Source organism: Pseudomonas sp. TWR1-1-4 (genome assembly GCF_049897165.1).
GTDB lineage: Bacteria > Pseudomonadota > Gammaproteobacteria > Pseudomonadales > Pseudomonadaceae > Aquipseudomonas > Aquipseudomonas canadensis.
The window spans coordinates 57672-115342 of the sequence record NZ_JAFCVS010000005.1; the positions used below are offsets into that span (position 1 = coordinate 57672).

53 protein-coding genes (2 of these 53 cut by a window edge) are annotated in these 57671 nt (G+C 60.9%); 28 read left to right on the plus strand and 25 right to left on the minus strand.

Going from position 1 to position 57671, the window contains the following annotated elements; all coding sequences use genetic code 11:
• From ACP7C6_RS16015 to pqqE, 8 genes are all read left to right on the plus strand, one after another.
• Window positions 1-553: the end of a flavin monoamine oxidase family protein gene (locus ACP7C6_RS16015; protein WP_028618176.1), read on the plus strand. It extends 1151 nt beyond the left edge of the window; only the last 553 of its 1704 coding nucleotides appear in the window; its start codon lies off the left edge, out of view; the stop codon is at window positions 551-553.
• A gap of 10 nt (window positions 554-563) precedes the next feature.
• Window positions 564-1358, plus strand: coding sequence for a carbon-nitrogen hydrolase family protein (locus ACP7C6_RS16020; RefSeq protein WP_426108979.1), 795 nt, complete (start codon window positions 564-566; stop codon window positions 1356-1358).
• 48 nt (window positions 1359-1406) lie between these two features.
• A complete protein-coding gene (gene pqqF / locus ACP7C6_RS16025; protein ID WP_426108980.1) occupies window positions 1407-3749 on the plus strand; it encodes a pyrroloquinoline quinone biosynthesis protein PqqF in 2343 nt (780 codons plus the stop codon).
• A gap of 159 nt (window positions 3750-3908) precedes the next feature.
• On the plus strand, window positions 3909-3983 hold the full coding sequence (gene pqqA, locus ACP7C6_RS16030) for a pyrroloquinoline quinone precursor peptide PqqA (RefSeq protein ID WP_003194766.1): 75 nt from the start codon (window positions 3909-3911) through the stop codon (window positions 3981-3983).
• A 66-nt stretch (window positions 3984-4049) separates the two neighbouring features.
• A complete protein-coding gene (gene pqqB / locus ACP7C6_RS16035) occupies window positions 4050-4961 on the plus strand; it encodes a pyrroloquinoline quinone biosynthesis protein PqqB (RefSeq protein WP_028618179.1) in 912 nt (303 codons plus the stop codon).
• A gap of 11 nt (window positions 4962-4972) precedes the next feature.
• Entirely contained in the window at window positions 4973-5725 is a 753-nt protein-coding gene (pqqC, locus tag ACP7C6_RS16040; RefSeq protein WP_028618180.1) for a pyrroloquinoline-quinone synthase PqqC, read from the plus strand.
• Window positions 5722-5997, plus strand: a complete 276-nt coding sequence (pqqD, locus tag ACP7C6_RS16045; RefSeq protein WP_068936301.1) for a pyrroloquinoline quinone biosynthesis peptide chaperone PqqD — start codon at window positions 5722-5724, stop codon at window positions 5995-5997. Before pqqC ends, pqqD begins: the two co-directional genes overlap by 4 nt.
• Window positions 5990-7120 carry a pyrroloquinoline quinone biosynthesis protein PqqE gene (pqqE, locus tag ACP7C6_RS16050; RefSeq protein WP_050587907.1) on the plus strand — a complete coding sequence of 377 codons (1131 nt, stop codon included), beginning with the start codon at window positions 5990-5992 and terminating at the stop codon, window positions 7118-7120. Before pqqD ends, pqqE begins: the two co-directional genes overlap by 8 nt.
• Before the next feature lie 5 nt (window positions 7121-7125).
• Here the strand turns inward: pqqE and ACP7C6_RS16055 are convergent, their stop codons facing one another.
• The 4 genes from ACP7C6_RS16055 to ACP7C6_RS16070 form a co-directional block, all read right to left on the minus strand.
• The gene (locus tag ACP7C6_RS16055; protein ID WP_010207008.1) at window positions 7126-7284 is read right to left on the minus strand and encodes a YqaE/Pmp3 family membrane protein; all 159 of its coding nucleotides are present in this window, start codon (window positions 7282-7284) and stop codon (window positions 7126-7128) included.
• A 94-nt stretch (window positions 7285-7378) separates the two neighbouring features.
• Window positions 7379-7699: a helix-turn-helix domain-containing protein gene (locus ACP7C6_RS16060; protein ID WP_028618183.1), complete on the minus strand. Its 321-nt coding sequence runs from the start codon at window positions 7697-7699 to the stop codon at window positions 7379-7381.
• Window positions 7683-8048 (minus strand): type II toxin-antitoxin system RelE/ParE family toxin, encoded by a 366-nt coding sequence (locus ACP7C6_RS16065; protein WP_028618184.1) that lies wholly within the window; start codon window positions 8046-8048, stop codon window positions 7683-7685. Before ACP7C6_RS16065 ends, ACP7C6_RS16060 begins: the two co-directional genes overlap by 17 nt.
• Window positions 8049-8274: 226 nt before the next feature.
• Window positions 8275-9537 (minus strand): aspartate aminotransferase family protein, encoded by a 1263-nt coding sequence (locus ACP7C6_RS16070; RefSeq protein ID WP_426108981.1) that lies wholly within the window; start codon window positions 9535-9537, stop codon window positions 8275-8277.
• 209 nt (window positions 9538-9746) lie between these two features.
• Between ACP7C6_RS16070 and ACP7C6_RS16075 the strand changes: the two genes are divergently transcribed.
• Entirely contained in the window at window positions 9747-10646 is a 900-nt protein-coding gene (locus tag ACP7C6_RS16075; protein ID WP_122686819.1) for a LysR family transcriptional regulator, read from the plus strand.
• Window positions 10647-10887: 241 nt separating this feature from the next.
• Here ACP7C6_RS16075 and ACP7C6_RS16080 read toward each other — a convergent pair whose 3' ends face one another.
• From ACP7C6_RS16080 to bioB, 10 genes are all read right to left on the minus strand, one after another.
• The gene (locus ACP7C6_RS16080; RefSeq protein WP_028618187.1) at window positions 10888-12666 is read right to left on the minus strand and encodes an acyl-CoA dehydrogenase C-terminal domain-containing protein; all 1779 of its coding nucleotides are present in this window, start codon (window positions 12664-12666) and stop codon (window positions 10888-10890) included.
• A 123-nt stretch (window positions 12667-12789) separates the two neighbouring features.
• Complete coding sequence (locus tag ACP7C6_RS16085) at window positions 12790-14559, minus strand: acyl-CoA dehydrogenase C-terminal domain-containing protein (protein WP_426108982.1); 1770 nt, start codon at window positions 14557-14559, stop codon at window positions 12790-12792.
• 90 nt (window positions 14560-14649) lie between these two features.
• Window positions 14650-15939, minus strand: a complete 1290-nt coding sequence (locus tag ACP7C6_RS16090) for a GGDEF domain-containing protein (RefSeq protein ID WP_068936293.1) — start codon at window positions 15937-15939, stop codon at window positions 14650-14652.
• Between the two features lie 307 nt (window positions 15940-16246).
• The gene (locus ACP7C6_RS16095) at window positions 16247-18052 is read right to left on the minus strand and encodes a phenylacyl-CoA dehydrogenase (protein ID WP_016977848.1); all 1806 of its coding nucleotides are present in this window, start codon (window positions 18050-18052) and stop codon (window positions 16247-16249) included.
• A gap of 290 nt (window positions 18053-18342) precedes the next feature.
• Window positions 18343-18624, minus strand: coding sequence for a hypothetical protein (locus tag ACP7C6_RS16100; RefSeq protein WP_016977847.1), 282 nt, complete (start codon window positions 18622-18624; stop codon window positions 18343-18345).
• Between the two features lie 106 nt (window positions 18625-18730).
• Complete coding sequence (gene bioD / locus ACP7C6_RS16105) at window positions 18731-19411, minus strand: dethiobiotin synthase (protein WP_068936292.1); 681 nt, start codon at window positions 19409-19411, stop codon at window positions 18731-18733.
• The gene (gene bioC, locus ACP7C6_RS16110; protein ID WP_028618191.1) at window positions 19408-20220 is read right to left on the minus strand and encodes a malonyl-ACP O-methyltransferase BioC; all 813 of its coding nucleotides are present in this window, start codon (window positions 20218-20220) and stop codon (window positions 19408-19410) included. Before bioC ends, bioD begins: the two co-directional genes overlap by 4 nt.
• Window positions 20213-20944, minus strand: a complete 732-nt coding sequence (locus ACP7C6_RS16115) for an alpha/beta fold hydrolase (protein WP_028618192.1) — start codon at window positions 20942-20944, stop codon at window positions 20213-20215. Before ACP7C6_RS16115 ends, bioC begins: the two co-directional genes overlap by 8 nt.
• On the minus strand, window positions 20937-22118 hold the full coding sequence (gene bioF, locus ACP7C6_RS16120; RefSeq protein ID WP_426108983.1) for an 8-amino-7-oxononanoate synthase: 1182 nt from the start codon (window positions 22116-22118) through the stop codon (window positions 20937-20939). The genes ACP7C6_RS16115 and bioF overlap by 8 nt, the downstream gene beginning before the upstream one ends.
• 3 nt (window positions 22119-22121) lie before the next feature.
• A complete protein-coding gene (gene bioB, locus ACP7C6_RS16125; protein WP_236318479.1) occupies window positions 22122-23177 on the minus strand; it encodes a biotin synthase BioB in 1056 nt (351 codons plus the stop codon).
• 92 nt (window positions 23178-23269) lie between these two features.
• On the opposite strand from bioB, the gene ACP7C6_RS16130 reads away from it, so the two are divergent.
• The 5 genes from ACP7C6_RS16130 to rarD all read left to right on the plus strand — a co-directional run bounded on the left by ACP7C6_RS16130 (window position 23270) and on the right by rarD (window position 29003).
• On the plus strand, window positions 23270-24007 hold the full coding sequence (locus tag ACP7C6_RS16130) for a ComF family protein (RefSeq protein ID WP_426108984.1): 738 nt from the start codon (window positions 23270-23272) through the stop codon (window positions 24005-24007).
• Window positions 24008-24065: 58 nt separating this feature from the next.
• A complete protein-coding gene (locus ACP7C6_RS16135; RefSeq protein ID WP_426108985.1) occupies window positions 24066-24830 on the plus strand; it encodes a TOBE domain-containing protein in 765 nt (254 codons plus the stop codon).
• 78 nt (window positions 24831-24908) lie between these two features.
• Entirely contained in the window at window positions 24909-26807 is a 1899-nt protein-coding gene (locus ACP7C6_RS16140; RefSeq protein ID WP_426108986.1) for a PhoX family protein, read from the plus strand.
• A gap of 165 nt (window positions 26808-26972) precedes the next feature.
• A complete protein-coding gene (locus ACP7C6_RS16145) occupies window positions 26973-27947 on the plus strand; it encodes a serine/threonine protein kinase (RefSeq protein WP_010207031.1) in 975 nt (324 codons plus the stop codon).
• Between the two features lie 171 nt (window positions 27948-28118).
• Entirely contained in the window at window positions 28119-29003 is an 885-nt protein-coding gene (rarD, locus tag ACP7C6_RS16150; RefSeq protein WP_426108987.1) for an EamA family transporter RarD, read from the plus strand.
• Between the two features lie 223 nt (window positions 29004-29226).
• On the opposite strand, the gene ACP7C6_RS16155 is transcribed toward rarD, so the two are convergent.
• Window positions 29227-29739: a glycine cleavage system protein R gene (locus ACP7C6_RS16155; protein ID WP_236318476.1), complete on the minus strand. Its 513-nt coding sequence runs from the start codon at window positions 29737-29739 to the stop codon at window positions 29227-29229.
• A gap of 266 nt (window positions 29740-30005) precedes the next feature.
• Here ACP7C6_RS16155 and ACP7C6_RS16160 point away from each other — a divergent pair, with 266 nt between their 5' ends.
• Window positions 30006-32183 carry a malate synthase G gene (locus ACP7C6_RS16160; RefSeq protein WP_305383167.1) on the plus strand — a complete coding sequence of 726 codons (2178 nt, stop codon included), beginning with the start codon at window positions 30006-30008 and terminating at the stop codon, window positions 32181-32183.
• A 50-nt stretch (window positions 32184-32233) separates the two neighbouring features.
• Here ACP7C6_RS16160 and ACP7C6_RS16165 read toward each other — a convergent pair whose 3' ends face one another.
• The gene (locus ACP7C6_RS16165) at window positions 32234-32680 is read right to left on the minus strand and encodes a response regulator (RefSeq protein WP_426108988.1); all 447 of its coding nucleotides are present in this window, start codon (window positions 32678-32680) and stop codon (window positions 32234-32236) included.
• Window positions 32681-32926: 246 nt separating this feature from the next.
• Between ACP7C6_RS16165 and ACP7C6_RS16170 the strand changes: the two genes are divergently transcribed.
• From ACP7C6_RS16170 to ACP7C6_RS16210, 9 genes are all read left to right on the plus strand, one after another.
• Window positions 32927-34849 (plus strand): putative nucleotidyltransferase substrate binding domain-containing protein, encoded by a 1923-nt coding sequence (locus tag ACP7C6_RS16170; protein WP_032864437.1) that lies wholly within the window; start codon window positions 32927-32929, stop codon window positions 34847-34849.
• On the plus strand, window positions 34846-35553 hold the full coding sequence (locus tag ACP7C6_RS16175; RefSeq protein WP_028618203.1) for a 3'-5' exonuclease: 708 nt from the start codon (window positions 34846-34848) through the stop codon (window positions 35551-35553). Before ACP7C6_RS16170 ends, ACP7C6_RS16175 begins: the two co-directional genes overlap by 4 nt.
• Before the next feature lie 275 nt (window positions 35554-35828).
• A complete protein-coding gene (locus tag ACP7C6_RS16180; RefSeq protein WP_028618204.1) occupies window positions 35829-36347 on the plus strand; it encodes an RNA polymerase sigma factor in 519 nt (172 codons plus the stop codon).
• The gene (locus ACP7C6_RS16185; protein ID WP_426108989.1) at window positions 36344-37336 is read left to right on the plus strand and encodes a FecR domain-containing protein; all 993 of its coding nucleotides are present in this window, start codon (window positions 36344-36346) and stop codon (window positions 37334-37336) included. The genes ACP7C6_RS16180 and ACP7C6_RS16185 overlap by 4 nt, the downstream gene beginning before the upstream one ends.
• 180 nt (window positions 37337-37516) lie before the next feature.
• Window positions 37517-40330, plus strand: a complete 2814-nt coding sequence (locus ACP7C6_RS16190; RefSeq protein WP_426108990.1) for an acyltransferase domain-containing protein — start codon at window positions 37517-37519, stop codon at window positions 40328-40330.
• Between the two features lie 146 nt (window positions 40331-40476).
• Window positions 40477-42915 carry a TonB-dependent siderophore receptor gene (locus tag ACP7C6_RS16195; protein WP_028618207.1) on the plus strand — a complete coding sequence of 813 codons (2439 nt, stop codon included), beginning with the start codon at window positions 40477-40479 and terminating at the stop codon, window positions 42913-42915.
• Between the two features lie 62 nt (window positions 42916-42977).
• Window positions 42978-44081 (plus strand): PepSY-associated TM helix domain-containing protein, encoded by a 1104-nt coding sequence (locus ACP7C6_RS16200; protein WP_028618208.1) that lies wholly within the window; start codon window positions 42978-42980, stop codon window positions 44079-44081.
• A complete protein-coding gene (locus ACP7C6_RS16205; RefSeq protein WP_162834926.1) occupies window positions 44078-44254 on the plus strand; it encodes a hypothetical protein in 177 nt (58 codons plus the stop codon). The genes ACP7C6_RS16200 and ACP7C6_RS16205 overlap by 4 nt, the downstream gene beginning before the upstream one ends.
• A gap of 35 nt (window positions 44255-44289) precedes the next feature.
• Window positions 44290-44919 (plus strand): glutathione S-transferase N-terminal domain-containing protein, encoded by a 630-nt coding sequence (locus tag ACP7C6_RS16210; protein WP_068936271.1) that lies wholly within the window; start codon window positions 44290-44292, stop codon window positions 44917-44919.
• 174 nt (window positions 44920-45093) lie between these two features.
• On the opposite strand, the gene creD is transcribed toward ACP7C6_RS16210, so the two are convergent.
• Genes creD through ACP7C6_RS16230 form a run of 4 tightly spaced genes read right to left on the minus strand, consistent with a single transcriptional unit; the run spans window position 45094 to window position 49136 of the window.
• A complete protein-coding gene (creD, locus tag ACP7C6_RS16215; protein WP_068936267.1) occupies window positions 45094-46467 on the minus strand; it encodes a cell envelope integrity protein CreD in 1374 nt (457 codons plus the stop codon).
• Between the two features lie 51 nt (window positions 46468-46518).
• Window positions 46519-47958: a two-component system sensor histidine kinase CreC gene (gene creC, locus ACP7C6_RS16220; RefSeq protein WP_426108991.1), complete on the minus strand. Its 1440-nt coding sequence runs from the start codon at window positions 47956-47958 to the stop codon at window positions 46519-46521.
• Window positions 47958-48626 (minus strand): two-component system response regulator CreB, encoded by a 669-nt coding sequence (gene creB, locus ACP7C6_RS16225; RefSeq protein ID WP_028618212.1) that lies wholly within the window; start codon window positions 48624-48626, stop codon window positions 47958-47960. Before creB ends, creC begins: the two co-directional genes overlap by 1 nt.
• Window positions 48627-48635: 9 nt before the next feature.
• The gene (locus tag ACP7C6_RS16230; protein ID WP_068936265.1) at window positions 48636-49136 is read right to left on the minus strand and encodes an ATP-dependent zinc protease family protein; all 501 of its coding nucleotides are present in this window, start codon (window positions 49134-49136) and stop codon (window positions 48636-48638) included.
• Between the two features lie 173 nt (window positions 49137-49309).
• Here ACP7C6_RS16230 and ACP7C6_RS16235 point away from each other — a divergent pair, with 173 nt between their 5' ends.
• Window positions 49310-50194 (plus strand): acyltransferase, encoded by an 885-nt coding sequence (locus tag ACP7C6_RS16235; protein ID WP_028618214.1) that lies wholly within the window; start codon window positions 49310-49312, stop codon window positions 50192-50194.
• On the opposite strand, the gene ACP7C6_RS16240 is transcribed toward ACP7C6_RS16235, so the two are convergent.
• The gene (locus tag ACP7C6_RS16240) at window positions 50195-50767 is read right to left on the minus strand and encodes a DUF2780 domain-containing protein (protein WP_122686841.1); all 573 of its coding nucleotides are present in this window, start codon (window positions 50765-50767) and stop codon (window positions 50195-50197) included.
• A 137-nt stretch (window positions 50768-50904) separates the two neighbouring features.
• On the opposite strand from ACP7C6_RS16240, the gene ACP7C6_RS16245 reads away from it, so the two are divergent.
• The 3 genes from ACP7C6_RS16245 to ACP7C6_RS16255 all read left to right on the plus strand — a co-directional run bounded on the left by ACP7C6_RS16245 (window position 50905) and on the right by ACP7C6_RS16255 (window position 52446).
• The gene (locus ACP7C6_RS16245; RefSeq protein ID WP_028618216.1) at window positions 50905-51363 is read left to right on the plus strand and encodes an anti-sigma factor; all 459 of its coding nucleotides are present in this window, start codon (window positions 50905-50907) and stop codon (window positions 51361-51363) included.
• A 136-nt stretch (window positions 51364-51499) separates the two neighbouring features.
• Entirely contained in the window at window positions 51500-51901 is a 402-nt protein-coding gene (locus ACP7C6_RS16250; RefSeq protein WP_050587908.1) for a DUF3757 domain-containing protein, read from the plus strand.
• 158 nt (window positions 51902-52059) lie between these two features.
• Window positions 52060-52446 (plus strand): hypothetical protein, encoded by a 387-nt coding sequence (locus ACP7C6_RS16255; protein WP_426108992.1) that lies wholly within the window; start codon window positions 52060-52062, stop codon window positions 52444-52446.
• A gap of 50 nt (window positions 52447-52496) precedes the next feature.
• Here the strand turns inward: ACP7C6_RS16255 and fdhA are convergent, their stop codons facing one another.
• From fdhA to ACP7C6_RS16275, 4 genes are all read right to left on the minus strand, one after another.
• Entirely contained in the window at window positions 52497-53696 is a 1200-nt protein-coding gene (gene fdhA / locus ACP7C6_RS16260; protein ID WP_016977809.1) for a formaldehyde dehydrogenase, glutathione-independent, read from the minus strand.
• 188 nt (window positions 53697-53884) lie between these two features.
• A complete protein-coding gene (gene purU / locus ACP7C6_RS16265) occupies window positions 53885-54742 on the minus strand; it encodes a formyltetrahydrofolate deformylase (protein ID WP_016977808.1) in 858 nt (285 codons plus the stop codon).
• Window positions 54743-54752: 10 nt separating this feature from the next.
• On the minus strand, window positions 54753-55385 hold the full coding sequence (locus tag ACP7C6_RS16270) for a sarcosine oxidase subunit gamma (protein ID WP_028618218.1): 633 nt from the start codon (window positions 55383-55385) through the stop codon (window positions 54753-54755).
• A 122-nt stretch (window positions 55386-55507) separates the two neighbouring features.
• On the minus strand, window positions 55508-57671 hold the 3' portion of the coding sequence (locus ACP7C6_RS16275) for a sarcosine oxidase subunit alpha (RefSeq protein WP_028618219.1). Its footprint extends 854 nt past the window's final position; 2164 of the gene's 3018 nt are visible here — the last part of the coding sequence; its start codon lies beyond the right edge, outside the window; it ends in the stop codon at window positions 55508-55510.

Here is a 57671-nt window from a genome sequence, read left to right on the forward strand (position 1 = left end):
CAAAGACCCGGAGACCGGTCGCGACCTGATGAGCATGACCCTCACCGACCGCCTGACCCGTGGCACCTACCTGTTCGATAACGGCGACGACAAGCCGGGGGTGATCTGCTTGTCGTACTCGTGGATGAGCGACGCGCTGAAAATGCTGCCGCAGCCCATCGATAAGCGTGTGAAGCTGGCCCTCGACGCCCTCAAAAAGATCTACCCGAAAGTCGATATCAAGGCGCGCATCATCGGCGACCCGATCACCGTGTCATGGGAAGCCGACCCGCATTTCCTCGGTGCCTTCAAGGGCGCGCTGCCCGGCCACTATCGCTACAACCAGCGCATGTATGCGCACTTTATGCAGAAGGACATGCCCGCCGAACAACGTGGGATTTTCATTGCCGGTGATGATGTGTCCTGGACCCCAGCCTGGGTCGAAGGCGCGGTGCAGACCTCGCTGAACGCGGTGTGGGGCATCATGACCCACTTCGGTGGCAGCACTCACCCGGAGAACCCAGGGCCGGGTGACGTATTCGATGAAATCGGGCCGATCGCCCTGGCCGATTAAGGAGTTGAACATGCGTGTCGCCCTGTACCAATGCCCACCGCTGCCTTTAGATGTGGCCGGCAACCTCAAGCGCCTGCATCAACTGGCGCATGAGGCGTCCGGCGCCGATGTGCTGGTGCTGCCGGAGATGTTCCTGAGCGGCTACAACATCGGCGCCGAAGCCGTTGGCGCCTTGGCCGAGGCGCAGGATGGTCCGTCGGCACAGGCGATCGCCGAACTTACCAAAGGCGCCGGGCTGGCGATTCTGTACGGCTACCCTGAACGGGCCGAGGATGGCCAGATCTACAACGCCGTGCAGTTGATCGACGCCCACGGCCAGCGTGTGTGCAACTACCGTAAGACGCACCTGTTTGGTGATCTGGACCATTCGATGTTCAGCGCCGGCGACGATGATTTCCCACTGGTGGAGCTCAACGGCTGGAAGCTGGGTTTCCTGATCTGTTACGACCTGGAGTTCCCGGAAAACACCCGGCGCCTGGCCCTGGCCGGTGCCGAGCTGATCCTGGTGCCCACCGCCAACATGGTGCCATTTGACTTTGTCGCCGACGTCACCGTGCGGGCACGGGCCTTTGAAAACCAATGTTATGTGGCCTACGCCAATTATTGCGGGCACGAGGGCGAGATCCAGTACTGCGGGCAAAGCAGCATCGCCGCGCCGAATGGCCAGCGCATTGCCCAGGCGGGCCTGGATGAAGCCTTGATCGTCGGGGAGCTGGATCGTCAGTCGATCCTCGATGCCCGTGCCGCCAATCACTACTTGCAGGACCGTCGCCCCGAGCTGTATGGCGCGCTGCACAAGCCCTGATCCAGCCGGTTTGTTAGCATAGGCCTATTCTACGTTTCGGAACTGCCCATGCCTGCGCCGGCCCACCCTCATTCTCTTCACCTGACCCTGGCTAACGGCTTGCGGGTTTCCTTGCAGCATGCGCCGCGTTTGAAGCGGTGCGCAGCAGTGCTAAGGGTGGCGGCCGGCAGCCATGACGTGCCGATGGAGTGGCCGGGGCTGGCGCATTTCCTCGAGCATCTGTTGTTCCTCGGCACCGAACGTTTTCCCACGGACGAAGGGTTGATGGCCTACGTGCAACGCCATGGGGGCCAGGTCAATGCCAGCACCCGTGAGCGCACTACGGATTTCTTCTTTGAACTGCCGGTCGCAACGTTTGCCGGTGGACTGGAGCGGTTGGTGGACATGCTGACCCACCCACGCCTGGCCCTGGAGGATCAGCTGCGCGAGCGCGAAGTGCTGCACGCCGAGTATGTCGCCTGGGCCCAGGATGCCAAGGCACAGCAGCAGGTCGCGTTGCTGGAGGGGCTTGCGGCAGACCACCCGCTGCGGGGTTTTCATGCGGGCAACCGCGATAGCCTGCCGGTGGAGCGTGAGGCATTTCAGCAGGCGTTGAGTGAATTCCACGCGCAGTTCTATCAGAGCGGGCAGATGACATTGAGCCTGGCGGGCCCGCAATCACTGGAAGAACTGGAAACCTTGGCGCAACGATTCAGTGAACAGCTGAGTTCTGGACCTCTGCGCCCACAATCCGCCCCGCCAGCGTTGATGCAGGGTGATGCGCAGAGCTATCAGCACATCACCCTGCATCACCTGCATCACGTCATGACCTGTGATGCGCCACGCAAAGCACTGGAGTTTCTCTGCACCTGGCTCAACGCCTCGGGACCCGGCGGGTTGCTGGCTGAACTGAAAGCGCGGCAACTGGCGAGTGCACTGCAGGCGTCAGTGCTTTATCAGTTCGCCGGGCAAGCCGTGTTGGATATCGACTTCACCATCCAAGCTGAATCAGCCACGCAGATCGAGGCGTTGCTGCACGACTGGCTGAGCTTTTTCGCACACAGCGACTGGACTTCATTGCGTGAAGAGTTCGCGCTGCTGGCCGCTCGTCAACAGCAGGTCCAAGGCGCCCTTGCGTTGGCCCGGAACGACAGCCAAGACCTATCGGAACAGGACGTTGTCGCCCTCAAGGCCATGCTTGATTCGCTGCACCTGCCAGAATCCACACACACTTGGCAGTTGCCGCCAAACAACCCGTTCCTGCGCCCACCGGCCAAGGAAGAACGCGCCGGCCTGATTCGCGGCCAGACCAGCGCTCACCGTGGCTTGCGCACCTTTGCCCAGGATCGCTCCCGTGGACGTAGGGAAGTGTCGGCGCTGACCTTCAGTCAGGCATTGGCAGGCGATGGCGATGAAGGCGCGCTGTATCTGCAATGGCGATCAGCCCCTTCCGGCCTGGAAAACGCTTTGCAGCCGTTGCGCGAGCATGCCGGTCAGGCAGGCGTCGAATTGTCGTTCGAAAGCCTGGGCCAAGACTGGCGGGTGAAAATGATTGGGCTATTGGAGCCCATGCCAGCCGTGTTGGACGTGTTGGCCAAAGGCCTGAATGAACCGCAAGAGGCTCAGCCCGACTCACCGCAGATGATTGCCATCCGAGAATTGCTCAAGGCCCTGCCCGCTTGCTGCAACGGCCACAATCCCGAATCGGCATCCTGGTCCACTGCGCACTGGCAAGGCCTGGGACTGGGTTTCTCCGCAGCGCATGAAGCCGCGATCAAGTCCGCAGCGGCCCGTCTGCCCGGGCAACCCGCAAATCTTAATCACCGCGCGCCGTCCCTCAGCGGTCAACGTATCTGGCACGCGATAAAAACCGACTCTGACGAAGCCGCATTGCTGCTGTTTTGCCCAACGCCGAGTCAATCCCTGGCGGACGAAGCCGCTTGGCGACTGCTTGGCCATCTGATCCAAGGCCCGTTCTACCAGCGCCTGCGCGTTGAGCTGCAAATCGGCTACGCCGTGTTCAGCGGTATCCGACAGATCAATGGCCAGACCGGCCTGCTATTCGGCGTGCAATCCCCCAGCGTGTCGCTGGAAGTCATCGTTGATCACCTGCAAGTATTCCTGAACCAACTGCCGGCACTGATCGATAGCAACGACGACTTGGGCAACACGGCTTTGGCGCAGCAATTCTCAGCACAGACACTGCCCAATGCCCAAGCCGCCGAATTGTTATGGCACGCCCATCTGGCGGGCCACTCGTCGGGTTACCTGGCTGACCTTCAATCCCACATCCAAGCCTGCACCCGCGACGCAGTGCAGCTTGCCGCCCAACAACTGAACGACGCCGCAGGCGGCTGGCGTTGCGTGGCCAACGGCCCGCCCATCTCGGAAATCTGGCATGCGGCAGACTGATCATTGCCGCCCCTGCAAAAGGCTTTTTCCACCAAGACAGCGCTAACTTGAAAAGAATTGCGTAACATTCATACGCACACATCTGAACATCTCCGATTGGAGGTGGACTATATGTATTCCTTGGTAGTAAACGTCCCATCCCTTCGTAGGAGTAAGAATATGACCTGGTCCAAACCTGCTTACACTGATCTGCGTATCGGCTTCGAAGTCACCATGTACTTCGCCAGCCGTTAATCCGCTGGGTAATACAACGCCTCGGTTCGCCCGGGGCGTTTTTGTTTTGAGCTTGATGGAGCTGCCATGTTTGTCCAGATTCTAGGTTCCGCCGCCGGCGGTGGTTTCCCGCAGTGGAACTGCAACTGCGTGAACTGCGCGGGTTTTCGTGATGGCAGCCTGCGGGCCCAGGCGCGCACCCAGTCGTCCATCGCGATCTCCGACGATGGCGTGAACTGGGTGCTGTGCAACGCCTCACCAGATATCCGCGCGCAGCTCCAGGGTTTCGCACCGATGCAACCCGGGCGCGCCCTGCGGGATACCGGCATCAGCGCAATCATCCTGATGGACAGCCAGATCGACCACACCACTGGCCTGTTGAGCCTGCGCGAAGGCTGCCCACACCAAGTGTGGTGCACCGACATGGTCCATGAAGACCTGAGCACCGGCTTCCCGCTGTTCACCATGCTCACCCACTGGAACGGCGGCCTGGCCTGGAACCGCATCGAGCTGGACGCCAGCTTCAGCATCCCGGCCTGCCCCAACCTGCGCTTTACCCCACTGCCACTACGCAGTGCCGCGCCGCCCTACTCGCCGCACCGCTTCGACCCGCACCCCGGCGATAACATCGGCCTGATCGTCGAAGACCTGCGCACCGGCGGCAAACTCTTCTACGCGCCAGGCCTGGGCAAGGTCGACGCGCCGCTGCTGGAGATCATGGCCGGTAGCGACTGTCTGCTGGTGGACGGCACGATGTGGGATGACGATGAAATGCAGCGCCGTGGCGTCGGCACCCGCACTGGCCGCGAGATGGGCCACCTGGCGCAAAACGGCCCCGGCGGCATGCTGGAAGTGCTGGAGCAATTGCCCAAGCAGCGCAAAGTACTTATCCACATCAACAACACCAACCCGATCCTCGATGAAGACTCCGCCGAGCGAGCGGAACTGGTGCGGCGCAATGTCGAAGTGGCTTACGACGGCATGAGCATTGAATTGTAGGAGCGATCGAAATGACTGACACGCCGTTGACCACCGTTGAATTCGAAGCCGCCCTGCGGGCCAAGGGCGCCTTCTACCATATCCATCACCCGTACCATGTGGCGATGTACGAAGGCCGCGCGACCCGCGAGCAGATCCAGGGCTGGGTTGCCAACCGTTTCTACTATCAGGTGAACATCCCCCTGAAAGACGCTGCGATCCTGGCCAATTGCCCGGACCGCGAGATCCGCCGCGAGTGGATCCAGCGCCTGCTTGACCACGACGGCGCTCCCGGTGAAGACGGCGGTATCGAAGCCTGGTTGCGCCTGGGCCAGGCCGTTGGCCTCGACCCGGACCAACTGCGCTCGCAGGAATTGGTACTGCCCGGCGTACGATTTGCGGTAGACGCCTACGTCAACTTCGCCCGTCGCGCCAGTTGGCAGGAAGCCGCCAGCAGTTCGCTGACTGAGCTGTTCGCACCGCAAATCCACCAGTCGCGCCTCGACAGCTGGCCGCAGCATTACCCGTGGATCGACCCGGCCGGTTATGAATATTTCCGCACCCGCCTGGGCCAGGCCCGTCGCGATGTGGAACATGGTTTGGCGATCACCCTGCAGCACTACACCACCCGTGAAGGCCAGGAGCGCATGCTGGAAATTCTCCAGTTCAAACTGGATATTTTGTGGAGCATGCTGGATGCCATGAGCATGGCCTACGAACTCAAGCGTCCGCCGTATCACAGCGTGACCGAACAGCGGGTTTGGCATAAAGGGATCCCCCTATGAGCTTTGATCGCAGCAAGAAACCCACCTGGCGCCCGGGCTATCGCTACCAGTACGAGCCCGCGCAAAAAGGCCATGTGTTGCTCTACCCCGAAGGCATGATCAAGCTCAACGACAGCGCTGCCCTGATCGGTGGTTTGATCGACGGCGAGCGCGACGTGTCGGCGATCATTGCAGAGCTAGATAAACAGTTCCCCGGCGTGCCAGAACTCGGTAAAGACATCGAGGATTTCATGGAGGTCGCCCGTGCAGAGCACTGGATTACCCTTGCCTGAAAAACCGCCGGTTGGCTTGCCGCTGTGGTTACTGGCCGAGCTGACCTACCGCTGCCCGTTGCAGTGCCCGTACTGTTCCAACCCGCTGGACTTTGCCGAGCAGGGCAAGGAACTGAGTACCGAGCAATGGTTCAAGGTGTTTCGCGAAGCCCGCGAGATGGGCGCGGCACAACTGGGGTTTTCCGGCGGTGAGCCATTGGTGCGTCAGGATCTGGCCGAGCTGATCGCCGAGGCGCGCAGGCTGGGGTTCTACACCAACCTGATCACCTCCGGCATCGGCTTGACCGAACAGAAGATCAGCGACTTCAAGAAAGCCGGTCTGGACCATATCCAGATCAGCTTCCAGGCCAGCGACGAACAGGTGAACAACCTGCTGGCCGGCTCGAAAAAAGCCTTCGCGCAAAAGCTGGAAATGGCCCGTGCCGTGAAGGCCCACGGCTACCCGATGGTGCTGAACTTCGTCACCCATCGGCACAATATCGACAAGATCGACCGCATCATCGAGCTGTGTATTGCGCTGGAAGCGGACTTCGTCGAGCTCGCCACCTGCCAGTTCTACGGCTGGGCCCAGCTCAATCGTGTAGGGCTGTTGCCGACCCAGGCACAACTGGTGCGCGCCGAGCGCATCACCAACGAATACCGCGCCAAGCTGGAAGCCGAAGGTCACCCGTGCAAGCTGATCTTCGTCACACCGGATTACTACGAAGAACGCCCGAAAGCCTGCATGAACGGTTGGGGCAGTATCTTTCTGACCGTGACACCGGACGGCACCGCCCTGCCCTGTCACGGCGCCCGACAGATGCCGGTGCAATTTCCCAATGTGCGCGACCACAGCATGCAGCACATCTGGTACGACTCGTTCGGCTTCAACCGCTTTCGCGGCTATGACTGGATGCCCGAGCCATGCCGGTCATGCGATGAAAAGGAAAAGGATTTCGGCGGCTGCCGATGCCAGGCCTTCATGCTCACGGGGGACGCGAGCAATGCCGACCCGGTGTGCAGCAAGTCCGAGCAGCACGGCATCATCCTGCAAGCGCGGGAAGAAGCCGAACACGCCACCCAGACCATCGAGCAGTTGGCCTTTCGCAACGAGCGCAACTCACGGCTCATCGCAAAAGGCTGACGGCCTTAGCGCTTGGCGATGATGTACACGGCGTGGATGATGCCCGGGAAGTACCCGCACAAGGTCAGCAGGATGTTCAGCCAGAATGCACCGGCGAAACCCACTTGCAGGAACACACCCAGTGGCGGCAGCAGAATGGCGATGATGATACGAATGATGTCCATGGGTAAGCTCCAGAAAATCGGCTCGTGTGAGCCGTGTAGCTAATCGACCTTGGGCGTTCGTGAGGGTTCAGTGGGATCTGGCGTTGGGCCACTGTCAGGCGAGAATCTCCAAGCCGTGTTTCTTCACGATGCTCAGTAACTTGAGCGCCATGCCGCTGGGTTGCTTCTCACCGGACTCCCACTTTTTCACGGTGGACGCGCTTGTGTTCAGGTAGCGGGCGAACACAGGTTGGCTCACATGGCTGCTTTCACGAAGCTGCTTGATTTGGTCGGCCGGGATTTGCTCAGGGACGGCAGATAAGCAGGCCTCGTCATATTCGCGAAGCGTGGTTTTGCTGATGGCGCCAATTGCGTACAGTGCTAGGGCTGACTGGTGAACAGACTCAAGTACTTCGCTTTCATATTTTTTGGTCATGATGTATCTCCACAAAATCCTTGGCATCCAGCAGGTATCGGAGCTGTACTTCGCTTAAGTTTTCATAGACCTTAGCCAGCGCTCGAAGCCTACCCAATTCCTTAGGGCTGATATTGCTCTGTCTCTGCTTATCAAAAAGAGATTGATAAACCCAGTAATGCCGGCCCTTTGCCAACACAATGGAGCGGTGCCGGTTTTCCTTGAGGCGCTTCTTCCAAACACCACCACCCAGATTATCCGCTTGGCCCTTGAGCAATTCGCCAAACGCTTCTCTTAGCTCAGAATCACAGATCCAGGCTCTGCTCGCTGCATCAGCGAAATTACGGGTTTTAAACAACCTGAGTTTCATGGATATCCCTTCCCATAAACATACCACCCAGTGGTATAGATTAGAAGTAGAGCACGCTGTGCCCCATCGGCAGTCCTTGCCGACGCCCGCTAAAAAGCCATTGTTTTCACAAACGCTCAATCAACATTTTCAATCCAAAAATGACACGCCCAAAAAAACGCCCCCAGCCAAAAAAATCAGGCCGGAGGCGCCGCGTAGACCGCGAGACGGTTCAGGAATAAGGGGGCTAAACGGCGATGCCCTTGCGGCACTGCAGTTGGGCGGTACGCACGCGGGAGAAGGCGCGGGCCAGGCGCAGGAGCATTTCGTCGACGTTGCTTTTGCTCACGGTCAGGGCCGGGGTGAAGCGTAGGCAGTTGGGTTGCGGAGCTTGGAGGATCAGGCCTTCGTGCAGCGCCGCTTTTACAACAGCATCCGCAGAATCATCCGACAACGTCAGGCCCCACATCAGGCCATGGCCACGCAATTGACCATGGTCGTAGCGGTAGGTCAGGCGCGCAAGACCTTCGCCCAGGTACAAGCCGGTCTCACGCACGTGATCCATAAAGCCGTGCTCCAGCACGGAGTCGAGTACTGCCAGCCCGGCCGAAGCCATCAGCGCATTACCGTGGTGAGTGCCTTCCAACTCGCCCACGTCGAAGCAACAGGCTTTGCCGCGCGCCAGCAGTGCTGCCAAGGGGACCCCGCCACCCAGGCCTTTGCCGAGGGTGATGATGTCGGCACGTACGCCGTATTGTTGCTCGGCGAGCAAGGTGCCGCAGCGGCCCATGCCGGTTTGTACTTCGTCGAGAATCAGCAGGATCCCCAGTTCACGGCACAAACGCTCAACGCCTTTGAGGTAATGCTCGGTTGCAGGAATGACGCCCGCTTCGCCCTGGATCGGTTCGAGCAGGATGGCGACGGTTTGCGCATCGACTGCCGCATGCAGGGCCGGCAAGTCATTAAAAGGCACATGGCTGAAACCGGGCAATTGCGGTTCAAAACGATTTTCCGGGCCACCCGCCGAAGCCGACATCGCGGCAAAACTGCGGCCATGGCAACCGGCGCTGGCACTAATGATGCGATAGGCCCCCCCGCGATGCAGCTGGCCCCATTTGCGCGCCAACTTGATCGCCGCTTCAACGGCTTCCGCGCCGGTGCTGAGCAGGTACGCCTGATCGCTGCCGGTGCGATGGCACAGGCGCTCAGCCAGGTTGAGTTGAACGCGGTTATGCAGGCCGTTGCCGGGATTGATCAGCGCCTGGGTCTGGTCAGCCAGCGCCTTGATCAACACCTGAGGGCTGTGGCCGAGGCTGTTGGCCGCGTTGCCCTGACTGAAATCCAGGTAGGCATGGTCGTCGCTGTCCCACAGCCAGGAACCCTGGCCGCGTACGAAAACTTGCGGCGGACGAGCGACGGAGGGCATCAGGGATTCGCTGGTAGACGTATCGCCGGGCGCCTCGAGAATCAAATCGTCCAGGCTCGGCGCGGGGCGACGGAACAGATTCATAGCTCACCCCCAATAGCAATCGGACCTTGGTCGGTGCGACACGCCAATACTGCCTCGAGGTTTTTTGCCTTGCCTATGTAAACGCCACCAACATAAACGCTGTTCATTGCCTGATCCGGCCCTGTAAGCCCTGCGAATAGGCGCTAGACTAGGCTCCTCAGGGGCCAACAGCCATTTCGTTTTTCCAGCTTTTTCGATAAGTAAGTCTTATGGATTTCAAGCAACTGCGTTATTTCGTCGCGGTGTATGAGGAAGGCCACGTAGGTCGTGCCGCCGAGCGCCTGTCGATCTCCCAACCAGCGCTGTCCCAGCAGATCCGCCAGTTGGAACAGAACCTGGATGTGAGTCTGTTCGAGCGCAGCAGCAAGCGCCTGTTGCCAACACTGGCGGCGCACACGTTGTACAACCACGCGTTGCCGCTGATCGATGGCATGCAGCAAGCCGTTGAAGCCCTGCGCAACTTCAAGGGCCAGGCGATGCGCACCTTGGCCATCGGCGTGTTGCAAACCGTGCACACCAGCCTGGTGCCGCAGATGCTCGAGCGCGTGCGCAAGGCCCAGCCACATCTGGTGGTGCAGATCTACGAATTGACCGGACTTGAAATCGAGCGACGACTGCTCAACGGCTCACTGGATATCGGCATAAGCTACTTGCCGCCACGCCAGCCGGGGCTGCACGGCGCGTTGCTGTACGAAGATGAGCTGAAAGTCGTCATCCCCGAAGACCATCCCCTGCGGGAATTCAAGAAAGTCTCGCTGAAGCAGGCGGCGGAGCTGCCGATGTTGCTGCTGGGGGAGGAGTTCCAGGTCCGGCAGATCTGGCAAGGACAGCTGTCCAACCTCGGAAGACGCCCGCAAGTACAGGCAGAGTTGAACACTATGGTGGGGATTCTCGACAGTCTGCCGCACACAAAACTGGCGACGGTGCTGCCGGGGCGCTCGCAGGACGAACACAACAGTCAGTCGCTGCTATGGAAACCCTTGAGTGAACCCAGAGTGCCGCTGAAAGTCGGCCTGGTGTGCCGCGATGTGCAACGCCAGCAAGCGACAGTGGCGTTGCTGCGCACTCTGCTGGAAGACGTGATGAATGCCCCGCAGGCACAGTCCTGAACTCAAGCGGGCTGACTTTTTCGCGGGCAAAAGAAAACCCCGCCGAAGCGGGGCTTTGCAGACTGTTTCCCTGACATCCATTTCACTCCGCCGTCCTGGCAGAATCCTACGTGTCCGTGTTGTTGCTTTGCGCTTCCTGCGCGACGTCCATGTGAAGTAGATTATCCGTGGATCCAATATGGCGATAGAGGACGATTAGCAGCACGTCATGTAAGAGAATGCTTACACGCCCTCAAACCCCTTAGAACAGGGCCTCATCCAGCAAGAACAGCGATTCGCTACCGGATTTTACCGACGCACTCAGCGAGTGAATACGTGGCAACAAGCGCGCAAAGTAGAAGCGTGCAGTGCCTAGCTTGCTTGCGTAGAAGTCTTCTTCAGATTCCTTGCCCAACGCGGCCTTGGCCATGCGTGCCCACATATACGCGTAGGCCATGTAGCCGAAGGCGTGCAAGTACTCCACCGACGCCGCGCCGATTTCATTCGGGTTAGTCTTGGCGCGATCCAGTACCCAGGCGGTCAGCTCATCCAGGCTATCCACCGCCGCGCCCAGCGGTTTGGTGAACTCACTCAGCTCGGCACCCGCCGAGGCAATGAACGCGCGGATTTCATCGGCAAACAAGGTGTAGAACGCCCCACCACTGCCGACGATCTTGCGCCCCATCAAGTCCAGCGCCTGGATGCCGTTGGTGCCTTCGTAGATCTGGGTGATGCGCACATCCCGCACCAGTTGCTCCTGGCCCCACTCGCGAATGTAGCCATGGCCGCCGAACACTTGTTGGCCGAGCACGGTGGTTTCCAGGCCCAGGTCGCTCAAGAACGCCTTGGCTACCGGGGTCAATAACGCAACCAGGTTATCGGCGCGCTCACGGGCTGCGGCATCATCGCTGAACTTGGCGATGTCCAGTTGCGTCGCCACATAGGTGGAGAACGCACGGCCACCTTCGTTCGCGGCCTTCATGGTCAGCAACATGCGGCGCACGTCGGGGTGCACGATGATCGGGTCGGCCACTTTGTCTTTATGCTGTGCGCCGGTCGGTGCACGGCTTTGCACGCGGTCGCGCGCATATTCAATGGCGTTCTGGTAGGAACGCTCGCCGGACGCCAGGCCCTGAATGCCCACACCCAGGCGCTCGTAGTTCATCATGGTGAACATCGCGGCCAAGCCACGGTTCGGCTCACCCACCAGGTAGCCCACGGCTTCGTCGAAGTTCATCACGCAGGTCGCCGACGCCTGGATCCCCATCTTGTGCTCAATGGAACCGCAGCTCACGGTGTTGCGCGCGCCCAGGCTGCCGTCGGCATTGACCATGAATTTCGGCACCAGGAACAGCGAGATACCCTTGGGGCCGGCCGGTGCGTCCGGCAGCTTGGCCAGCACCAAGTGGATGATGTTCTCGGTGAGGTCGTGTTCACCCCCGGTGATAAAGATCTTGGTACCGCTGACTGTGTAGGAACCGTCAGCCTGCGGCTCGGCCTTGGTGCGGATAATCCCCAAGTCAGTACCGGCGTGGGCTTCGGTCAGGCACATGGAGCCGGCCCATTCACCGGAATACATCTTCGGCAGATAAGCGGCTTTCAGTTCTTCGCTGGCGTGGGTGTTGATCGACACGCAGGCGCCGGAGGTCAGCATCGGGTACAACCCGAACGCCAGGCTCGACGAGTTGATCATCTCTTCAACCTGGGCCGACACCGCCTTAGGCATACCCATGCCGCCGAACATCGGATCACCACCTACCCCAACCCAGCCGCCTTCGGCATAGGTTTTGTAGGCCTGTGGAAAACCGTCCGGCGTGAATACCGCGGTGTTGTCCCAGCGGCAACCCTGCTCATCGCCACCGCGGCTGAGCGGGGCGATGGATTTGGCGGTGACCTTGCCGGCTTCTTCGAGGATGGCCTCTACGGTTTCGGCGTCAACGGTGTCTGCCAATGCCGGCAATTGGGCCCAAGTGGTGGCGACCTCAAAGACTTCGTTGAGGACGAAGCGCATATCACGCAGCGGCGCTTTGTAATCAGCCATGGCAAACCTCGTGAGAACGTGAAAAGTAATTCGGTAAGAGTCGGTTTTACAGGCTCAGAGTGTACCCGAACAACTTTTCAGACACATAGGGTCCACTTGTGACTGATCGGTATTTTTAAGTCACTACAGCGCAAATGCCTCCGCAGGCAGACTCATCAGGCATTCGCTGCCCGCTTCCACCGCAGCACGGTGGGTGGCGGTACGTGGTAGCAGGCGCTTGAAATAGAAGTCGCAGGTCGCGAGCTTGGCCTTGAAGAAATCCGAGTCCGGTTGCTCAAGGGCAGCCATCGCCATACGCAGCCACAGGTAGGCAAGGATCACGTAGCCGCTGTACATCAAGTAATCCACGGCCGCCGCACCGACTTCATCGGGGTTCTTCATCGCGGCCATGCCGACTTTAGTGGTCAGTTCGCCCCACTCTCCGTTCAGCTGGCTGAGCTGCGCCACATAGGCCTTGAGCTGCGGGTGCTCGGCATTAGCCGCGCAGAACTTATGCACGATCTTGGTAAACCCACGCAGCAACTTGCCCTGGCTGCCCAGCACCTTGCGCCCCAGCAGGTCGAGGGCCTGAATGCCGTTGGTGCCTTCATAGATCGGCGCAATCCGTGCGTCGCGGGCCAGTTGTTCCATGCCCCATTCGCGGATGTAGCCGTGGCCGCCGAAGATCTGCATGCCGTGGTTGGTCACCTCAAGGCCGGTGTCGGTCATGAAGGCTTTGCAGATGGGGGTGAGGAACGCCAGCAGGTCTTCGGCGTCCTGACGTTGGGTGGCGTCGCCGCTCAGGTGCGCGGTGTCGAGCAACTGTGCGGTGAAGTAGGTCAGTGCGCGGTTGCCTTCGTTGAAGGCCTTCATGGTCAGCAGCATGCGGCGCACGTCGGGGTGCACGATGATCGGGTCGGCGGCTTTATCTGGAGCCTTGGCACCGGTCAACGAGCGCATCTGCAGGCGGTCGTTGGCGTATTTGATGGCGCCCTGGAAGCTCGCTTCGCCATTGCACAAGCCCTGCATACCGGTGCCCAGGCGCGCGTGATTCATCATGGTGAACATGCAGTTGAGGCCTTTGTTCGCCTCACCGATCAGAAAACCCTTGGCGCCATCGAAGTTCAACACGCAGGTGGCAGAGCCCTTGATGCCCATCTTGTGTTCGATGGAGCCGCAGTGCACCGCGTTACGCTCGCCCGAATCCGCATGGAACTTGGGCACGATAAACAGCGAGATACCCTTGGTGCCCGCCGGTGCGTCCGGCAGTTTGGCCAGCACCAGGTGGATAATGTTGGCGCTCATGTCGTGCTCGCCGGCCGAGATGAAGATCTTGCTGCCGGTGACCGCATAGCTGCCATCCGCCTGGGGCACGGCGCGGGTCTTGATCAGGCCCAGGTCGGTGCCGCAATGGGCTTCGGTGAGGCACATGGTGCCGGTCCATTCGCCGGCGGTGAGTTTGGTGAGGAACGTGTCTTTCTGCTCGGCGGTGCCGTGGGCGTGGATCGCCGACATCGCGCCGTGGGTCAGCCCTGGGTACATGCCCCAGGACGTGTTGCTGGAGCCGATCATCTCGCTGAGCACCAGGCCCAGCGACGACGGCAGGCCCTGGCCGCCGTAGGCCGGGTCTGCCGCCACGCCGTGCCAGCCGCCTTCCACGTACTGGGCGAAGGCTTCCTTGAAACCCTTGGGCGTAGTGACCACGCCGTTGTCAAAATGACAGCCTTCTTCGTCGCCGCTACGGTTGAGCGGTGCGAGGACGTTTTCGCAGAATTTGGCGCCTTCCTCGAGAATCGCGCTGACCATGTCCGGGCTGGCATCGGTGGCGCCCAAGGCGGCGTAATGGCCGTGGAAATCAAATACGTTGTCGATCAGAAAACGCATGTCGCGAAGGGGAGCTTTGTAGTCAGGCATGGCAATGTCTCCGTCAGCAGATGGCTTCAACCTACTGCCGGGCATTGCCTCGGACAATCACTGTAGCGCTGCTGAATACAGCGCCATTACTCAACCGGCAGCGCTCTCCATGCGCACCGCGCCACGTCGGGTTTGCCCGGCCGCGACCACGCAGTTACGCCCGGCGCCTTTGGCGGCATACAGCGCCTGATCGGCGGATTTGAGCACTTCTTCCGGCGTGCGCTGCTCAGCCTGGCGCTCGGCCACGCCGATGCTGATCGTCACTGAGACACTCGAAGCGCCACTGCCCGCTCGGCGCTGACGGCCCTGATGATCGTCCTGAGGACGGTCCGAATTGCGCAGCTTGATATCGTAATCCGCAATGATCTCGCGGATTTCCTCCAGGTGCGGCAAGCACTCTTCGACCGTCTTGCCGGCAAACACCACGGCGAATTCTTCACCACCGTAGCGATAAGCCCGCCCGCCGCCGTTGACCTTGGACAGCTTGCTCGCCACCAGTCGCAGCACCTGGTCACCGACATCATGACCGTGGGTGTCGTTGAAGCGCTTGAAGTGGTCAACGTCGCTCATCGCCAGCACGTAATTGCGCCCCAGCCGCTGCATGCGCTCGTTCAGTGCGCGGCGCCCAGGCAAGCCGGTGAGTTCATCGCGGAAGGCCATTTGATAAGCCTCGTGGGCCACGCCGGCAGCAATCATCAGCATCACCTGGCTGCACATGATGTTCAGGGTGAACGGCAAGATGAAGGTCTGCGGCAACATCCAGAATAGGCCCAGCAGGCCCACCAGTTGCGCCGCGTGCAGCGGGCGCGGCTGGTACCAGTATTGTGCCGCCAGGGTCAGGAAACCGATCAGGAACATCGGATACGACAACTGGATCAGGCTCATCCAACTGCCATGCAGCGCCGGCCAGCGAATCTCCGCCAACCAGTTCAGCACGGCTTGGGGATAACTCTGCTCCAGCGCCAGCGCCACGCTGCCCACCGCTAACAGTACCGCGCCACGGGCGACGAAATCGCGGAACAGGTGGGTCTTCTCTTGCCACAGGGCATAGATGCTGAACAACAACGGCAACAGCAAGCAGCACAGGTGAAACACCACGGCCGCGTCTTCGCGCACGCGGCCGTTGTCGCGATAGAAATCGGTCTGGGTATCCAGCAGAAAGTAGGCGATGTACACCGTGATCATCAGGAACAGTTCGCGCTGACGGCGATACACCGCGCAATACGAACCGCCGAGCAACAGCACCAGGGTCGGCAACACATTGAACAGCGACGTGAAGAAGACGTTGAGGTCCTTGACGTACGCAGCCGAGAGCCCGGCCAGCAAGAGCAGCAACGAAGGTAAAAAGTGACTGAAACGTACAGCGGACACGCGCGACAAGGGTAAAACTCCGACCCGCAAAAAGATGATGGCACTGTGCCTTTATGCCGACAGTTAAGCACAACCTGGCACGCATGTATCACATTGCCATCACTGTAACGGCAGCCAGCGGTAATCCCTGAGTTTTTTGTTGCAACGCTTTCTATAGGAGCGGGCTTGCCCGCGAAGGTCGTCAACGATGACGGGGGTCGCCTAAATAAACGCGGTGCCTGTGGTTTCTTCGCGAGCAAGCTCGCTCCTACAAAGAAACGAAAAAGCCGCCGCTCCCGTGAAGGAGCGACGGCTCTTGAAGTGAACCCGGTAAGGCTTAGTAAGCCAGGCCGAAGTCTTCTTCTTTCATGTCCATCAGGTTGTTTGCGCCCGACAGCATGGTGGCTTTATGGGCCAGGGTACGCGGCAGGATGCGCTGGAAGTAGAAGCGCGCAGTCTGCAGCTTGGCGGTGTAGAACGCCTCTTCGGTGGTGCCGGCAGCCAGTTTTTCGGCAGCCAGGCGCGCCATGTCGGCCCAGAAGTAAGCCAGGCACGCGTAACCGGAGTACATCAGGTAGTCCACCGAGGCGGCACCCACTTCTTCGCGGTCTTTCATCGCGGCCATGCCGACCTTCATGGTCAACTCGCCCCACTCTTTGTTCAGCGCAGCCAGCGGAGCAACGAACTCTTTGACGGCTTCGTTACCTTCGTTGGCCTGGCAGAACTTGTGCACGATCTTGGTGAAGCCCTTGAGCGCTTCGCCTTGGGTCATCAGCACTTTACGGCCCAGCAGGTCGAGGGCCTGGATACCGGTGGTGCCTTCGTACAGCATCGAAATGCGGCTGTCGCGAACGTTCTGCTCCATGCCCCACTCGGCGATGAAGCCGTGGCCGCCGTAGATCTGCACACCGTGGTTGGCAGACTCGAAGCCGACTTCGGTCATGAACGCCTTGGCGATCGGAGTCATGAAGGCCAGCAGGCCGTCGGCCTGTTTCTTGGCTTCGTCGTCGGTGCCGTATTTGACGATGTCCACTTGCTTGGCGGTGAAGTACACCATCGCACGGTTGCCTTCGGCGAAGGCTTTCATGGTCAGCAGCATGCGGCGCACGTCAGGGTGCACGATGATCGGGTCGGCGGCTTTGTCAGGTGCTTTCGGGCCGGTCAGGGAGCGCATTTGCAGGCGATCGCGAGCGTACTTCAGGCCGCCCTGGAAGCCGATCTCGGCGTGGGACAGACCTTGCAGCGCGGTGCCCAGGCGAGCGGTGTTCATAAAGGTGAACATGCAGTTCAGGCCTTTGTTCGCCGGGCCGATCAGGAAACCGGTCGCCGCGTCGAAGTTCATCACGCAGGTGGCGTTGCCGTGGATGCCCATCTTGTGTTCCAGGGAACCACAGGTCACGGCGTTGCGCGCGCCGATCGAACCGTCGGCGTTCGGCAGGAACTTCGGCACGATGAACAGCGAGATACCTTTGGTGCCAGCCGGTGCGTCCGGCAGGCGGGCCAATACGATGTGGACGATATTGTCGGCCATGTCGTGTTCACCGGCCGAGATGAAGATCTTGGTGCCGGAGACTTTGTAGGAACCGTCAGCCTGAGGCTCGGCCTTGGTGCGCAGCATGCCCAGGTCGGTGCCGCAGTGTGGCTCGGTCAGGCACATGGTGCCGGTCCATTCGCCCGACACCAGTTTGGTCAGGTAAGCCTCTTGCTGCTCGGGAGTACCGTGCTCGGAGATGGTGTTCATCGCACCGTGGGACAGGCCCGGGTACATGCCCCACGACCAGTTGGCGGCGCCGACCATTTCACTGACTGCCAGACCCAGGGATTCCGGCAGGCCTTGGCCGCCGTGCTCCACGTCGTGGGCCAGGCTTGGCCAGCCGCCTTCGACGAATTGTTTGTAGGCTTCTTTGAAACCGGTTGGGGTTTTAACGCCCGACTCACTCCAGGTGCAGCCTTCGATGTCACCCACGCGGTTCAGCGGTGCCAGCACTTGCTCACAAAACTTGGCGCCCTCTTCAAGGATGGCGTCAACCATGTCCGGGGTAGCGTCCTGGCAAGCCGGCAGGCTCTGATAGTGCGCTTCATAGCCAAGCAGTTCGTCACGAACGAAGCGAATATCACGCAAGGGGGCCTTGTAGTCAGGCATAGCGATAAACCTCTGCTGATGTATCTGGAATGAACAACCGCGTGGAATTGTTGTGGCGGTCAAACAGGTGTTTGAAACATACGTTTACCACTTGGGGATGTCAAGCGTCGTCCGGATGCCGTTTGTCATGGCGTGAATCAAAGGCGCGCACGGCGACGCCTGCGGCGGGTTGCCACAGTGAGATTAGGAGAAATGGAAAACTTTGTAGGAGCCGGCTTGCCGGCGATCGCGGTGAGTCTGGCGCACCGCGTTGCAAGGATCGCCGGCAAGCCGGCTCCTACAGCGGGGGGTTAAGCGTAGGTGTCGATCAGGGTGCCGAGCATTTCATCCGAAGCTTTGGCGACTTTGGCGCCGAGCTCCACCTGGAACTTGCCTTGGGCCATTTCGACCATGTTGCTGGCCGAGTTGGACGGCTGGGCGCGGTCGTTGGCTTGCAGTCGGTCGCTTTGCGCATCCGAGGGCTGGGTCGTCGCGGCGCTGGCAATTTTACCGGCGGCCTGGTCGACACGGTTCTGCCCGGTCTGAATGCTGCTCAGGCCCGAGTAAAACGCGCTGCTTCCAGAGATTTCCATGGCGTAAGCCTGCCTTTAGAGAATCGTGAACCGTGATTGAAGCAGAGTCGCTCGCAAAATGCCCGTCAAAAACACTAATGGCATAATGCCTTAGCGATAGCCAAAATCAGTCAAGCAGGTCCAGTTGCAAGTACTCCGCGACGGCGCCAGCCCCCGCCTGCTTGAGTTTCGGCACGCGGCCCAGGCACGGTGCAGGCAGCCGCTCGGCCAGGGTTGCGAGGTTTTCTTCCAGACGAGAGGTCTTGGGATCGATGATATTCGCCACCCACCCGGCCAGCTGCAAACCGTCACGGGCGATGGCTTCGGCGGTGAGCAAGGCATGGCTGATGCACCCCAGGCGCACGCCCACCACCAGGATCACCGGCAGCTTGAGCGCCATGGCCAAATCCGACAGGTTCGCCTGATCAGCCAGTGGCACCCGCCACCCGCCCGCGCCCTCGATCAAGGTGAAATCCGCTTCTCGCGCCAGAATCTGCTGCATGGGTTTGAGCAAGGCTTGCACAGTCAGCGATACGCCCGCCTCCCGCGCCGCCAGATGCGGCGCGATGGCCGGCTCGAACGCCACCGGATTGACCTCGGCGTACGTCAGGGGCAACGAGCATTCGGCCAGCAACGCCAGTGCATCAGCGTTGCGCAAGCCTTTGGGCGTGACCTGGCAGCCGGAAGCCACGGGTTTGCCGGCGGCGGTGCTTCTGCCAGCTTGCCGGGCTGCGTGCAACAGACCGGCGGCGACGGTGGTCTTGCCGACATCGGTGTCGGTGCCGGTGATGAAGTAGGCGGCGGTCATAGAGGTTTCTCCAGTACGGCATACACCACTTGGTAAGTCGCCGGCAGACCTTGGGCCTGACGGAACCGCTCATACGCCTGCACCAGTGCAACAATCCGCGCACGCCCCGTCAACCCTCCCGGCCGGCCGGGGTTGAGGTTGTGTGCGCCCAAGGCCTTCAATTCATGGGTGAGGCTGCGCACGTCCGGGTAATGCAGCACATGGGGGCGGCGCTCCAGGCTCACCACCCGCAGGCCGCTGGCCGCGCACAGTTGTTGATAAGCCTCGAACGTACGGAAGCGGTTGACGTGAACCAGGCCATCCGCCGCGCGCCAGCTTTCGCGCAGTTCTTCCAGGGTGCCCACGCACAGGCTGGCGAAAGCCAGCACGCCGCCTGGTTGCAACACGCGAGAGGCCTCGCTGAGCACGGCTTCGAAGTTCGCGCACCACTGCACCGCGAGGGAGGAGAAAATCAGCTCCAAGCTGTCAGTTTTAAGCGGCAAGCGTTCGGCGTCGCCGGCGATGAAGTGCTGGGCACCACCCAGCGGGCGGGCGTGGTTGAGCATGCCTTCGGCAATATCCAGCGCGATACCCTGGCTGGCTGGCAGCCGCTCGCTCAGCACGCGGCTGAAATAACCGGTGCCGCAGCCCAGGTCCAGCCAGCGTTGCGGCGCAATGTCGGCCGGCATGCGCGCGAGCAATTGGCTGCCCACCGACCGCTGCAACTCGGCAACGCTGTCGTAACTGGCGGCTGCACGCGAAAACGATGCCGCTACTTGGCGTTTATCGGGCAACGCGCCTGGCAGCGGGGCGTGGGATAAATCATTCATCGACGCACTCATGCAAAAAGGCCTGGATGGCCCCCGCGACGCCGTGGGGGTCTTCCAGGAGAAAAGCGTGGCCGGCCTGTTCAATCAGGCCGATTTCAACATCGGGCAGCAACGCCAGCAAGTCGCTGGCGGCTTCGGCGGGCACCAATCCGTCCAGCCCGGCGAACAGGTGTAACTGCGGGCCGCGATACGCCAGCAAGGCTTCGCGGGTGTCGAGTTGAGCGAGCAGTTCGAGACCAGGCATCAGCACACTGGAAGGCGTATTCGGCGCGCCACTGACCAGCAAGCGCGACAATCCGCGTGGGTCTTCGGCGCCTTTGGCGCACAGCAGACCGAAGCGCTTGAGGGTAACTTGGGAGTCGGCGTGGCAACCGGCGAGAAACGCATCGAAGGTCTCGGCGGGCATCGCACTCGGCCAACCATCATGGGCGACAAAGCACGGATTGCTCGCCAGGGTCAGCAAGCCGCAGCAGCGCTCACCACGCCGCGCCGCCAATTCCGAAGCAAGCATGCCGCCCAAGGACCAGCCACCCAGCCAGGCGTTGTCCGGCAGCGTGGCGTCGAGTTCGTCGAGCCATTCCTCCAGATCGCTGGAATCCATCGCGGGCAAAGGCTCGATCTGCACCTGCAGGTGTTCGTCCAAACCTTGCAATGCAGCGGCCAACGGCTCCAGCGGCGATACACCAAGGCCCCAGCCGGGCAGCAATATCAGTCGATCACGCATGGTCGGGCTCCGTGGCACCTAACAAGCGGAAACACTCTTCCAATGCGTTTAACAATAGCTGTACCTGCGCCGCGCTGTGGGCCGCCGTCAAGGTCACGCGCAAACGGGCGCTGCCGGCCGGCACGGTGGGTGGGCGGATCGCCGTCACCATCAAGCCGCGCTCGCGCAGCATCTGCGACAGGCGCATGGCCTTGGCGCTGTCGCCGATCAGGATCGGCTGGATCGGCGTGAAGCTGTCCATCAGGTCCAGCCCAAGCTGCTCGGCGCCGTGGCGGAACTGGCGGATCAAAAGGTTGAGGTGCTCGCGCCGCCAATGCTCGGTGCGCAGCAGCTCCAGGCTTTTCAAGGTGGCGCAGGCCAGGGCCGGCGGTTGGCTGGTGGTGTAGATGTAAGGGCGCGCGAACTGGATCAGGCTTTCGATCAGCTCTTCACTGCCCGCCACAAAAGCGCCGGCTGTGCCGAACGCCTTGCCAAGGGTGCCAACCAGTACCGGCACGTCCTCCTGGCTCAGGCCGAAGTGCTCGACGATACCGCCGCCGTTGGCACCCAATGGGCCGAAGCCATGGGCATCATCCACCATCAACCACGCGCCCTTGGCCTTGGTTTCACGGGCCAGCGCGGGTAGGTCGGCCAGGTCACCGTCCATGCTGAACACGCCATCGGTGACCACCAGGGTATTGCCGGTGGCTTTCTCCAGGCGCTTGGCCAGGCTTGCGGCGTCGTTATGCAAGTAGCGATTGAAACGCGCCCCCGACAGCAGGCCCGCATCCAGCAACGAGGCATGGTTGAGTCGGTCTTCCAGCACCGTATCGCCCTGCCCCACCAACGCCGTGACCGCACCGAGGTTGGCCATGTAGCCGGTGGTAAACAGCAACGCACGCGGACGACCGGTGAGGGCGGCCAACGCTTCTTCCAACTCATGGTGCGGCGTCGCATGCCCGACCACCAGGTGCGAAGCACCGCCGCCCACGCCCCAGCGGGACGCACCGGCGCGCCAGGCTTCGATCACTTGCGGGTGATTGGCCAGGCCCAGGTAATCGTTATTGCAGAACGCCAGCAACGGCTGGCCGTCCACCACCACTTCCGGGCCTTGGGGGCTGTCGAGCAGCGGGCGCTGGCGATAAAGGTGTTCGGCACGGCGGGCAGCGAGGCGCGCGGCGAGATCGAAAGACATCCCTCACACCACAGCGTTATAGAACTGCTCGCTGCTCTTCTGCTCCACCAGCGCCTGCTCGATCGCCGCCTGATGCACTTCATCCGCGTGTTCTTCACGGGCTTCCGGCAGGATGCCCAGGCGTGAGAACAGTTGCATGTCCTTGTCAGCCTGTGGGTTGGCGGTGGTCAGCAGTTTGTCGCCGTAGAAGATCGAGTTGGCGCCGGCGAAGAACGCCAGGGCCTGCATCTGCTCGTTCATCGCTTCACGACCGGCCGACAGCCGCACATGGGACTTCGGCATCAGGATGCGCGCCACGGCGAGCATGCGGATGAAGTCGAACGGATCAATGTCTTCGGCGTTTTCCAGCGGCGTACCGGCCACCTTCACCAGCATGTTGATCGGCACCGACTCCGGATGCTCCGGAAGGTTGGCCAGTTGGATCAGCAAGTTGGCGCGGTCATCGAGGGACTCGCCCATGCCGAGGATGCCACCGGAGCAGATCTTCATCCCCGAATCCCGCACGTAGGCCAGGGTTTGCAGGCGTTCGCTGTAGGTACGGGTGGTGATGATGCTGCCGTAGAACTCCGGCGAGGTATCGAGGTTGTGGTTGTAGTAGTCCAGGCCGGCCTGGGCCAGGGCTTCGGTCTGGTCCTGATCGAGGCGGCCGAGGGTCATGCAGGTTTCCAGGCCCATGGCCTTCACGCCTTTGACCATCTGCAGCACATAGGGCATGTCTTTGGCCGACGGGTGCTTCCAGGCGGCGCCCATGCAGAAGCGGGTCGAGCCGATGGCTTTGGCGCGGGCAGCCTCTTCGAGGACCTTCTGCACTTCCATCAGCTTCTCTTTTTCCAGGCCAGTGTTGTAGTGGCCAGACTGCGGACAATATTTGCAATCTTCCGGGCAGGCGCCGGTCTTGATCGAGAGCAGCGTCGACACTTGTACACGGTTGGCGTCGAAATGCGCGCGGTGCACGGTCTGCGCCTGGAACAGCAGGTCATTGAACGGCTGCACGAACAGCGCTTTGACTTCGGCGAGAGACCAATCGTGACGCAAGGTGGCGGTGGTACTGGCGCTCATGGGCGATTCCTTGATTATGCTTTGGCAAGCGCTGCGGGAAGGGCAATACCCACAGGCACGACACGGATGCTCGGCATATTTAAGGAAGATTCATGCACTGTCAACCAGACTACAAACACCAGGTTTACATCTGGTCAAAAAACACTCAAATCTGTTTACTCTGCGATGAGGCAACGGAATCAGCCGACTCTGTATGCAACGTCTGCGAAACCGAGCTGCCGTGGCTGATAGAACACTGCAACCTGTGCGCCCTGCCCCTGCCGATGGAGGGCTTGATCTGCGGCCAATGCCAGAAACATCCGCCGGCCTTTAAACAGGTGATCGCGCCCTGGACCTACAGCTTTCCGATCGACAGCCTGATCAGCCGCTTCAAGCACCAAGCGCGCTGGCCTCTGGGGCAGATGCTGGCGCGGCTGTTGACCCAGCACCTGCAACATCGCTTCGACAACACCGGACTCACTCGCCCCGACTGCCTGCTGCCGGTGCCAATGGCCCGCAAGCGCCTGCGGGAACGCGGCTATAACCAGGCGTTGATGCTGGCGCGATGGCTCAGCAGCGATTTGAACATCCCCTACGATGAACACCTGTTGTTACGTCCTCATGAAACCGTCGCCCAACAGGCCCTCGATGCCAAGACCCGCCAACGCAACCTGCTCGGCGCCTTCGCCCTGGCGCCCGACGCCAAGGTGCAAGGCCGACACTTCGCACTGGTGGACGACGTGCTCACCACCGGCGCCACCGCCCACAGCCTGGCGCGGTTGTTGATGAACGCCGGGGCACGACAGGTCGATGTGTACTGCCTGGCCCGAACGCCCAAACCAGGCGGCTGACTTGACTCCGTCCCACCTTGGCCGCAACGTTCGGTCCATCACATCGAAGCGTATCCGCATGTCTCTGCCAACGTCCCTCAGCCAACACATCATCCGCCGACCCCAGCGCATTGCCTTGCTGGCGCATATCGCCGAGCAGGGCTCCATCACCCGCGCGGCAAAAAGTGCCGGCTTGAGTTACAAGGCGGCGTGGGATGCCATCGACGAGTTGAACAACCTGGCGCAAAAACCGCTGGTGGAACGCAGCGTCGGCGGCAAGGGCGGCGGCGGCGCCAAGTTGACGGCGGAAGGTGAGCGCGTGCTGCGTCTTTACCAACGCCTGCAAGTACTGCAGGCCGAAGTGCTGGGCTCGGACGAAGCCGCCAGCGATTTCAACCTGCTCGGCCGCCTGATGCTGCGCACCAGCGCGCGTAATCAACTGCATGGTCAGGTCGTTGCCATCGAGCAGCATGGCCGCAATGATCTGATCCGCCTGCAACTGGCCGGCGGGCTGACTCTGTCTGCACAGATTACCCATGACAGCACGCAGCGACTGGAGCTGGAAACTGGCGTGGAAGTAGTCGCACTGATCAAGGCCGGCTGGCTTGAATTGCTGGCACCCGAGGATCCCGTAACAACTGGACACAATTGTATGGGCGGCATCGTCGACGCCATTCTCGATGCTGAGGACGGGCCCAGCGAGGTGCGCGTCACCCTGCCCAATGGCCAGGTTTTGTGCGCCCTGGCGCAGCCCGCCACGCTCAAGGCGCTGCGCGTGACGGAAGGCAAAGCGATCCAGGTGCAATTTGCGCCGAGCAATGTGCTGCTCGGCACACCGGTGTAAACGGCCCGCCATTTAAACTGCAACAATTTCGTCACGCCCGCTCCTTATGGTGTCTGCAAAAACCGCAGGGAGCCTGAGATGAGCCTATTAGAAGAAAACCAAGCCACCGACCTTGAGCAGATGGTCGGCCTCACCCGCCGCCGTTTCATCGGCGCCGGTGCCCTGTGTGGCGCCGCGATGTTCCTGGGTGGCAACCTGCTGACCCGCAGCGCCCTCGCCGTCAACGCCGCCAGCGCCAGCCCGTTGCTGGGGTTCACCAGCATCGCCGCCGCCACCAGCGACGCCATTACTTTGCCGCCGGGCTATAGCGCTTCGGTGCTGATCAGCTGGGGCCAGCCGTTGAGCAAGAGCGCGCCGGCCTTCGACCCGTCCGGTAACGGCACGGCCAAGGCCCAGGAACAGCAGTTCGGCGACAACAATGACGGCATGAGCCTGTTTGCCTTCCCCGGCGACGAGAATCGCGCGCTGATGGCGATCAACAACGAATACACCAACTACCGCTACCTCTTCGCCCACGGCGGCGCGCCGCAATCGGCCGAAGACGTGCACAAGGCCCAGGCCAGCGAAGGCGTGTCGGTCATCGAAGTGCGGCGCAAGGGCGACACCTGGCAGTTCGTGCAGGACTCGCGCTACAACCGCCGCATCCACGGCAACTCGCCGATCCGCCTCAGCGGCCCTGCCGCCGGCCACGACTGGCTCAAAACCAGCGCCGACCAATCCGGCAGAAAAGCGCTGGGCACCTTCCAGAACTGCGCCAACGGCAAGACGCCGTGGGGCACTTATCTGACGTGTGAAGAGAACTTCACCGACTGCTTCGGCAGCAGCAACCCACAACAAACCTTCGACGCCGGGCAGAAACGCTATGGCGTAGTCGCCGCCAGCAAAGATATCAACTGGCACCAGCACGACCCGCGCTTCGACATCGCCAAGAACCCCAACGAACTCAACCGCCACGGCTGGGTCGTGGAAATCGACCCGTTCGACCCGCAATCCACCCCGGCCAAGCGTACCGCCCTGGGTCGCTTCAAGCATGAAAACGCTGCCCTGGCGGAAACCCGCGACGGCCGCGCCGTGGTGTACATGGGCGACGATGAGCGCGGCGAGTTCATCTACAAGTTCGTCAGCCGCGACAAGATCAACCACAAGAATCCCAAGGCCAATAAAGACCTGCTCGACCACGGCACCTTGTATGTGGCGATCTTCGACGCGGGCGACGGCAACGCCGACCACCCCAAGGGCAAGGGCCAATGGGTCGAGCTGACCCACGGCAAAAATGGCATCGACGCCAGCACCGGCTTCGCCAACCAGGCCGAAGTGCTGATCCACGCGCGCCTGGCGGCCAGCGTGGTGAAAGCCACGCGCATGGACCGCCCGGAATGGATCGTCGTCAGCCCCACCGACGGCCAGGTCTATTGCACCCTGACCAACAACGCCAAGCGCGGTGAAGACGGCCAACCAGTCGGGGGCCCGAACCCTCGTGAGAAAAACGTCTACGGTCAGATCCTGCGCTGGAAGGCAGATGCCGATAACCACGGCAGTATGGAATTCACTTGGGACCTGTTTGTGGTGGCCGGCAACCCAGGCGTTCACGCCGGAACACCGAAGGGCGGGTCGTCGAATATCAACCCGCAGAACATGTTCAACAGCCCCGATGGCCTGGGGTTCGACAAGGCCGGGCGCTTGTGGATCCTCACCGACGGGGACTACAGCAACGCGGGTGACTTCGCCGGCATGGGCAACAACCAGATGCTCTGCGCCGACCCTTCCACCGGAGAAATCCGCCGCTTCATGGTAGGACCGGTGGCCTGTGAAGTGACGGGTATCAGCTTCTCGCCGGATCAGAAGACGCTGTTTGTGGGGATCCAGCACCCAGGCGAAACCGGTGGGTCGACCTGGCCGGAGCATCTGCCGAATGGCAAGCCGCGGTCGTCGGTGATGGCGATTCGGCGGGATGATGGCGGTATCGTCGGCGCCTGATAGACCACAGTCCCTGTAGGAGCGGGCTTGCCCGCGAAAAACGTCAACGATAACGCGCAAAGCCTGACGCCCCGAGCCTCGCTCAGGTTTTTCGCGAGCAAGCTCGCTCCTACAGGGTTACCATACCCGGCCGGACGCGGCGCCCTGCTGCGCGCAGGAGTTCGCATGGCCCACCCGTTTGAAACACTCACGCCCGACCTGGTGCTCGACGCTGTCGAAAGCATCGGTTTCCTCAGCGATGCTCGCGTTCTGGCGCTCAACAGCTACGAAAACCGCGTTTATCAAGTGGGCATCGAAGACTCGGAACCGCTGATCGCCAAGTTCTATCGGCCGCAGCGTTGGACCAACGAGGCGATTCTCGAAGAACACCGCTTCACCTTCGAACTGGCCGAATGCGAAGTGCCGGTGGTCGCGCCACTGATCCACAACGGCGAAAGCCTGTTCGAGCACGCCGGTTTCCGCTTCACCTTGTTCCCCCGCCGTGGCGGCCGTGCGCCGGAGCCGGGCAATCTCGATCAACTTTATCGCCTTGGGCAATTGCTCGGCCGTTTGCATGCGGTGGGCTCCACCCGCCCGTTCGAACACCGCGAAGCCTTGGGCGTGAAGAACTTCGGCCACGACTCCCTCACCACGTTGCTGGAAGGCAATTTCATCCCCAAGAGTCTGCTGCCGGCCTACGAGTCCGTGGCACGCGACCTGCTCAAGCGTGTGGAAGAGGTGTACAAAGCCACGCCGCACAAAAACATCCGCATGCACGGCGATTGCCACCCCGGCAACATGATGTGCCGTGACGAGATGTTCCACATCGTCGACCTGGATGACTGCCGCATGGGCCCGGCGGTGCAGGACCTGTGGATGATGCTCGCCGGCGATCGTCAGGAATGCCTGGGGCAACTGTCAGAATTGATGGACGGCTACCAGGAATTCCATGACTTCGACCCGCGTGAACTGGCACTGATCGAACCCCTGCGCGCCTTGCGCCTGATGCACTACAGCGCCTGGCTGGCACGGCGCTGGGACGACCCGGCGTTCCCCCACAGCTTCCCGTGGTTTGGCAGCGAGCGTTATTGGGGCGATCAGGTGTTGGCGTTGCGTGAGCAACTCTCGGCCCTGAACGAAGAACCCCTGAAACTCTTCTGACAGCTTCTCTGTGGGAGCCGGGCTTGCCCGCGATGCATGCGCCTCGGTTTTGCAGGAGTACCGAGGTGATGCTATCGCGGGCAAGCCCGGCTCCCACAGAAAGCAGATCCCATTGCCTGAGAAATATCCTTACAATCGCGCTTTGTTAGCTGCCTAAGCAAGGATTCTGCAATGCAAGCCGCCAACCCTCGCAAGGGGTACATCCTGGGCCTGAGCGCCTACGTCATCTGGGGTCTGTTCCCGCTCTACTTCAAAGCCATCGCCAGCGTACCCGCCGCCGAGATCATCGTGCACCGCGTGTTGTGGTCGGCGCTGTTCGGCGGTTTGCTGTTGATGGTATGGAAGCATCCCGGCTGGTTCCGCGAGTTGCGCGACAACCCCAAGCGCCTTGCGATCCTGGCCCTCAGCGGGTCGTTGATTGCGGGTAACTGGCTGACGTATGTGTGGTCGGTGAATACCGGGCGCATGCTGGAGGCGAGCCTGGGTTACTACATCAACCCGTTGGTGAACGTGGTGCTGGGCATGCTGATCCTGGGTGAGCGCCTGCGCCGCTTGCAGTGGGTCGCCGTCGGGCTGGCAGCGGTGGGTGTGGCGCAACAGGTCTGGCAGGTCGGCAGCTTGCCGTGGGTGTCGCTGGTGCTGGCGTTGACCTTTGGTTTCTACGGGCTGATCCGCAAGCAGGCGCCGGTCAAGGCGCTGCCGGGGCTGGTGGTGGAAACCTGGATGCTGGTGCCGATTGCAATTGCCTGGCTGCTGTTCAACCCAACCGCCCATAGCGCGCAAATGGCGTTCTGGAGTACGTCCGAGGCCTGGTGGCTGGTGGCGGCCGGCCCGGTGACGCTGATCCCGCTGGTGTGTTTCAACGCCGCCGCACGGCATTTGCCCTACACCGCATTGGGCTTTTTGCAGTACGTCGCACCGACCCTGGTGTTGCTGGAAGCCGTGCTGCTGTTCGGCGAACACCTGGCACCGGTCACCCTGACCGCCTTCGCCTTCATCTGGGCGGGCCTGGTGGTGTACAGCGTGGATATCTGGCTCAGCGCGCGCAAACGCTGATCAAATAACGTACAAACCTCTGCAAGCCACAGCGGGCGTGGCTTGCAGGCATCCACCCCAAGGTTATCCACAACCTGATCCCCGCCATTTGTGCACAAGCTTTTGAAATTGCTCGTTTTTTGCTCAGATGCCAGAGAAGCCCGGCCGGCGTGGCCTGGCGCCGGGTCTCTACAGGTTATCCACAGGCCCATGCAAGATTTCCATGCATAACCCTGTGGGCGGTTTATTCCTCGTTGTGCAGTTCCACCATCAGGTCATCCGCCAGGGTTTCCAGGGATTGCTGTAAGTCGTCCAAGGATAAGGTCGCCGGAACCTGCAACACGGCCTCGGCGGTAAACAGCGGGTCTCCGCTCATAGGCGCCGGGCGCACGTCCGTGCTCAAGCTCCCCAGGTTTACGCCCTGCTTGCTCAACAGCGCGGTGATTTCTCGCACGATGCCCGAACGGTCATTGCCCACCAGCGTCATCACAATCGATTTGGATGCCAGTGCCTGGCCGCTGCTGCCCTCACCCACCAGCACGCGTATGCCGTGTGTGGATAAATCTTCCAGCGCCCCCACCAATGCCTGACGGTTCTCCGCCGGCACGCTGACCCGCAGGATCCCGGCAAACTGCCCGGCCATGTGCGCCATGCGGCTTTCCAGCCAGTTGCCACCGTGGGTGGCGATGTTCTGCGCGATGCGTTCAACCAGGCCGGGTTTGTCGGCAGCGATAATTGTGAGTACAAGATGGTCCATGGCAACGCCCTCTGGAATTCAATCTACAAGGTGGACCCGAAGGCCCTCGATAACAAATCGTGTACCGTTTTTATATTTATCTGGAACAATCCAATAGTTTTTTGAGAACATCCGGTTCTCCGCTGTGACCGTACGACCAAAGTGGGTCGCTAAACGACGTATTTAGTCTAATTTTCACAACCGCAAGTCATCATGTAGTATGCGCAACCTGGCACTACATAATGAAAATCTAAAAAGCGCTTAAGCTGTGCAGAGTGAGGCAAGCAATGACTGAACACGTTCAAGTCGGTGGCCTGCAGGTCGCCAAAGTCCTGTTCGACTTCGTGAACAACGAAGCCATTCCCGGCACCGGCATCACTGCCGACCAGTTCTGGGCCGGTGCCGACAAGGTCATCCACGACCTGGCACCGAAGAACAAAGCCCTACTCGCCAAACGCGACGATTTCCAAGCGCGGATCGATACCTGGCACCAGACCCACGCAGGCCAGGCACACGACCCGGTGGCTTACAAAGCCTTCCTACAAGACATCGGATACCTGCTGCCAGAAGCCGCAGACTTCCAGGCCACGACCCAAAACGTCGATGACGAAATCGCCCGCATGGCAGGCCCGCAGTTGGTGGTGCCGGTGATGAACGCCCGCTTCGCCCTCAACGCCTCGAACGCGCGGTGGGGCTCGCTGTACGACGCGCTGTATGGCACCGACGCCATCAGCGAGGCCGACGGCGCCGAAAAGGGCCAGGGCTACAACAAGGTACGTGGCGACAAGGTGATTGCCTTTGCCCGTGCCTTCCTCGATGAAGCCGCACCGCTCAGCGCCGGCAGCCACGTCGATTCGACCGGCTACAAGATCGTTGATGGCACGCTGATCGTCAGCCTCAAGGGCGGCAGCAACAGCGGCCTGCGCGACGACGCACAGTTGATCGGTTTCCAGGGCCCTGCGGCTGAGCCGATTGCGATCCTGCTGAAACACAATGGCCTGCACTTCGAAATCCAGATCGACGCCAGCACCCCGGTCGGCCAGACCGACGCCGCCGGCGTCAAAGACGTGCTGATGGAAGCCGCGCTGACCACCATCATGGACTGCGAAGACTCCGTCGCCGCCGTCGATGCCGACGACAAAGTGGTGATCTACCGCAACTGGCTCGGCCTGATGAAGGGCGACCTGGCCGAAGAAGTGTCTAAGGGCGGCAAGACCTTCACCCGCACCATGAACGCCGACCGCGTTTATACCGGTGTGGATGGCCAGGACGTGACGCTGCACGGTCGTTCGCTGCTGTTCGTGCGCAACGTGGGTCACCTGATGACCATCGATGCGATCCTCGACAAAGACGGCAACGAAGTGCCGGAAGGCATCCTCGACGGCCTGGTCACCAGCCTCGCCGCCACACACAGCCTCAACGGCAATAACAGCCGCAAGAACAGTCGCACCGGTTCCGTGTACATCGTTAAGCCGAAGATGCACGGCCCGGAAGAAGCCGCGTTCACCAACGAGCTGTTCGGCCGCATCGAAGACGTGCTGAACCTGCCGCGCAACACACTGAAAGTCGGGATCATGGACGAGGAACGCCGCACCACGGTCAATCTCAAGGCATGCATCAAGGCCGCCAGCGAGCGCGTGGTGTTTATCAACACCGGCTTCCTTGACCGTACCGGCGACGAGATCCACACCTCCATGGAAGCCGGCGCGATGGTGCGCAAGGCGGCGATGAAGGCAGAAAAATGGATCGGCGCCTACGAAAACTGGAACGTCGATATCGGTTTGAGCACTGGCCTGCAAGGTCGTGCGCAGATCGGTAAAGGCATGTGGGCCATGCCCGACCTGATGGCGGCGATGCTCGAACAGAAAATCGCCCACCCACTGGCCGGCGCCAACACCGCCTGGGTGCCGTCGCCAACCGCCGCCGCGCTGCACGCGTTGCATTACCACAAGGTCGACGTATTCGCCCGCCAGGCCGAACTGGCCAAGCGTGAGCGTGCGTCGGTGGACGACATCCTGACCATTCCTCTGGCCAGCAATACCGATTGGTCCGACGAAGAGATCCGCAACGAGCTGGACAACAACGCTCAGGGCATCCTGGGTTATGTGGTCCGTTGGATCGACCAGGGCGTCGGTTGTTCGAAAGTGCCGGACATCAATGACGTCGGCCTGATGGAAGACCGCGCCACCCTGCGTATCTCCAGCCAGCACATCGCCAACTGGCTGCGCCACGGCGTTGTCACTCAGGATCAGGTGATGGAAAGCCTCAAGCGCATGGCCCCGGTGGTGGACCGCCAGAACGCCGGGGACAAGCTGTACCGCCCGCTGGCCCCGGATTTCGACAGCAACATCGCGTTCCAAGCAGCGGTGGAGTTGGTGATTGAAGGGACCAAGCAACCTAACGGGTATACCGAGCCGGTGTTGCATCGTCGGCGTCGGGAGTTCAAGGCTAAGAACGGGCTGTAAATAAAAAAGCCCTGATCACACGATCAGGGCTTTTTTTATGCACCGGAGTTTTACTGCGACATCCCCAACTCCCTCTTCACCAGCTTCGCCAACTTCACGCTATCAATGGGCTTGAGCAAGAAGTCCACCACACTCAAATGCATGGCATCAATCACGTCCGGCGCCTCGGCATCCCCCGACATGATGATGATCGGCAGCGCCGCACGCGTAGATTCACGCACTTGTCGGATCAGCTCCAGGCCGTTGCTGGGCGCCATGCGCAGGTCGGTGATCAGCAAACCGATGGAGCTGCTCGACTTCAACAAATCCCACGCCGCCTCACCACTGTCGGCGGTCATGCAGCGAATACCGTCCAGCCCCAGGATTTCCGCCAGCAGTTCGCGCGCATCCTTGTCGTCGTCAACAATCAACACGCGTTGTGGCGGTAAATCAGGCTCCAGCATCACGGCGCTCAGCGCCTCGCGCTCGGCATCACTCAAAATATCGTGGTCGGACATACGGTTCTCAGCAGTTCTCATCAATCTCCCAGCACACTCGTCAGACATCTGCGGAAGGGCGTTCAATGTGCACTTCGTCGGAAAGTTTGCCTAGTGGGCGTTCTACGGGTTTTGGACGATATTCATGTAAGGTTTTTCCCTAGGTTTGTACCCTTTGTATCGACCTAGACTTACGTCCAATGGGCACCCGCTGCACAGGAGTCGACCATGGGGGACGATAACGACAAAAAATCTGCGGTCATTGTTATGAGTAAAGCTGATGCCTTCGCCCAGGCGGGGAAAACTGCTGTATTGCAAAATATCCACGGCACCCTGCAATTCCTGCAACGCTTCCCGCCGTTCAACCAGATGGAAAACGCCCACTTGGCGTTTTTGGTGGAGCAGTGCCAGTTACGCTTCTATGGCCCCGGCGACAGCATCCTCAAACCCTCGGGCGGGCCGGTCGAGCACTTTTATATCGTCAAGCAGGGCCGGGTCGTCGGTGAGCGGCCGGACAGCGCCGAAACCACCTTCGAAATCACCACCGGCGAGTGCTTTCCCCTGGCCGCGTTGCTGGGCGAACGGGCGACCCGCACCGAGCACAAGGCCGCCGAAGACACCTTCTGCCTGCAACTGAACAAACCGGCGTTCATCAAGCTGTTCGCACTCTCCAGCCCGTTTCGCGATTTTGCCCTGCGAGGCGTCAGCAGCCTGTTGGACCAGGTGAATCAGCAGGTGCAGCAAAAAGCGGTGGAAACCCTCGGCACTCAATACTCCCTGAACACGCGGCTCGGCGAGTTGGCCATGCGCCATCCTGTCACGTGCAGCCCCGCCACGCCGCTGCGCGAAGCCGTCACGTTGATGCATGAGCAGCAGGTTGGCAGCATCGTGATCGTGGATGAACACAAGGCGCCCCTTGGGATTTTCACCCTGCGCGACCTGCGCCAAGTGGTGGCCGATGGCACCAGCGATTTCAACCAGGGCATCGAAGGGCATATGACCCAGGCGCCCTTCTTCCTGACGCCGGACCACAGCGCTTTCGACGCGGCAATCGCCATGACCGAGCGGCATATCGCCCACGTCTGCCTGGTCAAGGACCAGCGTCTGTGCGGCGTGGTGTCCGAGCGCGATCTGTTTTCCCTGCAACGCGTGGACCTGGTGCACCTGGCGCGCACCATCCGCAATGCGCCGAGGGTGGACAACCTGGTGGCGATTCGCGGCGAGATCGGCCAGTTGGTGGAGCGCATGCTGGCCCATGGTGCCTCGTCCACCCAGATCACCCACATCATTACGCTGCTCAATGATCACACCGTGTGCCGGGTGATCGAACTGACCCTGGCCGAAAAAGGCGACCCCGGCGTGCCGTTCAGTTGGTTGTGCTTTGGCAGCGAAGGCCGCCGCGAGCAGACGCTGTACACCGACCAGGACAACGGCATCCTGTTTGACGCCAAGGACGCGGCCGAAGCGGCGGCGATCCGAGGCCGGTTGTTGCCGCTGGCGCAACAGATCAATCAAAGTCTGGCGCTATGTGGGTTCAGCCTGTGCAAAGGCAACATCATGGCCGGCAACCCAGAGTTGTGCCTATCGCGGGCGGAATGGGCGCGGCGGTTTGCAGCGTTTATCCGCGAGGCGACGCCAGAGAATCTGCTCGGCTCCAGCATCTATTTCGATCTGCGTGTGGTGTGGGGCGATGAGCGTGGCTGCGAGCAATTGCGCCAAGGCATTCTCGACCAAGTGGCGGACAACCGGTTGTTCCAGCGCATGCTGGCCGAAAACGCGTTGCGCCAGCGGCCACCCGTAGGACGCTTCCGCGAATTTGTACTCACGCGTAAAGGTGGCGAAAAAGCCACGCTCGACCTCAAGGTGCAGGGCCTGACCCCCTTTGTCGACGGCGCGCGCCTGTTGGCCCTGGCCAATGGTATTCACGCCAACAACACCTTGGAGCGCCTGCGCCAGTTGGTGGTCAAGGAGGTGATTGAACCGCTGGACGGCGCTGCGTATGAAGAGGCCTACCACTTTATCCAGCAGACCCGTATGCAACAGCACCAACTGCAAACCCGCGAGAACCAGCCGTACTCCAACCGTGTCGATCCTGACAGCCTCAACCACCTGGACCGGCGCATCCTGCGTGAATCCCTGCGCCAGGCCCAACGCCTGCAAAGCAGCCTGACATTGCGGTACCAGCTGTGAGCTTGTTCAACTGGCTGCGCAAGAAAAAGCCGGGGCTCGACAGCGCGCAACAACAGCGCCTGGCGCAGCTGCGCAAACCCACGCCGCTGGGCGAAGACACCCTGCGCAGCCAGCGCTGGGTGGTGGTGGACCTGGAAACCAGCGGCCTCAACCTCAACCGTGACCAGGTGCTGTCCATCGGCGCGGTGGTGATCGAGGATGGCGCGGTGGATTTCTCGCAACTGTTCGAACGCACCTTGCAACGGGCTGAAACCAAACTCAGCCCCAGTGTGTTGATCCACGGCCTCGGCCCCAGTGCGATTGCCGCCGGCAGCGATCCGGTCGACGCGTTACTGGACTTCATGGACTTTGTAGGCGACAGCCCATTGCTCGCCTTCCATGCGCCATTCGATCAACACATGCTGTGTCGGGCGCTCAAGGACAGCCTGGGTTATCGCCTGGCCCATCCGTTTCTTGATGTTGCAGACATCGCCCCTCTGCTGTGCCCGGATGCGCATATCCGTGAAGCCGGGTTGGACGATTGGATCAACCACTTCCATCTGCACGTAGGCGAGCGCCATCACGCCAGCGCCGATGCCCTGGCCACGGCGGAGCTGATGCTGATCCTGTTCAGCCGCGCGCGCCAGCAACACATCGACACGCCACAGGCGCTGCAAGAGCGTTTGAGCCAATGGAAAAGGCGTCTGCGCGCGCCCTCTTTCTAACGCCTCAGAACCCTGTGGTGACCGGCCTTGTTGTGGTGAGCGGGCTTGCCCCGCGCCGGGCTGCGAAGCGGCCCCTATAAGACCACCGCATTTTTCCAGAGAGAACGCGGCGTCTGGTTTCAGGGCCGCTTCGCAGCCCTGCGCGGGGCAAGCCCGCTCACCACAAAAGCGACCCCCCCTCAAACCGACAGACGCCAATTGCGCCCACTCCACGGCTCTGACACAATCGCGAATAATTCTCGTTAGTTTAAACATCCCGTTTACTAGGTGATGCCTTGTCGTCGATCCAGAACCCACACAGTGAGCTTGTTGGCGCGTTGTATCGCGACCATCGTGGCTGGCTGTTGGCCTGGCTTCGACGCAACGTGGCTTGCCCGAGCCGCGCCGAAGACCTGAGCCAGGACACCTTCATGCGCCTGCTCGGCCGTGATGAGTTGCGTGAACCCCGCGAACCCCGGGCGTTCCTGGTGGCAATCGCCAAGGGCTTGTTGTTCGACTACTTCCGTCGCGCCGCCCTGGAACAGGCCTACCTCACCGAACTGATGCTGATCCCGGAAAGCGAACACCCTTCGCCGGAAGAACAGCAACTGATCCTCGACGACCTCAAGGCCATCGACCGCCTGCTCGGCAAGCTGTCGACCAAGGCCCGCGCCGCCTTCCTCTTTAACCGCCTCGACGGCATGGGCCACGCCGAAATCGCCCAGCGCCTCGGCGTGTCGGTGCCCCGCGTGCGCCAGTACCTGGCCCAGGGCATTCGCCAGTGCTACATCGCGTTGTATGGCGAGCCGCTGTGACGGTGATCAGTTCCAAACCGGTCTCGGCCCGCGTGCTGGATGCGGCGATCGCCTGGCAGTTGTCCCTCGACTCGGGCGACGGCAGCGCGATTGAGCGTGAAGAATTCAATAAATGGCTGGCCGGCGACGAAGAACACGCCCGCGCCTGGCGCCAGTTGGGCATGCTCGACCAGCGTTTCAGCGTGGCCTCGGGCCCCGCACGGGCGGCACTGTTGCAATCGCGCGAAGGCATTCGCCAGCGCGTGCGCAAGCTGGGCAGCGGCCTGGCGAGCATTGCACTGGTCGTCGGCCTGGCGTTGTTTGCCGGTGAGCGCTATGTGCCGATCCACTATTGGCTGGCCGACCAACGTACCGCCACCGGCGAGCAGCGCACGCTGAAACTGGCGGATGGCACGTTGATCAACCTCAACACCCACAGCGCCATCGACGTGCGTTTTGATGAACAACGCCGGCTGATCGTGTTGCAGGAAGGCGAAATCCTGATCGAGACCGGCCACAACGATGCGCGCCCGTTCTATGTGCAAACCCGCGACGGCAGCCTGCGGGCGCTGGGCACGCGGTTTATCGTCAAGCGCGAAGACGACGCCACGCGCTTGAGCGTGCTGCAATCGGCCGTGGCCGCCCAGCCCGAGGCGCTGCAGCAGGAACAGATCTTCAAGGAAGGCCAGCAAGTGCTGATGCGCAGCGATGGCCTCGGCCCTGCGCTTGCCGTCACCCCCGCCACCGACGCCTGGACCCGCGGCATGCTGGTGGTCGACAACGCGCGCCTGGGCGATGTGGTTGCGGAACTCAGCCGTTACCGCACCGGTTACCTGGGTGTGGATAAAAACGTGGCTGACCTGCGCATTACCGGCAGCTTCCCGTTGCGCGACACCACGCTGGCGCTCAATGCGCTGCTGCCGACCCTGCCGGTGCAGATCGAGCAGCATACGCCGTGGTGGGTCACGGTCGCCGCTGCTCGGGCACACGCTGACGCGATTAAAAAATGAGTTCAAGTATTTCGTATTGCTGGTAAAAACTGTCAACTCTGACAGTTACCTCTACCCTTTTTTTACCCTCAAATGACCACTGACAGGACCTGTCCTTCAGAGGGCGCATCTCGCTTTACGCCCGGTCTCACATTGCAAGGAAGCAAACACTTCTTTCGGTAGCAATATGAGGGCTGCACTATGTCTACACTCCCCCAAATCAATCGACATACGTTCGTTTTTGCCTTCCCAGGCCAAGGCAATGACCCCTGCGCCGCCTTGGCTGAGTTATACCGGCAAGCCGAGGAGCTTCGCCCGCGCATCGACGCCACCCTGTCAATTATCGAACGCGAAGCAACGCAGTCTGAAGCCAAACTGCAACCCGGGCTGATCAGCGACGTACTGCTGACACACGAATATGCGTTGCCGCTGCCCTCTGGAGTCACGCAACTGGCCCTGTATGGTGCGGCCGTGGTGCTCAACCAACTGCTCCACGACGCAGGCGTGCGGCCGGCACTGATTGTCGCGCAGAGTTTTGGTGAGATTGCTGCGCGAGTGTGCGCCGGTGTACTGAGCATTGAGCAGGGCGCGCGTGCGGTCTGCGCCCTCAATGCGGCCTACCGCAGTGAAGAAGGCCGCGGCGGCATGTTGCTGGTCAACTTGTCGCCGGAGATGACGCAAGCGTTGCTCGACAGGTGGCCTGAACTGAAGCTGGAATTGGGGTCGGTCAATGCCCCTGAGCAATGCATCATCAGCGGAGAAATGGACGCATTGCACGCTCTGCTTGACCGTTACGGCGACAGCACCCCGCCGTTGCGCTGGGTGTCGATCGCCTACGCATCCCATTACTCGGCGCATCGGCGTGTCGCAGAACTCATGAACGCATTGCTGCAACCCCTGGAGCAACAGCCGTTCAGGACCCCCATCTATTCGACCGTGTTGGGGGGCTGTTACCAGCACGGGGATGACCTGCACGAGCTGTTCACCTTGGGCGTGACCGACCCCACCAACCTGCCCAAGACACTGGCCGCGTTGCCACTCGACAAATGCTGCGTGTTTATCGACATGGGTGTAAACCGAGGCATGTCGATGTGCATCCTCAAAAGCCTGCGCGATGCCAAGACCTACACGCCCCTCGCCGCACCACCTAATGAACTTCGCCAACTACTGGCCGACTCACATACCCTGGACACTCTGCGCCAACTGGTCAACGGGCCCGTCACCGCCCAGGCCCATGCGCACATGGCTCACACGTTCAACGACCCTGAGTTGCATCCGCAAACCAACCTGACCTTCCACGACGGCCACCGTCAGACCTATCGGCGCTTGCAGCATCTGCTCAAACAACTGCCCGACGGCATCCACGGGTTCAAACAACCGGAGTGGTTGATGGCCCTGGCCACCCACGCGGCGGTCAATGATCCGTCGCTGTTCATGGGGTGTATGATTCAGCAGGGTTTGTGCATCGGTACACTCCTGGCGTTCGAACAGGACCACCCGTACACCGCCAAATGGCGATGCGAACTGGAGAAGGGCCAATGCCTGGGGGTCTACGCGCTGACTGAAATCGGCCGTAGCAACTCACACATGGGCCCCTGCCTGGAGGCGGTATTCGACACCGACACGCGCACATTTGTGTTGAACACACCCAACAACGCTGCGCTGAAATTTGCCAATGTCGGTATCAATGACCTCAACAAGTTGGGCGTGGTGTTTGCCGAGTTGAAGGTTCAGGACCAACGCTGTGGTGTCTTCGCCTTTGTCTTGCCATTAAGCGACACACAGGGTCCATGCCCTGGCATTGATATGTCTTCACCAGCAGAAATTCGCGCCGTACCGTTGGATTACGGCTTGTTGCGTTTTAATCAGGTCCGCGTCTCTTTTGACGCGTGGCTGTGTGACGGAGCGAACATTGATCAGTCCAACCGCTTTCAAGACCCACTGGGCAGCACTGACCGCCGTCTGATCCGCTCACTGTTCGCCCCCAAAAACGTGTGGGCGATGGTCGGCACCGGCTTGAGCTCCGTCATGCTGGCCTGTGCAACCCTGGCCCTGACTCACGCCAACCGGCGCACCACCCAGGCAAGAATCGGCAACGGCACTGGCTTGCTGGACTTTCGCACCCAGCGCCGGGCGTTATTCGGTTGCCTGGCGACAGCGTACGTCATGAAATGCTTTGCCAATGACTCCGCCCGCCTATGGATCGAAGGCACGGCCAGCCAGGCCTCCCTGCAAACAACCGGCACGGGCGATGTGACATGGACACCCTGGGCCGCCATCAGCCAGACCCTGGCGCTGACCAAAGCCCTGTGTGCGCCCGCCGCTGAGGCCGTGGCCACCGAATGCCGATTGCGCTGCGGCGTGGCCGGGGCGCTCAACCTCAATCGTTTCGCCGACTATGAAGGCATGGCCAAGATCTACCAGGACGCCGGTGGCAACAACCGCATGATCCTGCTGGATGCCGCCAAGGTCCTGATTGGCCAACCCTTGACCGAGCCCGCCCATCCGGACCGGCACGCTAACCTGGACGACGTTGATTACGGGCTGAGCATGGTCCGCACCCTGGAATACCGTTTGCTCACGGAGGTGGCCCACCATGTCGCCGCACACCGGGCTCAGGGAGAGGACGACATGCAGGTCTGGAACTCAAAACTGATGGTGGTTGCACGCGCTGGCGAGGCGCATGCCCAGCGCCTTGCCATCGAGAGTGCGGTAAAGGCCGGCAACTCACTGCCGCCTGGGCTTGCAAAAGATCTGGTGAGCGCGTTGTACGACCTGTACGTACTCGACTATCTGAACAAACACGCGGCCTGGTTTCTCAGCGAAGGGTTCATGGACGGCAAGCGCTACCGGGCACTGGAGGAACACCTCAATCAACGCAGCGACTTCCTGGCCACCCACGTCACGCTGTTGATCGAGGCCTTCGGCCAGGGTGATGCGACGCGTGCGGCAATCGCCAGTGCAGAAACTTACCCGGACGCCTTGGCCGCTAAACTGCAATGGACGCAGGGCTGAACCTCACAACACACCTGAACCTTCAGGGCCATGCAGTGCGAAGAGTTGTGACCACTCACAGATTTATTTTCATTTGGCCCTATCACTTTTCGATTCTCGTTCGGCACCTAGGCAATTGAGAAATATTTCCATTCAGGAGCCGCCCCATGTCCCGCACGCTAGACACCTTGTTGCGCCCCAGCCTGTTAGCCGTGGCCATTGCCCTCAGTGCCCCGCTGGCCAGCACTACGCTGATCGCCGCGGAGCAGGCATCCAGCGTGCGCACCTACAACCTGCCGGCGGCACCACTGGCGACAACCCTGAACCAGATCGCCAGCCAGGGCGGCCTGGCGCTGACCCTCAGCCCGGCGTTGGCGTCGGGCAAGACCTCGGCGCCGGTCCAAGGCCAGTTCGATGCGCCGGGTGCGCTGCGTGAGGCGTTGCGCGGGACGGGGTTGCAGCTTGAGCAGAGCACCGCGGGGACTTACACCCTGGTAGCGATTCCGGATGGGGTCGTAGCGTTGCCTGAAACCAACATCACCGGCCAAGGTAGCTATGAAAGCGCCTGGGGCCCGGTAGACGGCTATGTCGCCACACGCACCGCTGCTGGCACCAAAACGGATACACCGATTGCCGAGCTGCCTCGTTCAGTGACGGTGATCACTCGCAAACAGATGGAAGACCGCTCCGTACTCAACCTCAATGACGCTTTGCGCTACACCGCTGGCGTGCAGAGCTCCGGCTACGGTTCGGATTCCCGCAGTGACTGGCTGCTGGTGCGCGGTTTTGTCCCGACTCAATTTCTCGACGGCCTGCCATTGCCCAAAGGCAACTACGCAACACCAAAAATCGACACCTGGAATTTGGAGCGCATTGCCGTTCTACGCGGTCCTGCATCGTCGGTTTACGGGCAAACCCCACCAGGTGGTTTGCTGGACATGGTCAGCCGCCGTCCACAGGCCGAAAGCTCGAATGAAATCGAGGTGCAGGCCGGCAGCAACAATCACAAGCAAATCAACTTCGACAGCACCGGAAAAATCGACGACGAGGGCCAGTTCCTTTATCGCGTCAGTGGCGTCGTACGAGACAGCAACACACCAGTGGACCATATCCCTGACAAGCGCTACAACATCGCCCCGAGCCTGACCTGGAACATCAACGACGATACCAAACTGACGTTGCTCACCCAGTTCACCCGCGACGATACAGGTATCACCGGGCAATTCCTGCCGCTGCAAGGCACCAAGTTGAGCTCGCCAGCCGGCAAGATCTCCCACCACAAGAATCTGGGTGATCCGGACTGGGAGTTCTACGACCGCACCTACTACGCTCTGGGCTATGCCTTCGAAACGCGCCTGAACGATACCTGGCAGTTTCACCAGAACCTGCGCTACACCAAGAACGATCTGTCGTTCCAAGGCATTACCGCAGGCGGCGCGTTCTTCCCGAATGGCCCTGAAGTGGCAGTAGACGCTAATGGTAACGTGAGTCGCTCCGCCGGCAAGGTCGATGAAAACATCGGTCAATTTGCCGTGGACAACAACTTCCAGGCCGACTTCCAAACGGGCGCCGTAAGTCACACGCTGTTGTTGGGGCTCGACCACCAGCGGTCCACCAGCGATGCGCGCTGGCTATGGGGCTCTGCAGGTGTGCCCACCATCAACTTCAACCGCCCGGTATACGGCCAGGACTTTTCCAACGTCCAGTACTTCACCATGTACGACTATACCCAAAAGACCCAACAGACCGGCTTGTACGTACAGGATCAGATGGCCCTCGACAACTGGCGCCTGACCCTCGGCGGCCGCGAGGATTGGGTACATACCGGCACCACTTTCCATAACCTGAACGACGCCACCAACACCCAGCGTGACAAACATTTCAGCGGCAACGCAGCGCTGAGCTATGTCTTCGACAACGGCATCACCCCATACCTTTCCTACGCCGAATCGTTCCAGGCGGGCTCGGGCACTCAAGTGGGCAGCACCGGAGCTTTCAAGCCCACAGAAGGTAAACAGTACGAAGCCGGTATCAAGTACCAGCCTCCTGGTACCAAAGCGTTGTTCACAGCTGCCGTATTCGACCTGACCCAGCAAAATACTTCGGTCACTGAGGGTAGTATCACGCGCCAAGTGGGCGAAGTGCGGGTACGCGGATTGGAACTGGAAGCCAGTGCCGACGTCACTGAAAGTCTCAAACTGGTGGGTTCCTACACCTACAACGACAGCGAAATCACTCAAGGAGTTGCTGCTGAAAAAGGCAACCGCCTGAACCAGTTACCACGCAACCAGGCCACTGGCTGGGCTGATTACACGTGGCATAGCGGACTGCTGGACGGTTTTGGTATTGGCGCGGGCGTGCGCTACGTTGGCGACACCTACGGCAATGCAGCCAATACCGACCTGGGCCACGTAGGCTCCTACACCGTGTATGACGCTTCGATGCACTATGACCTTGGCCGCTTGAACAGCACCATGAAGGGCGTGACCGTAGCTGTCGACGCCAAGAACATCTTCAACAAGGACTACCTGTCCACCTGCGATGGTTTCTACTGCTACTACGGCGATCAGCGTAACGTGGTAGCCAGCGTTAACTACAAATTCTAAGACGGTAAAAACCGCCAATGAAGGGCCGCCTGAACCGCGGCCCTTTTGCCTTTGGAGCCGTGATGAAAAGCAAAACCATCCGCCGCTGGTCCTTCATCCACACCTGGACCAGCCTGATCTGCACGGTATTCCTGCTGCTGCTCGCCCTCACTGGCTTGCCGTTGGTGTTTCACCATGAGATCGACCACTTGCTGGGCAACGAGCCGGAATTGGCGCAAATGCCTGCCGACACACCGCAGCTCAACCTGGAGCAGCTGGTGGCCAAGGCGCAGGCCCATCGCCCCGGCGAAGCCATGCAGTACCTGGCCTGGGATGAAGATGACAAGAACGGCGTGATCGCGATCATGGCCGCGACCGCCGGCACCGAGCCCAACGCGTCCCACACCTTCATGCTCGACGCGCGCACCGGTGAAGCGGTGGAAACTCCGGCGGCCAATGGCGGGTTGACCCTGTTCCTGCTGCGCCTGCATGTGGACATGTTCGCCGGCCTGCCGGGCAAGTTGCTGCTGGCGTTCATGGGCATTCTGTTTGTACTGGCGATCATCTCGGGCACGGTGCTGTACCTGCCGTTCATGCGTCGCTTGAAGTTCGCCACCGTGCGCCAGGACAAATCCACGCGCCTGCGCTGGCTCGACCTGCATAACCTGATCGGCGTGGTCACCCTGACCTGGGCCTTGGTGGTGGGCGTGACCGGCGTGATCAGCGCCTGCGCCGACCTGATCATCGCCGCCTGGCGCCAGGACAGCCTCAGCGCCATGATCGAACCCTACAAAAACGCCCCTCCGCTGACCCAGCGCGCACCGGCCACCGAGCTGCTAACGATCGCCGCCAAGGCCGCGCCGGACATGGAGCCGGACTTCATCGCCTTCCCCGGCACGCGCTTTTCCAGCGAGCACCATTACGCCGTGTTCATGAAGGGCAGCACCCACCTCACCTCGCACCTGCTCACACCCGTGCTGATCGACGCCAGCACCCTGGCCGTCACCGCCATCGCCGAACGGCCCTGGTACATGGACGCCATGGGCATGTCCCAGCCGCTGCATTTCGGTGACTACGGCGGCATGCCGATGAAAATCCTCTGGGCGGCACTGGATGTGCTGACCATCATCGTGCTGGTCAGCGGGATTTACTTGTGGATCGTGCGGCGCAAGGCGGGCAAGGCATGAAGCCGCGTCAGTCGAACTTCTGGAAAGTGTTTGGGATTCCGTTGGGGATCGGCCTGCTAAGCGCCACCGGGTTGTTTGCGGCGTTGCTCGGGGACGGGTTGTGGGATTCGCTCAGTTGGGTGGGATTAGGCATACCGGCCGTAATTGGCACTTGGGCCTTGCTCAAGCGGTGAGATAGATTAGCCTAGCCCTTTCTTGAGGAATGCCCATGTCCACACCCAGCATGACCTTGTTCCACAACCCCGCGTCACCCTTCGTGCGTAAGGTTCGCGTGTTGCTGGCTGAAACCGGCCAGCAGGACCGCGTCGCATTGCACGGCTGCATGCCGACCCCGGTCAACCCGGATGCGCAGGTGGTGCAAGGCAACCCCGTGGGCAAGATCCCGGCCCTGCGGCTGGCCGATGGCACGGTATTGCACGACAGCCGGGTGATCCTCGATTACTTCGATCACCAGCACGTCGGCAACCCACTGATTCCCCGCGACGGCGCGGCCCGCTGGCGCCGCCTGACCCTGGCCTCGATGGCCGACGGCATCATGGATGCCGCCGTGTTGGTGCGCTACGAAACCGCCCTGCGTCCGACCGAAAAGCACTGGGACCAGTGGCTGGATGAGCAGCGCAACAAAATCCGCCGCAGCCTCTCTGAGTTGGAAGCGGATGCGATTGCCGAACTGACCAGCCACTTCGACATCGCCGCGATCAGCGTGGCCTGCGCCTTGGGTTACCTCGACTTCCGTCATCCGGATATGCAATGGCGCCTGGATAACCCGAAGCTTGCCGCCTGGTATGCCGAGGTCAGCCAGCGGGCTTCGATGCAAGAGACCCAACCACCGGTTTAAAACCCACCGCCGCCCCTTGTAGGCGCTGGCTTGCCAGCGATAGCGCAGTGTCAGTTTGCGGCTCGTTGACTGGACCACCGTCATCGCTGGCAAGCCAGCTCATACAGGAGGCGGTGGCGTTGTTGAGGTAGTCGATAATCCGCGCCTTCATTTGCTGATCCTCCCGCAACCCGATCATTGCACAGCCTCCAAATCAAACTCCAAAGGCTGTGCCGCTTTACGCTTGCCCACGCCATACCAATCCAACTTACGCGTCAGCACCATCACCGTGCCCAGCAGGCCGAACAGCAGCAACGAGCCCATCAGCAACGCGTAATCCTCGGCACTCAACAGCCCGTACAACAAGCCATACAACGCCGCCAACCCCGCTGAAAACCCCAGGCCGTGAGCGACGCTGCGCAGCACATGGCACACATAGAAGCCAATCAACAACACGCAGGCGCTGGCAGAGATGAGATAAGCCAGCGCGAACCCAATGTGCTCGGACAACGACAGCAACAGCAGGTAGAAAAACGCCAGCGCAAACCCCACCAACGCGTACTGCACCGGATGCACTGCCAGGCTCTTGAGTACTTCGAACAGGAAGAAGCCGGCGAAGGTCAGGGCGATGAACAGTAGCGCGTATTTGATCGCACGGTCGCTCTTGAGGTACTGGTCCACCGGATCGATGAAGTTCACGCCGAAGCTGCGGTTGTTGAAGTCTTCACAGCCCTGCTTGTCCAGGCAGGTTTGCAGCGCTTGCTCAAGGTTGGTGGAGAAGAACGAGGTCTGCCAGTTGGCGCTGAAGCCCTTGTCGGTAATCTCGCGTTGTGCCGGCAGGAAATTGCCGATGAAGCTGGGATGTGGCCAGTTGGAAGCGAGTGACACCTGGCTGGTCTTGCCCACCGGCACCACTTGCAGTTGCTCGGTGCCTTGCAGGCGCAGGTCGAAAGCAAAGTTCACGACGTTGGGCTTTTTGCTGTCGTGCTCCGGCAGTGTCACGTGCACGCCTTCGCCCAGCCAGTCCACCTGGGAGCCGGGTTCGAACTCCAATTGCTGGCTGCCCAGCTCCAGCTTCAGCGCGTTTTCGATGCCGCGAATATCGCTGATGCCCACCGCGAGAAATGCCGGCTCAAAGCGGTAATCGGCGAAGTCTTCGGTGATACCCAACTGCGCAGGCAATTCGAAATGCCCGCTGATGCGGTTGTCGGCATGGAACAGCCGCGCCTGGTAGATGCCCCGTGCGCGCAATTCGGTCTGCACCTTGCCGTCGAGTTCAAATCGGTCCGGCAGGAAATACAGACGACCGCGCTCTTCACGGGTGACTTCGTAGCGTTTGTTGAGCTTTTCATTGAGCTTCCACTCGCGGACGGTCTTGCGATACGGCACTACCATCACCGGGCCGGTGAGGCGCTGGGCGTAGCTGGAACTGCGGGCGATGTCCATCAATACGCCATCGCGCAGTTGCTGGCGGTCGCTGATAATGCCGTTGATCATCAGCAACGGAATCAGCAACAGCAGGATCAGCAGCGCAATCGCGCCAAGTTTGAAAAGCAGGCTGCGGTTCATGGGTCTCTCCCTGTTTTGATGGAGAGAGTCTGGGCAGACCGTGTGGGGGATTTATGTGGGCAATGTGGAGACTGTGTGGAGATGCAGCACCACCTGCACGCCGCCGTCGACATTGCCGATCTGCAACGCGCCGCCGTGCAGCTTCATCACTTCCTCGACAAAGTTGAGGCCCAGGCCCGTGCTTTTGCGACCGCTGGCCGGGCGCGGCAGCGAGTAGAAACGCTCGCTCAGGCGTGGCAGGGCGTAGTCGGGAATCGGTGCGGCCTGGTTGAACAGGCTGACGTGCACATCGTCGTGTCGCGTCTGTGCGCTGAACTTCAACAAGCCGCCGGGCGGCGTGAAATCCAGGGCGTTGTCCAGCAAATTGCCCAAGGCCTGACGCAACAAGAACGGTTCGCCGTACACCCTCACATCCGTCGCAATAGTCTGCTCGACCTGCAATCCGGCGCCTTCAATCCGTGCGCATTGGGCCTTGAGTACCTCATCGACCATCGTCGCCAACGGGATACTCGCCTGCTCTTCCAGGCCCTGGCGCTGCTCGACCTGTGCCAGGTTCAGCAGGCGTTCGATCAACTGCTGCAGACGCGCGCTTTCGCTGTCGATATTGCCGACGAAGCGCTGCTGTTGATCGCGGGTCATATCACCCTGCAACAACTCCGCCGCGCCGCGAATCGCGGCCAAGGGGCTTTTCAATTCGTGGGTCAGAGTGTGTACGTAATGCTCGACGTAGGCCTTGCCTTCCAACTGCGTGCGCATGTGCTCCACAGCGGTGGACAGTTGCTTGAGTTCACCGCCACGGTAATGGGGCAACTCGGCACGCCGCCCCTCGCTGACAGCCTCGGCATAGGCGGTCAAACGGCGCAGTGCAACGCTCAGCCACCACGACAGCAATGCACCCAACAGCAGGCCCAGAATCACCAGGCCCGCGCCGTACCACAGCAGGCGGCGTTCGGTGCGATCGACATAAGGCTGCAATGAACTGTTGGGTTTGGCCACAGTGACCACGCCGATGACCTGGCCGTTGTCGCGGATCGGCGCGCCCACATGCATAACCGACGAGGCAGGGTCATCCAGTTCGCTGCGGGTGGAGCGCGCGCCGTACTCGCCACGCAAGGTCAGGTACACGTCGTTCCACTTCGAATAGTCTTGTCCCACCGCTTCGCCCGTGGAGTCGAGCAACACCGTGCCCTTGGCATCGGTCACGTAGATGCGATGATTGACCTGGTTCTTCGGCAAACCCCAGATGGTCGCTCCCGGCTGGCGGTTGCCATACGCCTTGAGCAGCTCCGGCCAGTGGCTTTGGCCGAGGGTGCCGTTCTTCACGTCATTGCGCACGATCTCGGCTAGCAGGTTGGCGGTGTCCACCAGGGTTTCTTCGGTGGACTGGCGCACGCCGGGGCGGATTTCCTTCATCACGGTGCTGAGCACGAAGTAGCCGGTCAGGCCGATAAACAGCGCATACACCAGGAAAATCCGCAGCCCCAGGCGCATCAGCTATTGCTCGGGCTGTAGCTGTAGCCGAGGCCGCGATGGGTCTGGATCGGCTCGGCATCGGCGGCCACGCTGCGCAACTTGCTGCGCAGGCTTTTGATATGGCTGTCGATATTGCGCTCGTAGCCGGCATCCGCCGCCACGCCCACCGCGTCCAACAGTTGCTCGCGGCTGAACACGCGCTCGGGTTGTTCCAGCAGGCTTTGCAGCAAGCGGAACTCGTGTCGTGTAAGGCTCAACGGTTGGCCTCGATAGCTGATCTGCATACGCTCCAGATCAACCTGGAACACCGCGGGCGCAGCACCTGGGCCAATCCGTTTCAGGATCGCCCGGACCCGCGCCGTGACTTCACGTGGGCTGAAGGGCTTGACCACATAATCGTCGGCGCCGATCTCCAGGCCCACCACGCGGTCGATCTCGCCATCTCGCGCGCTGAGAAACATCACCGGCACTTCACTGAACCGGCGCAGTTGCTTGCAGGTTTCAAAACCCGTGATATCCGGCAGCCCGATGTCGAGGATGATCAGGTCGGCAGGCGTCTGGCGCTGATGCTCCAGCGCCGCCTGGCCGAGGGTCAGCCAGGTGGTGGTGAAGCCCTCGCCTTGTAGGGCGAAAATCAGTGTGTCGGCAATTGCCGCTTCGTCTTCGACAATCAGGATATGCGCCATGGTGGTCCGTCAGCAGTCCGGTTTGTCGGCAGTGTAACGACGGGCCGGGTTCACCGCCGCGCCAAATTCACGCAGGGCCTTGGCGCCGATCAACAGCGGGTAGTTGAAGCTGCTGCGGTCGGTGAGGTTGACCTCGACGGTGCGCTTGACGTCGCCCAGGCACATTTCCAGGTCGATCACCGGGCGCTTGGCCACGGTGGCTTCGTCCTTGTCGTCGTCTTCGTCGGCGCGGCTCTTGATCTTGCTGATGCGCGAGACTTTGTGTTCGTAGACTTTGTTGGAGGCATCCTTGCCGCCGAGGCGGAAGCGCACCCAATCGTCGCCGTCACGGGTGAAGGTCTGGATGTCGCGGGCCGACAGCGAGGCGGTCAGCGCGCCAGTGTCCATCTTGGCCTTGAAGGTTTCGCCGATCTCCGGCAATTGGATGTATTCGTAGCGACCGTAGAGGGTCGGTTCGGCGGCCATGACCGGCAGGGCAACCAGGGCGAGAGAGGCAAGGAGCAGTTTCACGAAGTGATTTCCTCGGAAAGAAGTAGGCGGATTCTAGACCGCAAAGGCAGTACTTAGTTAGCTCGCCCCAGCATAACCGGCACATTGTGAAACATTCGTCCGGCGAATTGGCATTTGGCCTCTAGACTCAAGCTGCTTATCATGGCCCGCCCACAGGATTTCAAGAGTTACTTATGCGCCGCCTGCTCACCGGCTGTTTTGTCTCATTGCTACTGCTGCTCAACACCCTGATCCTGATCGGGCCGTTGATGGTGTTTGCCCTGCTCAAGCTGGTGGCTCCCGGCCGCTATCGTGACTACATGTCGTGGGCGGTAATGTGGATCGCCGAGACCTGGGCCGAGATCGACAAGTTGATCTTCGCGCTGTGTATCCCAACCCAATGGGATATTCGCGGCGGTGAAGACCTGAGGGGCGATACGTCCTACCTGGTGATCAGCAACCATCAGTCCTGGGTGGATATCCCGGCGCTGATCCAGGCCCTCAACCGCCGCACGCCGTTCTTCAAGTTCTTCCTGAAAAAAGAGCTGATCTGGGTGCCCTTCCTCGGCCTGGCTTGGTGGGCGCTGGATTACCCGTTCATGAAGCGCTACACCAAGGCCTTCCTGGCCAAGCACCCGGAACTCGCGGGGCAGGATTTGAAGATCACCAAAGAGGCCTGCGAGCTGTTCAAGCGCCAGCCGGTGACGGTGGTCAATTACCTGGAAGGCACGCGCTTCAACGAAACCAAGCGCAAGCAGCAGGATTCGCCCTTCACTCGCTTGCTCAAGCCCAAGGCGGGCGGTGTGGCGTTCGTGCTGGCAGCGATGGGTGAACAGCTGGATGCCGTGCTCGACGTGACCGTGGTCTATCCACAGCAAAAGATTCCGGGGTTCTGGGATTTGATCAGCGGCGCGGTGCCAAAGGTGATCATTGATATCCGCACCCGCGAACTGGACCCGGCGTTGTGGCAAGGGGATTACGAGAATGATCCGGCGTTTCGCCAGACCGTCCAGAACTGGGTGAATCAGCTCTGGACGGAAAAGGACGCGCGCATCGAGCAACTGCGCGCGGAGCGTTAGTTAGCCGCCAGTGCCCCAGGCCGAGGCCAGCTTGCCCAGCACCGAGCTGCTGGCGCCCTGGCCGCCCAGGTATTGCAGGATCACCGGGGCAAACTGGCCAACCATGCCGCTGTCCATGCCCAAGGCGCTGAAGGCGGTGTTCAGGTCGTTGGTGTTCTTCACGTTACCCAGCAGACCGTCCAGGCCGCTGGTCTTGCTGCCGCCGGTCTGGCCGAGCATCCCGCTCAAGGCGCCGAGGCTGCCCAAGGCGTTGTTGCCCGACAACTGTTCGAGGCCCGGCACGCTGTTGCCCAGTTGCGAATAATCGTTGCCGCTCAGTTTGTTCTTGGCCAGGCCCAGCATGGCGCCCGTACCGCCGACCGCTTGTTCGGGGGTGATGTTCAGTTGCGAGGTGAGTGCGCTCAACAGGCCGGCCGTCTCGGACGACGGTGCCGCAGCGGCTGCCTTGTTGTTGCCGCCCTGCATGCCGGAAATCGCATTGGCTGCATCGCCAAGGCTGAAGCCCGCAGCGAACACCGGAGCGGCTGCCAGGGTCATCAGGCAGGAAAGGGCGAAACCGCGTGAAATCTTCATCGAAACAACCTCTGGGTGTAAGGGCTGAAAGCAGGCGTTTGACTGGGTATCCGGCGCATTGTTCCGGGCCATTCCAGGAACCCGATGGCAAGATCAGAGTCCATGCAGTGACTTTAAAACTTGCCAGGAACAGCCCTATGAGTGCCACCCGTCCCCAAGTGATTGAGCCAAATCCCCCATTCTGGAGCCGTCCACGTGTGTTTATCGGTGTCTGCGTGGCCATTGTCGCCGGCCTCGGCGGCGCGCTCTACACCCAAGACAACGTCAAGTCCGCCGCCACCCTGGTGACCACCGCCCAGCAGCCGGCCGCGCAGATCATGGCGCACAAGGACTACCTCGAAATCGAACCCATCGCCACGGCGGCACCAGAGCCGGATCACAGCCTGGAACTCTGGGCCATGCCTGAGGGAGGCCGGCCGATTTCGCTGGGACTTTTGCCGGAAGATGGCAAAGGCATTATCAGCCTCAACCCGCGCCAGCAGAAAAGCATCCGCAAGCCGGTGGAGTTGATGGTGAGTTCAGAGACCAAGGGTGGGTCGTTGAGCAAGCAGCCGACGGGGCCGACGGTTTATCAAGGAGCGTTGGCCGCTCGCTGAATCGATGCGCTGCATCTGGGAATGAAAACCCGGTTACTGATCACGAATCGCTCTAACTAACTGTCACGTTTAACAGTAGCCAGCATCGAACAATCACCTGCAGCATGATCCCTCCCACGTCCCGCAGGAGGCTGCCATGAAAAGCGCAATGCTTGCAGGTGCATTCGCCGCCCTGACACTGGTGAGCACGTCGTATGCAGCGACCTCCACCTGTCCGACACCCCAGCAGATCAAACAGAACCCCATGGACAACGGCGGTTATCGCTATGAGATGCTCCAGCCTGATGGCCGCAATTGGTCAGGTGAGAGCCCGCAGGCTACAGCGTCCTACCTGACTGACTCAACATTCCACGATGCCCGTTACACAGCAGAGGACCACTCCGTCACCTGCACCTACAAAGGACCGATGAATAACGACGCGAGCTTTTCGGTCACGCTCAAACCGGTCTTGGATTGGAACCTTATCCCTATAGGCGATTGGAGAGGCACCTATTGCGAAGCCCTGGAGATTGCCAGGTGCTCATTTACGCATCAGTAAAAAAAGCCATCGAATAATTCCTACAGTGTCCTTCCACACATCCACGACCCGTAGTCCAGGTTCTGACGGAACATCCATCGACACAGCCCACCCAAGCTAGCCTTCGCACTCACATTCAACGGGGAGGCTCAGCCACACTATAAGGAGCTGTAATAATCATGATCGGATTGATTCCCAATTTCTATGTTGCCTTCAGCGCAATCATCCATTTGCCATCTCGCAGCCAGGCCCAGGCTTCACGGCCCCAGGCCACCAGCATCGACCACTGCCCCACCCCCCGCGACATCCGATCCAAACCCTACACAGACCCTGACGTTCCCGCGCCCTATGGCGAGGGTTATCAATACACGGCTACGGCCAACGGCAAGGCATGGACAGGGCAGACGGCAGCCACCAAGGATGACTATCTGGCCCCGGAGTACGAACTCAAGGCAGAGGCCATCAATGAACGCAACGACAAAATCCATTGCGACTACGGCGGCAAGCGCCTGATCAAGAACGGTGAAGTGGCCGATCCCTATCTGCGACTCACCACCATCAAGTAACCCATAAAAAATGGCGACCTCCGGGGTCGCCATTTATTCAGCCTTGAACCTTACGCCGCACTGAACAGCTTGTGCGGATCAATCACAAACTTCTTCGGCACGCCCGCATCGAACTCGCCGTAGCCACGTGGCGCATCATCCAGGCTGATCACCTGCACACCCACGATCTCGGCAATGTTGATACGGTCCCACATGATCGCCTGCATGAGCGCGCGGTTGTACTTCATCACCGGGGTCTGGCCGGTGTGGAAGCTGTGGGACTTGGCCCAGCCGAGGCCGAAGCGAATGCTCAGGCTGCCCATCTTGGCGGCGGCATCCACAGCACCTGGATCCTCGGTGACGTACAGGCCAGGAATACCGATCTTGCCAGCCACGCGCACCACGCCCATCAGCGAGTTGAGCACAGTGGCCGGGGCTTCGGCTTTCACGCCTTCATGGCCGTGGCCACGGGCTTCGAAACCAACGGCGTCGACAGCGCAATCCACTTCCGGCTCGCCCAGCAGCGCAGCGATCTGTTCGTGCAGCGGGGTGTCGGTGGACAGGTCGGCCACTTCAAAACCCTGGGCCTTGGCGTGAGCCAGGCGGATCGGGTTGACGTCGCCGATGATCACTACCGCGGCGCCCAACAGGCGTGCAGAGGCGGCAGCGGCCAGGCCGACCGGGCCGGCGCCGGCGATGTAGACGGTGCTGCCTGGGCCAACGCCGGCAGTGACGGCGCCGTGGTAGCCCGTCGGGAGGATGTCGGACAGGCAAGTCAGGTCGCGGATTTTTTCCATGGCCTTGTCGCGGTCCGGCAGTTTCAGCAGGTTGAAGTCGGCATACGGCACCAGCACGTATTCAGCCTGGCCGCCGGTCCAATCGCCCATGTCGACATAACCATAGGCACCCCCGGCACGGGCCGGGTTGACGGTCAGGCATACGCCGGTGTGTTGCTCTTTGCAGGAACGGCAGCGGCCGCAGGCCACGTTGAACGGCACGGAAACCAGGTCGCCGATCTTCAGGTTCTCGACGTCGCTGCCCTTCTCGATCACTTCACCGGTAATTTCATGACCGAGCACCAGGCCGGTCTGGGCAGTGGTGCGGCCGCGCACCATGTGTTGGTCGGAGCCGCAGATGTTGGTGGAGACCACGCGCAGGATGACGCCGTGCTCAATCTTCCTGCCACGGGGGTCCTGCATTTTGGGATAGTCGATTTTCTGTACTTCGACCTTGCCGTTGCCGAGATACACGACACCACGATTACCAGACATGCTTTCACCTCGCTGTTGTTTTTATGGAACTGCGTTGCCCGTTGGGTGGGCAGCGCGTTTAAGTGCTCGGGTACAGATGCTGTTTTTGCGTTGTTTGTAAGGGCCTCATCGCGGGCAAGCCCGGCTCCCACATTTTGATTTATGAACACATTCAAAAATGTGGGAGCTGGCTTGCCTGCGATAGCGATCTAAAGAACGACCGTGCGATTGGCGTTCAAAAACACCCGCCGCTCAATGTGATACCCCACCGCCCGGGCCAATGTCAGCCCTTCAATATCCCGCCCCTTGGCAATCAAATCCTCGGGATAGTGGCTGTGATCCACCACCTCCACGCCCTGGGCAATGATCGGGCCTTCGTCCAGATCGTTGTTGATGTAATGCGCCGTGGCGCCCACCAACTTCACGCCCTTGTTGTACGCCTGGTGATACGGCTTGGCGCCCTTGAACCCCGGCAACAACGAGTGGTGAATGTTGATGGCCTTGCCATCCAACTTGCGGCACAGCTCCGGCGACAGCACTTGCATGTAGCGCGCAAGGATCACCAATTCCGCGCCGGTGTCTTCCACCACCTGCCACACCTGCCGCTCCTGGGACGGTTTGTCGTTGGGGTCGAGGGGGAAATGGTAGTAGGGAATCTGGTGCCAGTCGGCCAAAGGCTTGAGATCGGGGTGGTTGGACACCACCGCGACCACGTCCATCGACAACTGGCCGATGCGCTGGCGATACAGCAGATCGTTCAGGCAGTGATCGGCCTTGGAGACCATGATCACCACTTTTGGCCGATAGTTCGGCGCCGTCAGTTCGAAGATCATGCCGAAGGCTTCACCACGGGTGGCCAGGCCATCGCGGAAACCTTGTTCGTCAAAACCGTCGGGCTGGCGGAACTCCACGCGAATAAAGAACCGGCCCGAAAGCCGGTCATCGAACGAGTGGTGCTCAGTAACGTAGCAACCCTGCTCGAACAGGTAGCGGGTGACCGCGTCCACCGTGCCGAGCACGCTGGGGCAGTCGGCGGTCAAAATCCATGTATCAGGTGCGCGGCTCATGGGGTATTCCTCAGGCTTGGACGCTCAGGCCGAATTCGGCGGATGCATCCTGTAACCACAACCACCAGTAATCCGAGAAGCTGCGGCGAATCAGCAGTTCCCAAGTGTCTTCAGCCGTGTGACGGATCACCAGCTGCGACTTGGCGAACACCGTGCCCACTGCCTTGCCCACCGGGAAGTTGTTGGGGTGCACGTCGTAGCTGGTGGACTTCATCAGTACATCGCGCACATTCGGGCCGCTGAGTTCGAGGATCTGCTGGCCGCCGCTGACGTTGACGACCTGGATGTGCAACTCACCCAACGCGGCACGCAGGTTTTGCTCGGCGGCGAATTCTTCACCGCTTGGCACGATCAGCAACCACTCATCCGGACCGAGCCACTGCAGGCTGGTTTCACCCTTGACGATCACTTGCAAGGCGCCGGGCAATTCGATGCCCAGGGCCTTGTGCACGCCGGCAGCGAAGGCTGCGTCATGGCCGTCGCCCCGGATAGTCAGGTGACCCAGGAGTTTCTTTTCACGCACGGTCACGCCGGCGTTCTTGCGACCCTTGCCGACCAGGCTGGCGAGGTCGGCATGGTGCAGCGACGACTCGGCCTTGGCGCCGGTGGTGGGGCGTTGTTGGTAAACATTGGCTGCTGTCATAAAGCACCTGTCTTAATTCTGTTGTGAGGCTACTGGCGTCTTCGCGAGCAAGCCCGCTCCCACATTTGGAATGCGTCCCCCTGTGGGAGCGGGCTTGCTCGCGAAGGCCGCGACTCGGTCCATCAGATATTTTGGCGATCGCCCTTAGGATCGAAGAACACCGAGGACACAATCTCCGCCTCGATCACGCTGCCATCCGCTTGCGGTGAGAACACCCGCTCCCCGATGCGCTTCAAGCCACCCTTCACCACCGCCATCGCAAACGAATAACCCAGGGAGTTATGCGCATAGCTCGATGTCACGTGGCCGACCATTTTCATCGGAATCGACTGCTTCGGATCAAACACCAACTGCGCGCCTTCCGGCAGCCAAACGGTCGGGTCGATCGGCTTCAAGCCCACCAGTTGCTTACGCTCTTCGCGCACGCAGTCTTCACGGTTCATGCCGCGCCAGCCGATCCACGAGAACGGTTTGGTGCGACCAACGCACCAGCCCATGTTCAGGTCGTCCGGGGTCATCGAGCCGTCAGTGTCCTGGCCGACGATGATGAAGCCCTTCTCCGCCCGCAGCACGTGCATGGTTTCGGTGCCGTACGGGGTCAGGTTGTATTTCTTGCCGGCGTCGACGATTTTTTCCAGTACGCCCATGGCGTAGTCGGCCTGCACGTTGACTTCGTACGACAGCTCACCGGTAAACGAGATCCGGAACACACGGGCCGGTACGCCACCGACCAAACCTTCCTTCCAGGTCATGAACGGGAAGCCGTCCTTGTCCAGGTCGATATCGGTGACTTCCGCCAGCAGCTTGCGGCTGTTGGGGCCGGACAGGGTCATGGTCGCCCAGTGGTCCGTGACCGAGGTGAAGTACACCTTGAGGTCTGGCCATTCGGTCTGCTGGTAGATCTCCAGCCACTGGAGTACGCGGGCGGCGCCGCCGGTGGTGGTGGTCATCAGGAAGTGGTTGTCGGCGAGACAGGCTGTGACGCCGTCGTCGAAGACCATGCCGTCTTCCTTGCACATCAGGCCGTAGCGCGCCTTGCCCACGTCGAGCTTGGTCCAGGCGTTGGAGTAGATGCGGTTGAGGAATTCGCGCGCGTCCGGGCCCTGGATGTCGATCTTGCCGAGGGTCGACGCATCCAGCAGGCCGACGCTGTCGCGCACGGCCAGGCATTCGCGTTTCACCGCCGCATGCAGGTCTTCACCGTTGCGCGGGAAGTACCAAGGGCGCTTCCACTGGCCGACATCTTCAAACTCGGCGCCGTTCTTCACGTGCCAGGCGTGCAGCGCGGTGTAGCGCACCGGCTCGAAGATGTGCCCGCAGTGACGGCCCGCCACCGCGCCGAAGGTCACCGGCGTGTAGTTGGGACGGAACATGGTGGTGCCCATCTGCGGGATGGTCACGTTCAGCGAACGAGCGGCAATCGCCAGGCCGTTGACGTTGCCCAACTTGCCCTGGTCGGTGCCGAAGCCCAACGCGGTGTAGCGTTTGACGTGCTCCACCGACTCAAACCCTTCACGGGTCGCCAGTTCGATGGCGGCGGCGGTCACGTCGTTCTGCAGGTCGACGAATTGCTTCGGCGCCCGTGCGGTTGGCTTGTCGTGCGGCACTTGGTAGATCGCCAGCGTCGGCTCTTCCAGGCGGCTCAGGGCTTTCGGCAAGGTGCCTTCCACTGGCGCAAAACCGGCTTCGCTGGCTGCGCGCACGCCCCCTTCAAAACCGTCTGCCAGGGAATCGCCAAGGCCGTAGACACCGTTGATACCACCCACGCACACGCGTTTCTGCGGCGCTTCGCCCGGTACAAAACCGAGGATGTCTTCACGCCAGGTCGGCTTGCCGCCCAGGTGCGAAGCCAGGTGGACCACTGGGCTGTAGCCGCCAGAGCTGGCGACCAGATCGCAATCCAGCCACTCGCCTGGGCTGGTGACTTTGTGCGCTTTCACATCAATCGCAGCGACGCGGGCAGCAGTGACGTGCTTGCTGCCACGAGCCTCGATCACAGCGCTGCCGGTGAGGATTCGAATACCTTTGGCGCGGGCTTCTTCAACCAGTGCGCCGCGTGGGTTGTGGCGTACATCAGCCACGGCCACCACTTGCAGGCCGGCGTCGAGCCAGTCCAGCGCAACGCGGTAGGCGTGATCGTTGTTGGTCGACAGCACCAGTTTCTTGCCCGGCGCCACGCCATAGCGACGCACGTAGGTAGAAACCGCACCGGCCAGCATGTTGCCCGGCACGTCGTTGTTGCCGTACACCAGCGGGCGCTCACACGCACCGGTCGCCAGCACGACG

Bases quoted from the DNA above. Each gene is read 5' to 3' on its own strand.
- ACP7C6_RS16100 (WP_016977847.1), bottom strand. From the start codon at position 18,624: ATGGAAATCTCTGGAAGCAGCGCGTTTTACTCGGGCCTGAGCAGCATT.
- ACP7C6_RS16255 (WP_426108992.1), top strand. From the start codon at position 52,060: ATGATCGGATTGATTCCCAATTTCTATGTTGCCTTCAGCGCAATCATC.
- ACP7C6_RS16055 (WP_010207008.1), bottom strand. From the start codon at position 7,284: ATGGACATCATTCGTATCATCATCGCCATTCTGCTGCCGCCACTGGGT.
- pqqF (WP_426108980.1), top strand. From the start codon at position 1,407: ATGCCTGCGCCGGCCCACCCTCATTCTCTTCACCTGACCCTGGCTAAC.
- ACP7C6_RS16080 (WP_028618187.1), bottom strand. From the start codon at position 12,666: ATGGCTGATTACAAAGCGCCGCTGCGTGATATGCGCTTCGTCCTCAAC.
- pqqC (WP_028618180.1), top strand. From the start codon at position 4,973: ATGACTGACACGCCGTTGACCACCGTTGAATTCGAAGCCGCCCTGCGG.
- ACP7C6_RS16115 (WP_028618192.1), bottom strand. From the start codon at position 20,944: ATGCGTGATCGACTGATATTGCTGCCCGGCTGGGGCCTTGGTGTATCG.
- ACP7C6_RS16060 (WP_028618183.1), bottom strand. From the start codon at position 7,699: ATGACCAAAAAATATGAAAGCGAAGTACTTGAGTCTGTTCACCAGTCA.
- ACP7C6_RS16200 (WP_028618208.1), top strand. From the start codon at position 42,978: ATGAAAAGCAAAACCATCCGCCGCTGGTCCTTCATCCACACCTGGACC.
- pqqD (WP_068936301.1), top strand. From the start codon at position 5,722: ATGAGCTTTGATCGCAGCAAGAAACCCACCTGGCGCCCGGGCTATCGC.
- ACP7C6_RS16065 (WP_028618184.1), bottom strand. From the start codon at position 8,048: ATGAAACTCAGGTTGTTTAAAACCCGTAATTTCGCTGATGCAGCGAGC.
- creC (WP_426108991.1), bottom strand. From the start codon at position 47,958: ATGCGCCTGGGGCTGCGGATTTTCCTGGTGTATGCGCTGTTTATCGGC.
- ACP7C6_RS16190 (WP_426108990.1), top strand. From the start codon at position 37,517: ATGTCTACACTCCCCCAAATCAATCGACATACGTTCGTTTTTGCCTTC.
- ACP7C6_RS16195 (WP_028618207.1), top strand. From the start codon at position 40,477: ATGTCCCGCACGCTAGACACCTTGTTGCGCCCCAGCCTGTTAGCCGTG.
- bioB (WP_236318479.1), bottom strand. From the start codon at position 23,177: ATGAGCGCCAGTACCACCGCCACCTTGCGTCACGATTGGTCTCTCGCC.
- bioC (WP_028618191.1), bottom strand. From the start codon at position 20,220: ATGAATGATTTATCCCACGCCCCGCTGCCAGGCGCGTTGCCCGATAAA.
- ACP7C6_RS16085 (WP_426108982.1), bottom strand. From the start codon at position 14,559: ATGCCTGACTACAAAGCTCCCCTTCGCGACATGCGTTTTCTGATCGAC.
- ACP7C6_RS16245 (WP_028618216.1), top strand. From the start codon at position 50,905: ATGAGTGCCACCCGTCCCCAAGTGATTGAGCCAAATCCCCCATTCTGG.
- ACP7C6_RS16095 (WP_016977848.1), bottom strand. From the start codon at position 18,052: ATGCCTGACTACAAGGCCCCCTTGCGTGATATTCGCTTCGTTCGTGAC.
- ACP7C6_RS16170 (WP_032864437.1), top strand. From the start codon at position 32,927: ATGAGTAAAGCTGATGCCTTCGCCCAGGCGGGGAAAACTGCTGTATTG.
- creD (WP_068936267.1), bottom strand. From the start codon at position 46,467: ATGAACCGCAGCCTGCTTTTCAAACTTGGCGCGATTGCGCTGCTGATC.
- bioF (WP_426108983.1), bottom strand. From the start codon at position 22,118: ATGTCTTTCGATCTCGCCGCGCGCCTCGCTGCCCGCCGTGCCGAACAC.
- ACP7C6_RS16070 (WP_426108981.1), bottom strand. From the start codon at position 9,537: ATGAATCTGTTCCGTCGCCCCGCGCCGAGCCTGGACGATTTGATTCTC.
- ACP7C6_RS16235 (WP_028618214.1), top strand. From the start codon at position 49,310: ATGCGCCGCCTGCTCACCGGCTGTTTTGTCTCATTGCTACTGCTGCTC.
- ACP7C6_RS16075 (WP_122686819.1), top strand. From the start codon at position 9,747: ATGGATTTCAAGCAACTGCGTTATTTCGTCGCGGTGTATGAGGAAGGC.
- rarD (WP_426108987.1), top strand. From the start codon at position 28,119: ATGCAAGCCGCCAACCCTCGCAAGGGGTACATCCTGGGCCTGAGCGCC.
- ACP7C6_RS16130 (WP_426108984.1), top strand. From the start codon at position 23,270: ATGCACTGTCAACCAGACTACAAACACCAGGTTTACATCTGGTCAAAA.
- ACP7C6_RS16155 (WP_236318476.1), bottom strand. From the start codon at position 29,739: ATGGACCATCTTGTACTCACAATTATCGCTGCCGACAAACCCGGCCTG.
- ACP7C6_RS16270 (WP_028618218.1), bottom strand. From the start codon at position 55,385: ATGACAGCAGCCAATGTTTACCAACAACGCCCCACCACCGGCGCCAAG.
- ACP7C6_RS16210 (WP_068936271.1), top strand. From the start codon at position 44,290: ATGTCCACACCCAGCATGACCTTGTTCCACAACCCCGCGTCACCCTTC.
- purU (WP_016977808.1), bottom strand. From the start codon at position 54,742: ATGAGCCGCGCACCTGATACATGGATTTTGACCGCCGACTGCCCCAGC.
- ACP7C6_RS16240 (WP_122686841.1), bottom strand. From the start codon at position 50,767: ATGAAGATTTCACGCGGTTTCGCCCTTTCCTGCCTGATGACCCTGGCA.
- ACP7C6_RS16140 (WP_426108986.1), top strand. From the start codon at position 24,909: ATGAGCCTATTAGAAGAAAACCAAGCCACCGACCTTGAGCAGATGGTC.
- ACP7C6_RS16165 (WP_426108988.1), bottom strand. From the start codon at position 32,680: ATGTCCGACCACGATATTTTGAGTGATGCCGAGCGCGAGGCGCTGAGC.
- ACP7C6_RS16020 (WP_426108979.1), top strand. From the start codon at position 564: ATGCGTGTCGCCCTGTACCAATGCCCACCGCTGCCTTTAGATGTGGCC.
- fdhA (WP_016977809.1), bottom strand. From the start codon at position 53,696: ATGTCTGGTAATCGTGGTGTCGTGTATCTCGGCAACGGCAAGGTCGAA.
- pqqB (WP_028618179.1), top strand. From the start codon at position 4,050: ATGTTTGTCCAGATTCTAGGTTCCGCCGCCGGCGGTGGTTTCCCGCAG.
- ACP7C6_RS16205 (WP_162834926.1), top strand. From the start codon at position 44,078: ATGAAGCCGCGTCAGTCGAACTTCTGGAAAGTGTTTGGGATTCCGTTG.
- bioD (WP_068936292.1), bottom strand. From the start codon at position 19,411: ATGACCGCCGCCTACTTCATCACCGGCACCGACACCGATGTCGGCAAG.
- ACP7C6_RS16135 (WP_426108985.1), top strand. From the start codon at position 24,066: ATGTCTCTGCCAACGTCCCTCAGCCAACACATCATCCGCCGACCCCAG.
- ACP7C6_RS16160 (WP_305383167.1), top strand. From the start codon at position 30,006: ATGACTGAACACGTTCAAGTCGGTGGCCTGCAGGTCGCCAAAGTCCTG.
- ACP7C6_RS16145 (WP_010207031.1), top strand. From the start codon at position 26,973: ATGGCCCACCCGTTTGAAACACTCACGCCCGACCTGGTGCTCGACGCT.
- creB (WP_028618212.1), bottom strand. From the start codon at position 48,626: ATGGCGCATATCCTGATTGTCGAAGACGAAGCGGCAATTGCCGACACA.
- ACP7C6_RS16250 (WP_050587908.1), top strand. From the start codon at position 51,500: ATGAAAAGCGCAATGCTTGCAGGTGCATTCGCCGCCCTGACACTGGTG.